This is a genomic window from Sphingobium sp. AP50 (assembly GCF_900109095.1).
Taxonomy (GTDB): domain Bacteria; phylum Pseudomonadota; class Alphaproteobacteria; order Sphingomonadales; family Sphingomonadaceae; genus Sphingobium.
In genome coordinates this window covers 954015-1009579 of sequence record NZ_FNYZ01000001.1, presented here as the reverse complement: position 1 = coordinate 1009579, position 55565 = coordinate 954015, and the positions used below count along the sequence as shown (strand labels likewise).

Below are 55565 nucleotides of genomic sequence, written 5' to 3'. Positions count from 1 at the left end.
GCGCTCCTGCTGGCGCGGAGAACGGAGTTTTCGCACCCAGAGCGCCATGGCGATAATGGCGCTGGCCGCGCTGATCCTGTTGCGACCGGCACCCATCTGGTGGGCCGCCACCGCGCTGGCGGTTGCGCTGGTCATGGCGATGGAGGCGATGAACGCCGCGCTGGAACGGCTGATCGATCATGTGCATCCGGACATTCATCCGAACATCGGCGCCGCAAAGGACATGGCGGCGGGCGCGGTGTTGTTATCGAGCATAGGCGCGCTGGCAGTGGCCGCCTGCATGGTCGTTTCGAAATTGCCATGACAGGCCCCTACCGCACCGCAACATGCCTCCTATCTAGCGGACAGCTTCCTTTCCTCCGGAGATACTATGAGCGCGCCCAAGCTGTTCCAGCCCTTCGAGATCGGCGACCTGACCCTCGGCAATCGCATCGTTATCGCGCCCATGTGCCAATATTCGGCCGTGGATGGCGAGATGACGGACTGGCACCTGATGCATTTGGGGCAGTTGGCGCAATCCGGCGCGGCGCTGCTGACGATCGAAGCAACGGCCGTGCTACCGGAAGGACGGATCAGCCGCGCCGATGTCGGCCTGTGGGACGACCGGACACAGGCGGCGATGAAGCGGGTGCTGGACGGTGTGCGCGCCCATAGTGACATGCCGATCGCGATCCAGCTCGGCCATGCCGGGCGCAAGGCATCGACCCAAGTGCCGTGGAAGGGCGGCGCGCAGATTGCGCCCGATGCGCCCTACGGCTGGCAGACGGTCGCACCCTCTCCCCTGCCCTTCACGCCGGGCACCAACGCGCCGATGGCGCTGGACAAGGCCGGGATCGACCGGCTGCGGGATGCCTTCGTCGCGGCGGCGAAGCGGGCTGACGACCTGGGGATCGATGCAATCCAGTTGCATGGCGCACATGGCTATCTGTTGCACCAGTTCCTTTCGCCCCTCTCCAACCGGCGTGACGACGATTATGGCGGCAACCTCGAAAACCGGATGCGCCTGCCGCTGGAGATTTTCGATGCGGTGCGCGCCGCCTTCCCGGCGCACAAGCCGGTGACGATGCGCGTATCGGGAACCGACTGGGTCGCGGGCGGCTGGGACATCGAACAGACGATCGCCTTCGCCCAGGCGCTGGAAGCGCGCGGATGCAGCGCGATCCATGTGTCAAGCGGCGGCCTGGACCCGCGGCAGGATATCCCGGTCGGCCCCAGCTATCAGGTACCGCTCGCCCGTGCGGTGAAGCAGGCGGTGACTATGCCGGTGATCGCCGTGGGCCTGATCACCGATTATGAGCAGGCCGAAGCGATCGTGGGCACCGGCGACGCCGACCTGATCGCGATCGCGCGCACCATCCTCTACGATCCGCGCTGGCCCTGGCACGCCGCCGCGCATCTGGGCGCGAGCGTGAAGGCCGCGCCGCAATATCTGCGCTGCCAGCCGCGCCAGTACCGGCATCTGTTCGACGCGCCGAAAGGCTGAAACGAAAAACGGGGCCTTGGCCCCGTTTCCTTTTATACCAGTCGGCTCTGCTTGACCGCCGCTTCGATGAAGCTGGCGAAGAGCGGATGCGGATCGAACGGCTTGGACTTCAATTCCGGGTGGAACTGCACGCCCACGAACCAGGGATGGTCGGGCCGCTCGACGATTTCAGGCAGCGTGCCGTCCGGCGACATGCCCGAGAAGATCAGGCCGCCCTTTTCCAGCGGCTCGCGATAGCTGGCATTGACTTCATAGCGATGGCGATGCCGTTCGCTGATGTCGTTGCTGCCATAGATGCCCGCGACCACGCTGTTGCCGGTCAGCTTGGCGGGATAAGCGCCCAGACGCATGGTGCCGCCCAGATCGGTTTCGGCAGTCCGCTGTTGCAGGCCTTCCTTGCTCATCCATTCGGTGATGAGGCCGACGACCGGTTCCGACGTTTCGCCGAACTCGGTGGTCGAGGCGTCGGCAATGCCCGCCGTGTTCCGCGCGCCTTCGATGCAGGCCATCTGCATGCCAAGGCAGATGCCGAAGAAGGGCACATTGCGTTCGCGCGCAAATTTGACCGATTCGATCTTGCCTTCCGATCCGCGCACGCCAAAGCCACCGGGGACCAAAATGCCGTGCATCGGTTCCAGGCTGGCGACGATATCGTCACCCTTCTCGAACAGCTCCGCATCGATCCACTTGACGTTGACCTTCACCCGGTTGGCCAGGCCACCATGGTTCAGCGCCTCATAGAGCGACTTGTAGGCGTCCAGCAGGCCGACATATTTGCCGACCACGCCGATCGTGACTTCGCCTTCCGGGTTCTGCCGACGATCCATGATGTCATCCCAGCGATCCATCTTGGGCGCGGGCGCATCGCTGATGCCGAAAGCGCGCAGCACTTCCTCGTCCAGCCCTTCGGCATGATATTGATGCGGCACGGCATAGATGCTGCTGGCGTCGAGCGCGGGGATGACCGCTTCGGGCCGCACATTGCAGAACAAAGCGATCTTCTTGCGCTCGCTGTCGGGCAGCGGGTGCTCGCAACGGCAGAGGAGAATGTCGGGCTGGATACCAAGCGAGGTCAGGTCGCGCACGCTGCGCTGGGTCGGCTTGGTCTTCAACTCACCGGCCGCCGCGATATAGGGCACCAGCGTCACATGCACGAAGATCGACTGGCCGCGATCCAGATCATTATGGAGCTGGCGAATCGCTTCCATGAAGGGCAGCGATTCGATGTCGCCCACCGTGCCGCCGATTTCGCACAGCACGAAATCCAGGTCTTCGGTATCGGCGGTGGCGAACGCCTTGATCTCGTCAGTGACGTGCGGAATGACCTGCACCGTCGCACCCAGATAATCGCCGCGCCGTTCGCGCTGGATGATCGTCTGATAGACGCGGCCCTGCGTCACATTGTCCGACTGCCGCGCCGAAACGCCCGTAAACCGCTCATAATGGCCAAGGTCAAGGTCGGTTTCCGCCCCGTCGTCGGTCACATAGACTTCGCCATGCTGATAGGGCGACATCGTGCCCGGATCGACGTTGAGATAGGGGTCGAACTTCCGGATTCGCACACGGAAACCTCGCGCTTGCAGCAGCGCTGCAAGCGAAGCGGCCATAAGGCCTTTGCCAAGCGAGGAGACCACGCCGCCGGTGATGAAAATATACCGCGTCATGGGAAGAGAGGCTTAGCCTTTCGGAACAACAAAGGGCAAGCGCGCGAATCCACGCGCGCTTGAAAAAAGATCGAAAGATCGACGGAAGGTTTAGTTGGCGAGCGGAACCGCGCCATTGGCAGCCGGGGCCGAGGCTGCGTTGCCAGCCGCACCCGCCAGCGGATCGGCATTGGCCGGCGCCGGAGCGGCCTGCGTAGCTGGGGCCTGCTTCACCAGTGAGGTGTCGATGTCGCTGGGCGCATGCCGCACCGAAGCGATCACCGCCATCACGATCGACAGCAGCACGAAAATGCTGGCGAGGATCGTGGTCGACCGGGTCAGGAAATCCGCCGCGCCGCGCGCCGACATGAACCCCGACGGGCTGCCGCCCACACCCAGACCGCCGCCTTCCGACTTCTGCATCAGGATGACGGTGACCAGCAGGGCGGCGATGATCGCCTGCACGACGAGGAGAAAGGTGAACATTGCGGTTATATCTGTCCGGTGAAGGAGTGCGTTGGCGCGCACATAGCGATGAAGGGGCGCCGGGGCAACCTGTGAGCATCGCACTGCGACCAACCCGACATTCCCATTCTGCTCCCCACATCTTTTTGCGGAGGCCTTAGCCCCGGCTCGCGTCTTGGAACCACGAACGCAGAGGGATGCGATCAGCACCCTTCCGGCTGCGTGCACAGACGAAGGAAATGACTATGCGTCGAAAGAGAAACCCGATCCGCCTCTATCCGATGGCGCTGATGCTGCTGGCCACGACGACGATGGTTCAGGCACAACTTCCCACCCAGCCCGTCGCCGAACGCGGCAGCGGCGGCGATATCGTCAACTACAGCCAGATTCACGGGCCCGTTATCGGTCGCGACGGCATGGTCGCCAGCCAGAGCGCGCCTGCAACGCAGGTGGGGGTCGAGATATTGCGCCAGGGCGGCAATGCCGTCGATTCCGCCGTCGCCGTGGCCTTTGCTGAAGCGGTCACCCTGCCCCGCGCAGGCAATATCGGTGGCGGCGGCTATATGGTCATCCATATGGCAGCGAAGGAGGGCCAGCCTGCAAAGACCATCACCATCAACTATTATGGCACGGCGCCGCGCGCGACCAGGCCGGACCTTCTGACCGGCCCGGACAAAAAATATGACTCCAGCAAGTCGATGACCTACCTGAGCGTTTCGGTGCCCGGCACCGTCGCGGGCATGTGGGAAGCGCATCGCATGCACGGCAGCATGCCGTGGAAAAAGCTGCTGGAACCCGCGATCCGTCTGGCAGAGAAAGGCTATCGACTGAGCGACGGCGAAGCGGAAGCGACCGCCGGCCGCAAGGAGGTGATGATGAAAGACCCTGGCGCGGCCAAGGCCTTCTTCAAGCCGGACGGTTCCGCCTATAAGCCCGGCGATATCTTCAAACAGCCCGATCTGGCCTGGAGCCTGAAGCAGATCGCGGCGCGCGGACGGGACGGCTTCTACACCGGACCGCTGGCCCAGAAGATGGTGCAGGGCATTCGCGCGGGCGGCGGCATCGTCGACGAACAGGATCTGCGCGATTTCAAGGTGGAGGTGCTGGAACCCATCTGGTCCACCTATCGCGGCAACAAGATCGCCTTCATGCCGCCGACCGCTTCAGGCGCGACGCTGGCCGAATTGCTGAACCTGGTCGAATATTTCCCGATGAAGGATTATGGCTGGGGCAGCAGCAACAGCCTGCACATATTGTCCGAAGCGATGAAAGTGTCCGGGTCCGATCGTCGGCTGATCGGTGGTCTGCCCGACTGGAAGACGCCGGCCAAGGGTATCGCGAGCAAGGCCTATGCCGCCGAACGAGTGAAGCTGATCTCCCCCGCCAAGTCGCTGACCGGCGAAACGCTGCCCGACGGCAATCCCTATCCGCACGAAAGCATCGACACGACCCATTATTCGGTCGCCGACAAATATGGCAATGCGGTCAGCAACACCTATACGCTCACGGCATCCTATGGCGCGCATGTCGTGCCGCCGGGGACCGGCGTATTGCTCAACAATTCGATGGGCAATTTCAACTGGGGGAGAGAGCCGGGGCGCGAAGCGAACTGGCCGTCACCCGGCAAGCGACTGGGCTCCACCATCACGCCGCTGATCGTGTTCCGCAATGACAAGCCCTGGCTGGTAACGGGTTCGCCGGGCGGCGGCTATATCATTTCGGCGATGGCGCAGATTCTGGTGAACACGATCGACCATGGCCTCAACATCGCCGAAGCGGCCGAACGGCCCCGCATCCATCAGTCGGATGCCGACAGTCCGCTAGAACTGGAAGAAGGCTTCCCGCCCGAAATGGCGCTGCTGCTTCAGGCCAAGGGGCACAAGACCCGCCTGTCCGACACGATGGGCAGCACCCAGTCGATCATGGTCGAAGGCGATAAATTCCTGGGCGCGGCCGACACGCGGCGGCCCGATGCGCTGGCACAGGGCGTGAACTGAGCCGGAAGACAGAGCCGCGCCGGTTATGACCGGCGCGGGCCGTCGCTTCAGGCGGCTGCCGCCATCCGCTGTTCCGCCGCCTCGATGATCGGGGCGAATTTTTTGGCGGACAGGCTGGCCCCGCCGACAAGGCCGCCGTCGACATCCGGGATCGCCATCAGATCCGCCGCATTGTCGCCATTCATCGACCCGCCATAAAGGATGCGCATCTTGTCCGCTTCCGCACCGATGCGACTGGCCAGCGCTGCACGCAGCGCGGCATGCATGGCCGCCACGGCTTCCAGCGTGGGAATGCGGCCAGTGCCGATCGCCCAGATCGGTTCATAGGCCACCGCCAGCCAGTCGGCAGCGGCATCGTCCGGCAGAGAGGCCAGCAACTGGTCGGCCACGACCTGTTCCGCCTTGCCCGCGTCCCGTACTGCCAGCGTTTCACCCACGCACAGGATCACATTGATGCCCGCCTTATGCGCGGCTTCGGACTTAGAGGCGATGTCGGCATTGGTTTCGCCGCGCGCCTCGCGCCGTTCGCTATGGCCGGTGATGACCCAGGTGGCGCCGGCTTCCGCCAGCATCTCCGCCGACAGCGAACCGGTATAGGCGCCGCTGATGTCCATATGGCAGTTCTGTCCGCCAATGAACGCCGCGCCGCGCCGTTCGGACCCCGCCATGATGAGCGTGGCGGGCAGGCACAGGCCCACCTCCACCGATGGATGCGCTGCCGCCACGCGGCCGATCGCCTCCACTTCGTCGAGATGCGCACGCATCCCGTTCATCTTCCAATTGCCGACAACCAGCTTGCGCCTGCCCATCAATCTGTTTCCTTATGATTATTGCTGCACGTCGCCCCCGCCACCTTCGCCGCCGGACGATTGCCCTGGCGTCTCCCCGAAAGAACCGGATGCTGCATAAGCCGATGAACGGCGCTCACGCATTTGTCCAGTGCAAGCCTTGCCGCCGCGCGCATCCGCGCTTAAAGCGTGCCGCGATAACGCCCGCAATTCGGACAATTCCATGCTCTCTGTCTTTCGCCGCATCATTCATTCCAAGTTCGGCGCGCTGATCGCGATCCTGTTCCTGGGGATCATCGCCTCCGCCTTCATCATGGGCGATATCACCAGCGGCAAATTTGGCAGCGGGTCGATGTGGGGCGGCGCGGGCAACGCGGCCAAGGCGAAGGGCTATACGCTGAGCCAGAGCGAATTGCAGGACCGGGTCCAGCGAGTGTTCGAAAATGCGCGACGCACCAATCCGACGCTCCAGATCAGCGATTTTCTGGCACAGGGCGGCGCGACGCAGGTCTATGATCAGTTGGTCGCATCGCTCTCGCTGCGCGCCTTTGCCGATGAGCAGGGCGTCCATATCTCCAAGCGGCTGGTCGATGCGCAGATCGCGCAAATCCCGGCCTTTCAGGACGCGGCCGGCAATTTCAGCCAGGAAAATTTCCGCCAGTTGCTGCTGCGTGAACGGATTACCGAACAGGCGCTGCGCGATGACCTGAGCCGCGAAATCCTCCAGCGCCAGTTGCTGGCGCCGGTCGCACTGGGCGTGAAGCTGAGCGACAGCCAGATTCTGCCCTATGCCTCGCTGCTGCTGGAAGCGCGTCAGGGCACCGTCGCCGCGATCCCGGCCGTCTCCTTCCTGGATGACAAGACGCCGACCGACGCGCAACTGGCCGACTATTACAAGAAGAACAGCGCCCGCTTCACCATCCCGGAACAGCGCCACATTCGCTATGCCGTGATCGATGCGGACCGTTTCGCGCAGGCGGCGCAGCCGACCGATGCTGAAATCAGCGCTTATTATAATCAGAGCAAGGCTGCCTATGCCGCCAAGGAAAGCCGCAGCATCGAACAGCTGGTGCTGCCGACGCAGGCCGGTGCCAAGGCGATCGCCGATCAGGTGAAGGGCGGCAAGAGCCTGGCCGACGCCGCCAAGGGTGCGGGTCTGGCCGTCTCCACGCTGGCCGACCAGAGCCGCGAAGCACTGACCACTTCGGCAACCAAGGCCGTGGCCGACGCCGTCTGGGCCGCCAGACAGGGCGAACTGGTCGGGCCGGTGCGCGGATCGCTCGGCTGGCTGCTGCTGCGCGTCACCGCGATCAAGGAAACGCCTGCCCGCCCGCTGGCGGCGGTGCGCGACGAAATCGTCACCACCCTGCGCGCGCAGAAGGAAAAACAACTGCTGACCGACTTCACCGGCAAGATCGAGGATGCGATCGCCGATGGCGGCACCTTCGAAGAAGTGGTGAAGGATAATGGCCTGAAGCTGGAAACCAGCCCCGCCCTGCTCGCCACCGGCAAGCAGGTGAAGGATCAGGCCTATGAAGCGCCTGCCGACGTCAAGCCGCTGCTCGCCCCCGTCTTCGCAATGAGCGCCGATGATGATGCACAGCTGGTCCCGATCACCGCCGACAAGCGCTATGCGCTGGCCGCACCGGGCCAGATCATCGCCGCTGCCCCGCCGCCGCTGGCCGAAGTGAAGCAATTGGTGTCGTTGCAATATAAGCTGAACGCCGCCAACCAGAAGGCGAAGGCCAAGGCCGACGAGATTCAGGCCAAGGTCGCCAAGGGTATGAAGCTGGCTGACGCGATCGCACAGGCTGGGGTCAAGCTGCCTGCACCGCAGACGCTGGGCGGCCGCCGCGCCGACATCATGCGCGCGCAGCAGCGCCCGCCGGCCGAAGTCGCCATCATGTTCCAGATGGCCGAAAACAGCGTCAAGACGCTGCCGATCGATCAGGAGCGCGGCTATTTCGTGGTCCAGCTCAACAAGATCGAGCGCGGCGATGCCAAGGGTCAGCCCGAGCTGCTCAATCAGGTCCGCAGCCAGCTCGCCGACGTGGTCGGGCAGGAATATGGCCAGCAGTTCGAACGCGCCGTCGAAAAGGAACTGAAGGTCACGCGCAACGCCAATGCCGTGGCGCAGGTGCGTCAGTCCCTGTCGACCTCGAACGCCGGCGAACAATAAGATGGTCGCATCGGGCAGCAAGGACGGCGTGGATAGCGCGCGTGCGGCTCTGGCACGGGGCGAATCGGCGCTGGTATGGCGGCGGCAGATTGCCGACACCGACACGCCGATCTCCGCCGCGCTCAAGCTGTTCGAGCCTGATCGCGGCGATTATCTGCTCGAATCGGTGGAGGGCGGCGCGGTGCGTGGCCGACACAGCCTGATCGGCCTTGCCCCCGACCTCGTCTTCCGGGCGCAGGGCGAACAAGCCGAAATCAATCGCCAGTGGGCGACCGATCGCGACGCCTTCGAGCCGACAAGCGCCGGTACGCTCGATGCCCTGCGCGCGCTGGTCGCCGAATGCCGGGCGGATATGGACCCGGCCCTGCCGGCCGCGCTGGCCTGTCTGGTCGGCTATTTCGGCTATGAAACCGTCGGGCTGGTCGAAAAGCTGCCGCGCCCCGCCGCCAATGATATCGGCGTGCCCGACATGCTGTTCGTGCGGCCCACCGTCATTCTGGTGTTCGACCGGCTGGCCGACGCGCTCTATATCGTCGCGCCCGTGTGGAAGGGCAGCTTCACCGACGCGGAAGGCGCAGCGGATCGGGCGATCGAAGCCGCACTGGAGCGGATCGACGCCACGGCCGCCCGCCTTGCAGCGCCGCTGCCCGCCGTCCCCGCCCCGGCCGATATCGCCGATATCGAAGTGACACCGGTGCTGGAGCCGGGCCGCTACGCGCAGATGGTGGAAAAGGCGAAGGACTATATCGTCGCCGGCGATATCTTTCAGGTCGTGCTGGCCCAGCGTTTCACCAGCCCCTTCTCGCTACCGCCGATCGCGCTCTACCGCGCGCTGCGCCGGATCAATCCGTCGCCCTTCCTCTATTATCTCGATCTGCCCGGCTTTGCGCTGATCGGCTCCAGTCCGGAGATATTGGTCCGCGCCCGCAATGGCGAAGTAACGATCCGGCCGATCGCGGGCACCCGCCCCCGCGGTGGCAATGCCGTGGAGGACGCCGCCAATCGCGAAAGCCTGCTCGCCGATCCCAAGGAACGGGCCGAGCATCTGATGCTGCTGGATCTGGGCCGCAACGATGTCGGCCGGGTCGCCAGCGCCGGATCGGTCACGGTGACGGAAAGCTATACCGTCGAATTTTACAGCCATGTCATGCACATCGTGTCCAATGTGGTCGGCCGCCTGTCGCCCGAAAAGGATGCGATCGACGCGCTGTTCGCGGGCTTCCCGGCCGGTACCGTGTCGGGCGCGCCCAAGGTCCGCGCCTGCGAGATCATCGCCGAACTGGAGCCGGAGACGCGCGGCGCCTACGCCGGTGGGGTCGGCTATTTCGGGCCGGACGGCAATATGGACAGTTGCATCGTGCTGCGCACGGCGGTCCTCAAGGACGGCGTGATGCATGTACAGGCCGGCGCAGGCATCGTCGCGGATTCGACCGCCGACTATGAACAGCGCGAAACCGAGGCAAAGAGCGGCGCACTGCTGGCCGCCGCCCGCGAAGCCGTGGCCGTCGCGCGGGAGGCCGGGTTCGGGCAGTAAGCCCGACCCGCTTCCCTCACCGGCACGCGCGCCAGCCGGTCGCGCCCCGTTCGGCCTGATCCAGATGGAAATGGTCGCGATGGGCCGCATTATAATCGGGTGACAGCACGGTCGAAAAAAGACGACATGCACCGTCGCGCACATCGCGCAGGAAGGCGGCATCCTTCCCCTCGCCCTTCCAGTCCTTCAGCACGCTCACCTGCCGCCCGTCCTTCAGCACGAAAGCGGCGATGTCGATCGCATCGGCGGTCGCATGTTCGCTATAATCGCCCTGACTGCGGCCATATATGCGCCGACAGCTATAGCTGCCGAAATGGCGGATGCTGCGCACGGGCTGACCATAGATTCGCTGGGCGGCAGGCTGCACTACCTGCCATTCCCACAGCTTGAGCGCAGCCACCACCGGACAGGAGGGCGCGACCGATGCAGGCGCCAGCGCGATGGCATCGCGATCGGGCTTCAGCCGCACCACGTCGATATAATGGCACTGGTCCGCCCCACCGGGCTTCATCGCGACATAGGCGACCCCGGCACGATCCAGCAGCGCCATACACCGCGCCCTGTCACCCGTCAGTGCGGCGAGTTTCCGCCCGGTGAACAACCCAACCGGCTGCGCGAGGTCGAGATCGGTCCAGGGCAGATCCTGCGGCCGCTGCCGCAGGACAGCATAGCCCAGGAACAGCAGAAACAGCAGGCCGCCCAGCCATAGCAGGCGACGCAGGGTCAGATGAAATGCACGCATCCCCTAAGCACGCCGGACCTGCCCTAATGGTTCCGACGTGACCGGATATCCCAGATGATCGGGGATGCACAAATGCAGTTCCCCGTCGCGCTCTTCCTTCCACGGCCGAACCTTTTCCACCGGATAGGCCGTGGCCTGCGCCACCAGATCGGCATGGGATGCGCCAAGCGCCAGCCGCTCCAGATTGCGCCGGGTCGGGAAGATCACCTGCCCCTCCCCGGCCGCACAACGGGCCAGCGTATCGGCCGCGCTGCTCCAGAACAGCCGGACATTCTCCGTACTGTCGACGCTGGCCATCTGTCCCTCTGGCGCGCGGGCGATGTAGAAGCGCGTGTCATAGATGCGCCGCGCCTGTTCGAACGGTGCGGGATGCCAGCGCGCAAAGGGCGTCAGCGCCTCCAGATCGAGTCGCACTTCATGCCGATCGATCAGATCGCCCAGCGTCTTCCCGTCATGCAACCCGTCGCGCAGGCGCAATATCGTCGCTGCGTCGGTAGCCCCACGCAGGGCGATACCCAGTCCCGCTTCCTCGATCGTCTCCCGGATCGCGGCAATGCGGGCCGCCGCTTCATCCGCCTCCAGCCCATGGCCGATCCGCGCCGCCAAATCATGGTCCGTATCGTCCACCCCGCCGCCGGGAAAGACCAGCGCACCGGCGGCAAAGGCCATGGTCGACGCCCGCTCCATCATCAGCAATTCGGGCGGCGCACCCGCGCGATCGCGCACGATAACGACCGTCGCAGCAGGACGGCCCGTGTCATCAGTTTCTGTCATGAAGTCCGCTCTAGGCGCCTTGGGCGCTGGCGGTAAAGTCCTTCCGATCAACCTCATGAAGGAGGTTGGTGGAGCCTAGGGGGATCGAACCCCTGACCTCGTCATTGCGAACGACGCGCTCTCCCAGCTGAGCTAAGGCCCCAAAGGTTGGCTGCCTATAGGCGAGCGATTTCCCGCTGGCAACGGTCTTTTGCGCAAAAAAGCGCAGGCAATCCTGATCTCGATCAACTGTCCGGAAAAGCGCGCGATTCCGGCGCGGCAGGCCGGTGTTTCGACCGGACATTACTCCTGCGTAACGCCCGGAACGATGCCCCTGCCCGACCATTGATCCCCCATCGGCGCCACCAAGCGCGTCGCTTTAAAATGAAGGAGAAGGACGATGGGATATCAAGATAATCGCCGCTATGGCGAAGATCGCTATTCGACCGGCTGGGACCGGGGCGATCGCTTCCGCAGCCAGCGGGATGCGCGCGACGACCGCGGCTATCGCTATGGGACGCGCGGCCAGTTTGGCGGACCGGACTATCGCCGTCCCCCCGCCGACTATGATTATGACGATCGCGGCTTTTTCGACCGCGCGGGCGATGAAATCCGCAGCTGGTTCGGCGATGAAGAGGCCGAGCGCCGCCGGGAATATGACGAATATTATAATCGCCCCTATGGCGACCCGCGCGACCAGTCGAGCCGGCTGGGCTTTGCCTCGGCATCAGGCAAGGATTATCTGCCGGGACGTGGCTATGTCCCCTATAGCGGCGAACGCAGCGGCTATGGCAATGAAGACCATGGCTATCGCGTCCGGGGCTACGGGCCACAGCAGGATTATGGCGCCCATCATGACAGCAACTATCATGCCTGGCGCCAGCAGCGGATCGACGAGCTGGACCGCGACTATGGCGAATATCAGCGCGAAAATCGCGATCGCTTCAACAGCGAATTCGGCACATGGCGCAACCGCCGGGGCGAGCAACGTCAGGCCATCCAACAGGTGCAGGAACATCAGGAAGTCGTCGGCAGCGATGGCGAACATGTCGGCACCGTGGACAAGCTGCGCGGCGACCGCATCATCCTGACTAAGAATGATCAGGATGCCGGTGGCGTGCATCATTCCATCCCGTCAAGCTGGATCAAGTCGGTCGACGCGACGAAGGTAACGCTGGAGAAGACGGCCGCACAGGCGCAGGACGCCTGGCGTACCGAGCGTGAGCAGAATGCGCTGTTCGGTGATCGTGATCGCGATCAGACCCGTGGCGGCTGGACCGGCGAAGGCTATGCCAGCAGCACCGCCTATAGCGGCAAGCGCTATCGTTAAGCATCGCATGCCTAATCTAGGCCGTTCGTGCTGAGTAGGGACTGAGCGAAGTCGAAGGCCCGTATCGAAGCATACAAGGGGTAGCGCCTAATCCTTCGATACGCCGCTTCGACTTCGCTCAGCGGCTACTCAGGACGAACGGGGTGATCCTAACAGGAAGGCCCGGCCATCGCGCCGGGCCTTTTTCATGCCTGCTTGCCTCGACGCACCCGCTAGTGCCAAACCGGCCCATCCTTCCCTGTCGAGGCCGTCATGCCGACCATAGCGCTGCTCGTCCTGTCCAACCTGTTCATGACCGTGGCCTGGTACTGGCATCTGAAGGGCGGCATGGAAAAGCCGCTACTGCTGGTCATACTGATAAGCTGGGGCATCGCCCTGTTCGAATATTGTCTGGCCGTGCCCGCCAACCGCATCGGTTACGCCCATGGCTGGAGCGCAGGACAGCTCAAGGTCGTGCAGGAAGCGATCGCGCTGATCATCTTCGGCGGGTTCATGGTCATGGTGCTGGGCGAACCGCTGCACTGGCGCCATCTGGCGGCCTTCGGCTGCATCATGGGAGCCGTGGGTTTCCTGTTCATCGGCCGCTGATGGCCTGCATCTGGCTTCCTCACCTGTCCGGCAGCAGCAGGCTCGAATCCCCATAGCTGTAGAAACGATAGCCGGTTTCGATCGCATGGCCATAGACAGCCTGCATCTTTTCCGTTCCCATCAAGGCACTAACCAGCATGAAGAGCGTAGATTTGGGCAGATGAAAATTGGTCATCAGCCCGTCCACCACCCGAAAACGATAGCCTGGCGTGATGAAGATGCGGGTTTCGTCGGCAAAGGGACGCAGCAGACCATCCTCCCCGGCCGCGCTTTCCAGCAGGCGCAGCGACGTGGTGCCCACCGCGATCAACCGGCCGCCCGCTGCCCGCGCCGCATTAAGCCGATCGGCGGTCGCGGCATCGATGCGCCCCCATTCGGCATGCATCCTGTGGTCGTCCGTATCGTCGGCCTTGACCGGCAGGAAGGTGCCCGCGCCGACATGCAGCGTCAGCGTCTCGGTCTGCACGCCAGCCGCCGCGATCACCGCCATCAGATCGGGCGTGAAGTGCAGCGCGGCGGTGGGCGCGGCGACGGCGCCATCCTCCCGCGCAAACATGGTCTGATAATCGCTGCGGTCGCGCTCGTCGGTCGGGCGCTTGCTGGCGATATAGGGGGGCAGCGGCATCCGCCCTGCCCGCTCCAGCAGCACTTCGACCGGCTCGTCGCCTTCGAAGTCCAGCGTCACGCCGCCATCCTCGTCGCGCGGCCCGGCAATGGCCGTCACCCCCGCGCCGAAATCGATCCGGTCGCCCGCCCGCACCCGCTTGGCATTGCGCAGGAAGGCCTGCCACTGGCGCAGTCCCTGCCGCTTGTGCAATGTCGCGCCGATCCGCGCTTCACCCCGCATGCCTTCCAGCTGGGCGGGAATGACCTTCGTATCGTTGAACACCAGCACATCGCCAGCCCGCAGCAGCGACGGCAGATCTCGCACGATCCGATCCTGCATCGGCGCATCGCCCGGCACCAGCAGCATGCGCGCGCTGTCCCGCGGGGATGCGGGCCGCAATGCGATATTCTCCGGCGGCAGGTCGAAATCGAACAGGTCTACGCGCATGGCAGGAAAGACTTCATCCAAATAGCTTGGCCCCGTCCGCTTCGGCAGAAGCGACCGGGGCCTTGAAAGTGCAGCAAAAGCCGAACCGGCTTATTTCTTCTTCGGCGCAACCTTCTTGGGCGCAGGCGTGTCGATGATCGACACCGGCGGTGCGGGCGGCGGTGGCGGCGCGGCCGTGAATGGCGGCTTGCCGTCGCTCTCGATCGACGCCTGAAGGATCACGCTCGGGTCGGCCGGCGGCTCACCCTGATGAATCGCGTCGACATATTGCATCCCTTCGATCACGCGACCGAAGACGGTATATTTCTTGTCGAGTTGCATGCGCGGCAGCAGCACGATGAAGAACTGGCTGTTGGCGCTGTCCTCGCTCTGGGCGCGCGCCATCGAAACGGTGCCGCGCAGATGGGGCATCACGTTGAATTCGGCCTTCAGATCAGGCAGCTGCGAACCGCCAGTGCCGTCGCCTTTGGGATCGCCGCCCTGCGCCATGAAGCCGGGAATGACGCGGTGGAATTTCAGACCGTTGTAAAAGCCCTGGCGCGTCAACTCCTTGATCCGCTCGACATGGTTCGGCGCGATGTCGGGGCGCAGCTGGATGCGCACCCGCCCGCCGCTCGACAGGTCCAGATCCCAGATATTCTGCGGATCGGCCGGCACGGTCGCGGGAGGCAGTTTGACCACCGTTTCGGTGCCCAGCGACTTGGCATTGTCCTGCGCGCGCACGGCCGCTTCGGCCTTCTTCATCTCTTCGGCATTGCCGCCGCCACCGCCACCCTGGGCGAAAGCCACACCGGACGCGGTGAGGGCGAAGCCGATCGCCACGGTCTTGAGCGCGCTAGTGAAACGCATGAATGACGCTTTCCTTAAACAAATTTGCCCGGTGGGTCGCACCGCCCTGATAGCGCGCTGATCGGGATTGGCAACTGAACGCAGGCTGAAACGGAAGGATTACCCCCCCTTTCGACCGATCTTGTCCACCCGCGCCACCACTTCATCGCGTACGGCAGGGCTGACGAACTTGTGGATCGGGCCGCCATAAAGCGCAATTTCCTTGACCAGACGCGATGCGATCGGCTGAAGCGACACGTCCGCCATCAGGAAGACCGTCTCAACCCGGCCGTTGATCTGCTGGTTCATGCCCGCCATCTGATATTCATATTCGAAGTCGGCGACGGCGCGCAGCCCGCGGATGATCACGCTGGCACCCTGCGATTCGGCAAAGTCCATCAGCAGCGAATTGAAGCCAGTGACGACGATCTCCGTATCGATCCCCGCGCATTCGCGGCGCACCATCTCCAGCCGCTCCTCGTCGGAAAACATGGGCGACTTGCTGATATTGGTGGTGACGCCGATCACCAGCTTGTCGACCAGCTTCGCGCCGCGCCGGATGATGTCCATATGCCCCAGGGTGACGGGGTCGAACGTGCCAGGATAGACGCCGATACGCTGCTTGCTCATGGGCTTAGCGATCCCTTTCCACGATATAATCGGCGATGGCGCGCAGCAGGTCCGCTTCCGCGCCATAGCCATGAAGATGCGCCTTCGCCTGTTCAACCAGCATATGCGCCCGCTCCCGCGCCGGTTCCACGCCCAGCAGCGAAACGAAGGTTTCCTTGCCCGCCGCCGCATCCTTGCCCAGCGCCTTGCCGGCCAGTGCAGCATCACCCTCGACATCCAGCAGGTCGTCGGCAATCTGGAAGGCCAGGCCGATGTCACGGGCATAGCCGTGCAGCCGCGTGCGCGCCTCATACGGCAGGCGCGCCATGATTGCGGCGGCCTCCACGCAGAAGGCGATCAGCGCCCCGGTCTTGAGATTTTGCAGCCGCGTCACGGTGGCGAGGTCGAAGCGGGCCTTTTCCGCTTCCAGATCCATCATCTGTCCGCCCGCCATGCCGACGGGACCACTGGCCAGCGCCAGTGCCTTCACCAATTCCACGCGCACGAACGGATCAGGATGGGTTTCCTCGTCGGTCAGCACCTCGAACGCCAGATCGTGCAGGCAGTCGCCCGCCAGAATCGCGGTCGCCTCATCGAACATCTTGTGCACCGTCGGTTTGCCGCGACGCATATCGTCATCGTCCATCGCCGGCAGATCGTCATGGATCAGCGAATAGACATGGATGCACTCGATCGCGAGGCCAACACGCAGCGCCGAGTCGCGGGAGATGTTGAACAGGTCGCTCGCCGCACGGACCAGCAGTGGGCGCAGCCGCTTGCCACCGCCGATGGCGGCATGGCGCATCGCTTCATAAAGCCGGGCACGGGCATCGTCCGGCACCGCCAGAAGCCGGTCGAACGCGGCATCGATATCCGCTGCCACGCCGGCCGCGCCAGCCTTGACCAGATCGCCTGCGGAGGCGCTCCCTCCCCCGGCCATGATGCTCAATCCGCGCCGAATGCTTGTGCGCCGGTGACCGCGCCATTGGCGTCCACCGTCAATTTCGCGATCCGCGCTTCGGCCGCCTGCAACCGCTCTGCGCAGCGCTTCCGCAACTCCTCGCCCTTCGCATAGAGCGAGATCGACTCGTCCAGCGGCACGTCGCCGCTTTCCAGCCGACGGACAATCTGTTCCAGGGCGCGCAGCGCATCCTCGAAAGAGAGGGTCGCAAGATCGGGGGTCGAAGGTTCCTCAGCCATATCTCCTGCATTGGCCGCCGCCACGCCCACGGTCAAGCCCGCGCCCGGCATTTATGCCCAGCCGTCATCGAACCGTCATGACGTCATATCAGGGATGATAGCGGAAAAAGCATCATTTTGCGTTGACCCCCATGTTGCACATGCACATAAAAGGATCACCATGAAACAATATCTCTCCCTGATCGCCGTTGCGAGCGTCGCCCTGCTGTCGGCTTGCAACAAGAATGACGAACCCGAAGTCGTGGGCGGCCCTGCCGACCCGATGGCGGCCCAACTGGCAAACGCCGCGCCGGTCGAGCTGCCGCCTTCGGTCAAGGCGAACAAGCAGTATCGCTGCAAGGACAACAGCCTGATCTTCGTCGACTTCATGAGCGACGACAAGACCGCCCTGCTGCGCACGGAGAAGACCGGCACCGCGACGACGCTGAAGGCCGCCGAAGCCGGCCAGCCCTTCACCGCCGAGGGCGGCTTCGAGGTCAAGGGTTCGGGCAACGACGTGACCATCACCGTGCCGGGCAAGAGCGGCCAGGCCTGCCACGTCTGATCCGACGCCTTTCGGGACACCAACAGGCCGGGCCTTCGGGTCCGGCCTTTTTTATTGTGCGGCGCGCGCAGCTTCCTTCTCCCCGCGGGGGAGAAGAATACGCAGCCTTGCGAGCGGAGCGAGCGAGGCGAAGTTGGAAGAGGGGGATGAGGCGGCGCACTGAACAAGCATCTACTCCTCACACACGCGCCATTGTGATTCCCCGCCGCCCTCGCTAAAGGCGCGCTCATGTCCAGCACCGCACCCCAGATCACCCCGGAAGTCGTCGCCGAACATGGCCTCAGCCCGGAAGAATATGACCGCGTATTGAAGGCGATCGGCCGTGAGCCGAACCTGACCGAACTCGGTATCTTCTCGGTGATGTGGTCGGAGCATTGCTCCTATAAATCCTCCAAGATTCATCTGATGAAGCTGCCCACCAAGGGGCCGCAGGTCATTTGCGGTCCGGGCGAAAATGCGGGCGTCGTGGATATCGGCGATGGTCAGGCCGCCATCTTCAAGATGGAGAGCCACAACCACCCGTCCTACATCGAACCCTATCAGGGCGCAGCGACTGGCGTTGGCGGCATCCTGCGCGACGTCTTCACCATGGGCGCGCGCCCGGTGGCCAACATGAACGCGCTGCGCTTCGGCCGCCCCGATCACCCCAAGATGAAGCATCTGATCGCCGGCGTGGTGCATGGCATCGGCGGCTACGGCAATTGCGTGGGCGTGCCGACCGTGGGCGGCGAAGTGAATTTCCACCCCGCCTATGACGGCAATATCCTGGTCAACGCGATGACCGTTGGCGTCGCCGACACCGACAAAATCTTCTATTCGGCCGCCAGCGGCGTGGGCAATCCGATCGTCTATGTCGGCTCCAAGACCGGCCGTGACGGCATCCATGGCGCGACCATGGCGAGCGCGGACTTTGGCGACGACGCCGACGCCAAGCGCCCCACCGTGCAGGTCGGCGATCCCTTCACCGAAAAGCTGCTGATCGAGGCTTGCCTTGAACTGATGGCGTCGGACGCGATCGTCGCCATTCAGGATATGGGCGCGGCTGGCCTCACCTCCTCCAGCGTGGAAATGGCGTCGAAGGGCGGCGTGGGCCTCCACCTCAAGATGGACGACGTGCCGCAGCGCGAAACCGGCATGACCACCTATGAAATGATGCTGTCGGAAAGCCAGGAGCGCATGCTCATGGTGCTCAAGCCCGGCCGCGAGGCTTTCGCCGAAGCGATCTTCAAGAAGTGGGAACTGGACTTCGCCGTCATCGGCCATGTCACCGACACCGGCCGCATGGTGCTGGAGCATAAGGGCGAGATCGTCTGCGACATCCCGCTCGCCCCGCTGGCCGACGACGCGCCGCTTTACGACCGTCCCTCCATGCCCAAGGACGAGTATAAGCTCTGGTCGAAGGTCGAACCGCTGGGCGACATCGCCGAAAGCGCCGACATCGGCGCGGACCTCGTCACCCTGATGGGCAGCCCCGACATCGCCAGCCGCCGCTGGATCTGGGAACAGTACGATCACATGGTCGGCGCCGACACGGTGCAGCGCCCCGGCGGCGACGCCGCGGTCGTGCGCGTCCATGGCGCGCAAAAGGGCATTGCGATCAGCACCGACTGCACGCCGCGCTACTGCTATGCCGACCCCTATGAAGGCGGCAAGCAGGCGATCGCCGAATGCTATCGCAACCTGAGCGCCGTGGGGTCCACCCCGCTCGCCGTCACCAACTGCCTCAACTTCGCCAACCCGCAGCGCCCCGAAATCATGGCGCAGCTCACCGGCTGCCTTGAGGGCATGGGCGACGCCTGCCGCGCGCTGGACTTCCCGATCGTGTCGGGCAACGTCTCGCTCTACAATGAATCGAAGGCGACCGGCGGTGGTTCGGCGATCCTGCCGACCCCGGCGATCGGCGGCATCGGCCTGCTGGCGGACGTGGACGTCATGGCGACGGTCGCGTTCAAGAATGAGGGCGACGCGATCTGGCTGATCGGCGGGGAAGGCTCCCACCTCGGCCAGACCATCTGGCTGCGCGAAATCGCCGGCCGCGAAGCCGGTGAAGCCCCCAAGGTCGATCTGGTCGCCGAACGCACCAATGCCGACCTCGTCCGCGCGCTGATCGCACAGGGCAAGGCAACCGCGGTGCATGATATCGCCGATGGCGGCCTGATCGTCACGATCGCGGAAATGGCGCTGGCCGGCAAGATCGGTGCGACGCTGGACGTCACGCTGACCACCGCTTCGGCCTTTGGCGAGGACCAGGGCCGCTATGTCGTCACCACCCCGGCCGATGTCGTCGTGCCCGGCGCGGTGAAGATCGGCACCGTCGGCGGCACCACCGTCGCAGGCGTCTCGATCGACACGCTGCGCACCGCCCATGAAGGCTTCTTCCCTGCCCTAATGGACAGCGAACTCTAAGATGAATGGCAGAGAGAGGCGTTAGCGCCTCCCTCTTGCCCGCTCTCGCAGAGCGACTACCCTCCCCGACCGGAGGGCAAGACATGACGACAGGCTATTCCGGCACCCCGCTGGCGAAGAAGCTCAGCCTCAAACCCGGCCTGCGTGCTTGGTGGGAGGATATGCCCGCCAGCGTCATGGCGGACATTGGCGACAGCGGCGTCATCCCGCTGCCCGCGCCGCAACCGCCGATCGACGCCGCCCATATCTTCGTTACCGACCGCGCCACGATGGAGGCCCGCATCGCCGCCCTGCGCCCGCTGCTCGCCCCCACCGGCTTCCTGTGGATAAGCTGGCCCAAAAAAGCCGCCAAAGTCCCGACCGACATCACGGAAGACGTGATCCGGGCCGTCATCCTGCCCGTCACCGATCTGGTGGATGTAAAGGTCTGCGCCGTCGATGCCATCTGGTCCGGCCTCAAGCTGATGATTCGCAAGTCAGCCCGCTGACACCAGCGCCAGCCGCTCCACGCCCACCCGGTTGCGCCCGCTGCGCTTGGCGTCATACAGCGCGCGATCGGCACTATCGACCAGCGCTGCCGGGTCTGCATCCCGCGCCAGCAGATGCGCCAGGCCGATGCTGACCGTCACTACCCCGCCCGGCGCAGGCAGGCGGCGCCCCTCGACCGCCGCGCGCATCTGTTCCGCCATGGCGGCAGCCTCGCGCGGATGGAGGCCGGGCATGATCACGGCAAATTCCTCCCCGCCATAGCGCGCCACCAGATCGGTGCCGCGCCGGGCATGGGCCGCCAGCGCCGCCGCCACCTCCCGCAGGCGCGCATCGCCGACCGGGTGGCCATATTGATCGTTGAGCTGCTTGAAATGGTCGATGTCGATCATCATCAGCGCCAGCGCCCCGCCCTGTCGCCGTGCCCGTGCAGCTTCCCGGCGCAGCACCTCATCGAACAGGCGGCGATTGGCGAGCCCGGTCAGCGCATCGACATGCGACAATTCCGCCAGCCGATCCTGCTCGTCATAGCTGCGCAACTGCACCAGCACGCTACGCAAGCCATAGCCCAAAGTCGCGACCACGCAGCCCGCTACCGCCAACCGCGCATCATGCGACAGCAGCAGCCCCGACACTGTCAGCACCGTCGTCGGCAGCATCAGCGGACTGCCTGCCCGTACCAGTCGGGCAAAGCGGCGCGACACGACCGGCATCGCACCACCGCGCCACACCATCGCCAATCCCGCCAGCAACAGGAAGGGCAGGTCGATCAACAAGTCCGGCCACAGACCATAATCGCTGTCGCTCTCGACATGATTGATATAGGCCGCAACCAGCAGATAGACGCCGGCATAGGCCGCCAGCACGCGCAGGAAATCGCGCTGCCGCTCCTCCTGACAGGCGATCAGCCGGACGATCGCGAAGAGCAGGATATAGCTATTCTCTATATCGAACAGCAGCCGGAGCGCCGCCGCCCCGCTGTCATCCGCCCCAACCGGCGTCGCCATCGCAAACACATAGCGAAAGAAAAAATAGCCCAGCGCGCCCGCCAGCACCGCATCGACCAGCCGCACCGGCCATGCCTCATCCAACGGGCTGGCCAGAGCGAAGATCAGGGGCACACCATAAAGGACATAAAGCAGCATGCTGAGGTTGCCGACACCTGATCCATCCTGCATCAGCATGCTGACCATGGTCGCCGCCATGCCGCCCGCCCAGAAGAGCATGGCCACCGCCAGCGGCATCCATCCTTCCCAGCCATCCCGCATCGCCCGATGCAGGCAGATGCCCGCCGCCAGCAACGGCGTGCCGATCAGGAAAAGGAAGGAGGCATGGGCAGACTGATCCCCCATCGTCGCCAGCAGGGCCGCGTGGATCAGCAACAGCAGGACAGGCCCGGCCACAACCGCAGCGCCCCGTAGCTGCGACGGTGCCTGCGTCTCCGCGCAATCAGGGGCGCGTGCTGTCTCCATGAGGCCATGGATAGCGGGAAAGAGGTTAATCTTTAGCTGCTGCCCCTAAGACTTAATAATGATAGCGCTATCAGATCGCGGATATTATGCTGATCACGTAAAAGAAGGAGAGGATATTTGCGCCCGATCGCCCGCGCCGCCCTGTTGTTCTGCGTCAGCTTCGCCGCACCGGCGTTGGCAAGCCCCGCCCGCTTCGACGATTTCCGCTATGACGGCCGGACGCAGGAACAGGTGGCGACCGCGCCCGGAGACTATCGCAATCCGATCCTGTCGGGCTATTATCCCGATCCGTCGATCACCCGCGTCGGCGACGCCTATTATCTCGTCAATTCCTCCTTCGCGCACTATCCGGGCCTGCCCGTCTTCCAATCGACCGACATGGTCCACTGGCGGCAGATCGGCAACGCGATCGACCGGCCCGGCCAGTTCGATTTTTCCGGTCTGCGCACCTCACGCGGCATGTTCGCGCCCGACATCTCCTGGCATGACGGGCTGTTCTACATCGTCGGCACCTGCGTCGATTGTCGCGGCAATTTCGTGATGACCGCGCGCGATCCGGCCGGGCCATGGTCCGACCCCACATGGCTGCCGTTCGAGGGGATCGATCCGTCCCTCTACTGGGAAGGCGACCGCGCCTTCATCGTCAACAACCGCGCGCCTGCCGAGCCTGCCCGCTATGAAGGGCATCGCGCCATCTGGGTGCAGGAATTCGACTGGCGCGCGCGCAAGATGACCGGCCCATCGACCCAGATCGTCAATGGCGGCGTCGATATCAGCAAGCAGCCCGTCTGGATCGAAGGCCCCCATCTGCTGAAGCGCGAAGGTTCTTATTATCTGATCGCGGCCGAAGGCGGCACCGGCGACAATCATAGCGAAGTGGTGTTCCGGTCACGCGACCTGCGCGGCCCTTTCCTCCCCTATGCGCATAATCCGATCCTCAGCCAGCGCAACCTGAACCCCGATCGCCCGAATCCGGTGACATCGGCCGGCCATGCCAAGCTGATCCAGACGCAAAAGGGCGACTGGTGGGCAACCTTCCTCGCCACCCGCCCTTATGGCACGGACCTTTATAATATCGGGCGGGAAACCTTCCTGCTGCCGGTCATATGGCGGGACGGCTGGCCGCATATCCTGCCGGACGGCGCGCCCATCCCCTATACAGCGCCGCGCCCCGACCTGCCGAAGGAAACAACCGATGTGCCGCCGACCAGCGGCGACTTCTCCTGGCATGACGATTTCAACGGTCCACGGCTAAGCCCGGCGTGGATCGGCATCCGCACGCCAAAGCAGCCCGTCTATCGGCTGGAAGGCGGCGCGCTGATCCTGAACGGCACCACGCCGATCGGCGACCTGTCCGGCGCCCCGGCCTTTATCGGGCGACGGCAGCAACAGCATGTCGCCACCGTCTCGACCCGGCTGACCTATCGCCCCGAAGCGGAGGGCGACCGGGCCGGGCTGGTGGCGATCCAGTCCGACCGCAGCTTCCTCTTCTTCGGCATCCTTCAGAGCGGCGGCGCCCCGCACATCGCCCTGCTGGCGCGCGAAGATACGGACAGTGACCGCCTGATCGCCTCCGCCCCGATCGATCCCGCTAAGCCCGTCACCCTGATCCTGCACATGGATGGCGGCCGGATGCGCGCCAGCTATGACAGCGGCGATGGCGCCCGGACATTGGCAGCCGATGTCGATATCGGCTTCCTCAGCACGAAACAGGCCGGCGGCTTCGTGGGCACGATCATCGGCCCCTATACCTGGGCGGCGCGCGTCACCCGGCCGATCAGCAACTGATAGACGTCGCGGCCACCCGCCGCATCATAGGCCGTCATGACCCGGCGCAATGCCGCCGGGCCGAGCGGCCTGCGCCCCGCGTCCGGCACGACCGCGCCAATGCCCTTGAGATGCGCCAGCAAGGCCCGCGCGCCATGGGCCTCCAGCAGGACCGTCTCTTCAAAGGCGAAGGCATCGTCATGCCCCGCCAGCATAGCGCGCAGAGCCTCGATCGACGGATAGTCCGGCACCCCGCTTGCCTCCCCACAGGCAGCATGGGCGGCGCGCCAGCGCGCAAAGCTGCCCTGCCCCATGGTCGAAAAGATCAGGCTGCCTCCCGGCCGCAACAGCCCGGCCAGCCGCCCGATCGCCGCCGGAAGGTCATCGAACCATTGGAAGGCCAGGCTGGACAGGATCAGGTCGAACCACGGCCCGTCGAACGGTGGCGCTTCGCCATCCATGGCCAGAAACTGCCCCGCAACCCGGCCATGCGACGCCGCCTGCTCCAGCATGCCCGGCGAAATATCGGTGGCGATCAGTTCCGCGCCCGGCCAGCGGGACTGGATGTCGCGGGTCAGCAGGCCCGTGCCGCACCCCACCTCCAGGATGCGCGCCACGCCCTGTCCCCTCTGCCGCTGCGCAATATCCGCCACCATCGTCGCGGCCAGCCGCTGCGGCCCGGCATGCGCCTCATAATGGCCGGCCGCCGCACCGAAGGCGTCGCTTATCCGTTGTTTGCGGCTGTCATTCATGGGTGCGGCATTGTCGATTTGCAGGGCCGTGGTCAACGCCTTGGAGCCGCAGGCTAGGTGCCGCGGGCAAATTCAGGTGCCGTTAGAGGGCGCGGGCGGATTTTTTTGGGGCGGACCTTCTTTACCCCTCTCCCTTGAGGGAGAGGGCTGCGGAGACTTGGCAGCTTGCTGCCTAGTCGTAGCTGGGTGAGGGGGCTACAACCTCACACTAATGCGCTGAAGCTGCGCCAATCCCCCTCATCCAACTTCGCCTAACCGCTACGCGGTAAGGCTTCGTATCCTTCTCCCTCCAAGGGAGAAGGAGTGACAAAAATGGCCGCCTTCCTCCATCCCGAACATATGCACGCCGCCCAACCGCGCGAAAATACGACCGCAAGGAACAAGAGTCTTTTCACCGCCTGTGCAAAGGCTCTAGGCGCATTGGCAACGCCTTACCGACCGCCCCCAAAGGAACCTGCACGCCATGTCATCCTCCCCCCGCATTCCCGCCATGGACGTGCTGCGTGGCTGCGCGGTCATGGGCATAGTGTGGATGAACATCACCGCCTTCGCCCTGCCGCAAAATGCCTATATCAATCCGGCGGTGTCGGGCTGGACGGGCGCCGGGGACGTGGTTTTCTGGGCCATCAGCCTGTTGTTCGTCGACGGCAAGATGCGCGGCCTGTTCGCCCTGCTGTTCGGCGCGTCGATGCTGCTGCTGATCGATCGGGAGGAAATGGCCGGGCGCGACGGGCGACGCACGCAGATGGTTCGCCTCGGCTGGCTGTTCGTGCTGGGCTGCGCGCATTTCTTCCTGCTGTGGTGGGGCGACATTTTGCGCGTCTATGCGCTGGTCGGCCTGTTCGCGATGCTCTTCGTCCGACTGGAGCCGCTCGATCTGGTCAAGCGCGCCTTCCTCTTCTTTCTGCTGCAATTCCTGCTGGTCGCAGCCTTTATCGCCAGCCTCTATCTCTGGCGGAACGGCGCCGCCGCGCCGGATGCCAGCATCGCCATGCGCACCGGCTTCACCGATTTCATGAGCGCCCTGTCCGATCCCGCCAACACCGCGACGCAGGGCGAAATCCTCACCTATCGCAGCGGCTTTGCCACGATCCTGCAATCGAAACTGGCCGAATTTCCCGGCGAATGGGTGTGGGGCTTCCTGTTCACCGCCTTTGAGACGCTGGGCTTCATGCTGCTCGGCATGGCGATGCTGAAGGGCGGTTTTCTGACCGGCGGCTGGGAAGCGGAGCAATATCGCCGCACCGCCCGTCATTGCTTCCTCATCGGCCTGCCGCCCATGGCGGCGCTGGCCCTGTGGGTATGGTGGAGCGGCTTCGCCCCCCTCCCCGCCTATGGCGTCGCGCTCGTCTGGTCGCTGCCCTTCCGCATCCCGCTGACCGTCGGCTGGGCGGCGCTGATCCTCTGGCTGATGGCCCGCCATCGCACCAGCCCGCTGGTCGGCCGTATCGCCGCTGCGGGCCGGATGACGCTCAGCAACTATCTGGGCACCAGCCTGATCATGACCGCGCTCTTCTATGGCTGGGGCCTTGGCCTGTTCGGCCATGTCCGCCCAGCCCTCCTCCCGCTGTTCGTGCTGGCGATCTGGGCGGTAATGCTGCTCTGGTCGAAACCCTATGCAGCGCGATTCGCGATGGGACCGGCCGAATGGGTCTGGCGCAGCCTGTGCCTCAGCCGGCCGCAAAAGATTCGCAAAATCACCTGATTACTATTGCGACCTATTATCATGCACGCTATCTCCCGATCCATCAGGAGAATCCCTTCGATGGTCGTGTGCGTTTGCAATGCTATTCGGGAAAAAGACGTGCGGGAAGCGGCACGTAACGGCGCTGACACGCCGTGCAGCGCTTACGCCCAATTTGGCCGCCGCCCCAAATGCGGCCAGTGCGTGTCCTTCGCCCGCACCATCATCGCCGCGGAACGCGCTTCGGTCTGACAGGCCCGCCTGACAGGATTGCGAAGCATCCGCACGGGAAAGGCGAGAACATCACGCAATAGCGTGGTGAAAAATCCCTAATTCTCAAGGGTTTTCGGCTTAACAGAGAGCAGCCGAAACGATATACTTACGGCGTTCCCCATATTCTGCCGGAGTATAACGCCATGAAGGGCGACCCGAAAGTCATCGACTATCTGAACGAGGTGCTCAAGAATGAGCTGACCGCGATCAACCAATATTTCCTCCACTATCGCGTGCTCAACCATTGGGGCATCGAGAAGCTGGCCAAGTTCGAATATGCCGAATCCATCGATGAGATGAAGCACGCCGACAAGGTGGCGGAGCGCATCCTGTTCCTGGACGGCCTGCCTAACTTCCAGTTGCTCGGCCGCCTGAAGATCGGCGAAACCGTCGAGGAAATCCTCAAGGCCGACCTCGAACTGGAATATGAAGCGCTGCCCGTGCTGCGCGACGCGATCGCCTATTGCGAATCCATCAAGGATTTCGTCAGCCGCGACCTGTTCCAGTACATCCTCGAAAGCGAGGAAGAGCATGTCGACACGCTGGAAACCCAGTTCGAAATGATCGAACGCATGGGCATCCAGAATTATGTACAGTTGCAGAGCAAGGCCAAGGAAGACTGATCCTCGCCAACTTGCGCGTAATTTTGAGGGGCGTCCCGCCGGGGCGCCCCTTTTTCTATTACAGCAACGCTTCCAGCAGCCCGATCAGCGGCAGATCCGCCGGCGGCATCTCAAGCCCGTACATCTGCGCCGGCCGCACCCATTTGAGCGCCGTCGCCTCATGCATCTGGGGCACGCCCTTCCACTTGCGACAGACATAGAGCAACAACAGCAGATGCCGGTCGCCCAGCGGTTCGCTGGCGAAGATCGCGGGCGCCAGACAGCTGGCATGCGTCTCTATCCCCAGTTCCTCTTCCAGCTCGCGGACCAGCGCCGCTTCGGGCGCCTCGCCCGGCTCCACCTTGCCGCCGGGAAACTCCCACAGGCCCGCCATCGCCTTGCCGGGCGGGCGCTGCTGCAACAGCACCCGGCCATCGGCATCCACCAACGCTACGGCGACAACGAACAGGGGGGAAAAAGACGACATAGGGTTCCGGGCAAAAGGGCTTTGTTAACCGTGGTTGCTTTACACGTCTTGCGGGGACTGTCTGTAGCCAAGTGGGGAAAATGATGCGCGGGCTTCTAGAGATCATTGCCCGATGGGGACTGGTGCGGTGCCAACGCGGCGCCACCGCCATCGAATATGCGCTGATCCTGGCGATGGTCGTTCTGGCCATGATCGCCGCGCTCACCAATGTCGCGAACAAGACCACCAAGATGTGGAACAACGTCGCGACAGAAGTAACCAACAATTAACCATCAATCTTTGACAGCCGCTTCTGCCCATTAAGGGTTTTTCAACAGAGCGGCTCTAATTCAAGTCTTGCTGACCACCAATTATCCAAGCGGGGCGGCCGGGTAGTTTAACGTAGAAATTCACTCAAGGAGACGTCACATGAAGTTCGTCCGTAAGATGCTGAAGAATGAAAAGGGTGCAACCGCGATCGAATACGGCCTGATCGCCGCGCTGATCGCCGTCGCCGCCATCGGCGCGATGACCAGCCTGGGCAGCAAGCTCGGCAGCACCTTCAACAACGTTTCGGGCAACCTGAAGTAAGCCTGAGACGATTGTCGGAACAGGAGGCGGCGGACCTTGGGTTCGCCGCCTCTTTTCGTTTACACCCTTTCAAACCGTTCGTGCTGAGTAGGGTCTGAGCGAAGTCGAAGACCCGTATCGAAGCATCCAGCGCTGCGCCTGATCCTTCGATACGCCATTTCGACAAGCTCAATGGCTACTCAGGACGAACGGGATGGCTCTATATCCGAAAGAATACGCTCCCTTCCAGCACTTACCAGCTCACGATCTTCACCCGCTGCCCCGGCCGCAGCGTGGCGCCCGATGTCAGGGCATTGATCGTCAGGAAGCGTTCCAGCGGATAATCGCTATAGGCCATGCGCCTGGCCATCGACTGGACGGTGTCGCCCGCCTTGACCGTCACCACCTGCACGCGGCGCGGCTTGATCGCCGCCGCTTCCTGCGTCGACAGGCGTTGTACCGACTGCACCATCGACGTGAAGGGACCAATCCCCTTCCCCGCCGGCGTCAGCAGCAGGAAGTGATAGGCTTTCCCATCACCAAATTCATAGGCGAAGACGGTGGCATCGACCTGACTGGACTGGCTGGTCGCTCGCACCGTGCGCCAGGCGGCAGGCAGACCGTTAACGGTGGTGCGACTAACCTCTCCCTCCGGCACGCCATCGCCGCCGCCCAGTTTGGCGAACACGCTGTTGATATAGGTCGCCAGATTGCCCGAATAGGCCGCCGCGCTGAACTGTGCCTGCCCGCCCGCCCCGGTGATCGACACCGCGTCCGACCCATTTTCCATGCCGAAGCCGCTGGGCGCGGCAAAGGCGACGCGCAGGTCGGGATGGCGGAAGCGATTGCCGTCAATCACCCCCTGTTTGGGATCATCGCCATAGAGGACCCCATCCAGCGCGTTGAGGAAGGCGTCGCGATTGCGCACCTTGCTGGTCGATCGAGTCGCGGATGCGACTTCTGCCGCGCGCGACACGCGGGAGGCTGGATCAGGATGGGTACTCGCCCATTCGGGCGTCGATCGCGCATTGCCGGCCACCTGCGCATCGAGATTGCTCTGCGCCGCCAGCGATGCCAGCATGTCCGACAGCGCGCGCGGATCATAGCCGCCCGACGCAAGGTAACGGATGCCCAGATCGTCCGCCTCATATTCCTGACTGCGGGAGAATTTGAGCGTCAGCAACTGGCTGCCCGTGCCGATCCCCTTCTGCACCAGTCCGGCCAGGCCCGAATCGCCCAGGAACGCCCCGGCCAGCGCGCCCAGCAGCGCTCCGCCAATAGCATTGCGCTGCGCCGCCTTCTGCCGCCGCTGGCCATGCTGGGCGGCGACATGGCCGACCTCATGCCCCAGCACGCCCGCCAGTTCGGCCTCGTCATTCATCAGCGCCATCAACTGGCGCGTGACATAGACATAGCCGCCGGGGATGGCGAAGGCGTTGTTTACCGGGCTGTTGAGCAGGGTGACGGTAAAATCCCCCTGCGCATTGGACAGGCCGGACTGGACCGCGATCCGCCGCCCGACCCCTTCCACATATTTCGCCTGCGGGCCGACATAGGCCCCGCCAAATTCCTTCAGCAATTCAGGATGCTGTTTGGCGCCGCTCGCCTTTTCCTGCGCGCTGATCGAGGAAACGGTGCGAATCGCCCGCTGCTGCCCGATCACCGCCGGCGCACTCAACGCCACCGCCAGCGCCGCACCCGTGCAGCCCAGCGATATCTTCCAGTTCATGACTCTCCACCCTCTGCCGTTACCCCTACGTAACGAGCAACCATGGCGGGCCGTTCCCGGAAAAGCGAGCGGAGAGCGCGCAATCAATCCTGTTTTCCGGCCGGTCGACAGCGCCCGGCCGGTGAGAAATCAGACGCCGATGGCGAGGAACTTGTCAGCGCGGTCGGTGCGCAACGCCTGCGCGCCCAAGCCATCGAGCGCATCCAGTTCAGCTTCGATCGCCGCACCCAGATTGGCGATCGCCTGCACCGGATCACGATGGGCGCCGCCCACCGGTTCCGCCACGATCCGGTCGATCACGCCCAGCGTCTTCAAATGCTGCGCCGTCACCTGCATCGCGGTCGCTGCATCGCTCGCCTTTTCGGCGGTGCGCCACAGGATCGATGCGCAGCCTTCCGGCGAAATCACCGAATAGATGGCATGTTCGAACATCAGCACGCGATTCGCCGCCGCCAGCGCGATCGCGCCGCCCGATCCGCCTTCGCCGACCACGGCCGCGACCATCGGCACGCCCAGCGCCAGACAGGCTTCGGTCGAACGGGCGATGGCTTCGGCCTGACCGCGTTCTTCCGCCTGCACGCCAGGGAAAGCGCCCGACGTATCGACCAGGCTGACCACCGGCAGGCCGAATCGGTCGGCCAGTTCCATCAGGCGGATCGCCTTGCGATAGCCTTCCGGTTTGGCCATGCCGAAATTGTGGCGCACGCGGCTGGCGGTATCGTCGCCCTTTTCATGGCCGATCACCATGACCTTGCGCTCGCCCAGCGTGGCGAAGCCGCCGATGATCGCCTGATCGTCGGCAAAGGCGCGGTCGCCGGCCAGCGGCATGAAATTGTCGAACATGCCCGCGACATAGTCCTTGAAATGCGGACGGTCGGGGTGCCGTGCGACCTGCGTCTTCTGCCAGGGCGTCAGCTTGGCATAGGTGTCTGCCAGCAGCTTGGCCGCGCGCTGCTCCAGCGTCGCGATCTCGCCATCGATGTTGATATCACCCACGCTGGCGGTCGCGCGCAGTTCGACGATGCGCGCTTCCAGCTCCGCGATCGGCTTTTCAAATTCCAGAAAGCTTACCATGGCGCAAGGCGTTAGGGCGATGGCGCGTCGCCGTCAACGCGCGGATGCGGGTTCCGGCCTGTCATCGCCGCCAGCGGATGGCGCTTATTGACCAGTTCGACCAGCCTTCGGCTGTCCACATGGGTATAAATTTGCGTCGTGCCGATGTCGGCATGACCCAGCATCATCTGGAGCGCGCGCAGATCCGCCCCGCCCTCCAGCAAATGGGTGGCAAAGGCATGGCGCAGCACATGGGGGCTGACCCGTTCGGGCGCGATGCCCACCGCGGCGGCAAGACTCTTCACCAACTGATAGAGGCGGATACGGCTAAGGTGGCTCTTCCCCGAAGGAAACAGCCACACACTGTCCGCCGGCACATGCGGCAGCCATGCGCCCACGGCAGCGCGCGCCCGATCGGATATCGGCACCAACCGCTCCCGCGCGCCCTTCCCCTTCAGGATCAGGAAGGGCCGGTCCACCGCCAGGGCCCGGCGCGGCAGCGACACCAGTTCCGTCGCGCGCAGGCCCGATCCATAAAGCAGTTCGATCAACGCCGCGAGCCGCAGGTCGAGCGGAATAGGATGCTCCACCGCCAGCCGTTCGGATATCCAGCCGAAGAACAGATCGACCTCACCCGTCGACAATATCTTGGGCAGCGATCGTCCCCGCACCGGGCGCGGCAAGGCAACGGAAGGATTGTCCGCGCGCAGCCCCTCTTCCTCCAGAAAGGCGTAGAAGGCCCGCAACGCCGATGTCTTGCGCGCCACCGAAGCGGCTGCCAACCCTGCCCATTGTTCCGCCAGCGTCCCGATCGCCGCCTTGCTCGCGTCGCCCAGCCCGCCCAGCAAGTCGCCTGCCCCGGTCAGGTCGGCGCGATAGGCCAGCAAAGTATTGCGCGACGCACCGCGTTCCGCCGCCATCATTTCCAGAAAGCGGTCGATCAGGGCGGCGTCATCCTGCCCCATGGTCAGCTACGGCTGATCGCCTCGGCCGCGATCATGCGCGCTTCGGGGTCCAGCCCCACGCGATGCAATGCAGCCACGACATGATAGAGATGCCCGGCCGGCAAATGACTCCAGTCATTGCCCTGCATGCCGACCGCCGCCAGCAGCGCCACCGTGGCCTTTTCGCCCCGCCCGGCCGCCGCGCCGATCGCGCGCGCCCAGCGGCTGTTGGCGACCAGCGTCACGCCATTATCCTGCGCCAGCGACGCGGCATCCTGCCCGGACAGGCGCGACAGCCCGGCCAGCGCGGCAATCAGCATCCGGCCCTTTTCCGGCCCGGCATCGCTGACATAGCCCGATACCCGGCTGCTATTGATGTCGACCACCGGGCTGGGCGCACCCACCGCCAGCAAGGCCCAGAATTGCGACGCACCCGTGCCGTCCAGCTGGCCGATCGCCCGCGCCCAGCGCGCGGCGTTGCGGTCGTAGCCAGCCGTCAACATCGCCGCGACCAGATTGGCCGCATCCTGCGCCTCCGCCTGCGCCACCGGCAGAGCGGCCGCCGCCCGTGCCGTCGCGATCAGGCCGACATAGTCCGGCTTGGCTTCATCGCCCCACCAACTGCGCATCCCGCCCAGCCGATCGCCCACGGTCGCCCCGGCATAGGCGGTACGCAGCGCGTCGACCTTGTCCGCCAGATCGCCCGGCACATCGCCATCGGTGCGAACCTGACCATAGAAGCCAACGAGCGCCGCATTGGACAGCACGCCCAGCCGCGCCGCGATATCGACGCCGGGCCGCCGCCGCAGCGCCGTCAGCGCCGGCGCGCGCGCTTCCCACGCGCGGACATGCTGCCCCGCCGTGCCATAAAGTTCCTGCGGTATCTCGACATTCAACGCCGTCGCCAGACCGAAACGCCAGGCTGTCAGGCGGTCGACGCCTTCCCATTCGATCTTCACCGAACGGCGCGCGTTGAAGCCGGTGCCGACGATCTTTTCCGCCAGCCGGTAATCCACGCCGCGCACCACGCCCTTGCGCTGCGCCTGATTGAGCGCCCCGCTGGCCGTGCCCTGATCGCCGGACAGCGCCGCGCACATGGCGCGCGTCATGTCCCAGCCGGGTTCCTTGCTGAAGCGCAGGGCGCCTGCCGACAGCGGGCACAGGCCCGCCGGGTCAGCCGTCGCCAGATAGGTCTGCATCGCCACGGCATAAAGGCGCGCGGAATAACGGTCGGGATCGACGCTCTGCACCATCAGGCGGGCATTGTCGGCCTCCCCCATGCGCAGCAGCAGCCAGGCGCGCTCCGCCGCCCAGTCCGCGCCATCGATATCGCGCGGCGTATCGCTCGCGGTCAGCAGCGCCCGGCGCAGCAGGATGGAAGCCCAGCGCGATACGATCGGCGCATGCGTCTCCTTCATCAGCGCGGCGAGATATTTGCCCGATTCGTTCCCGAAGGCATCGGGCTCGAAGCCGCGCGTCTGCGGCGTCAGCGGGCCGATCCGGTCGAGCGAACGACGCGCCGTATCTGGCAGGTCATATTTCGCCTTCTGCGCCGCGATTTCCTCCGGCGTCAGTTCGTCCTCAGCCGCATTGGCGATCAGCGACAGGTCAGGCGGCGTGGCCGGATTGAGCGGCTGCACCATCGGCGCGCTGGGTGATCCGGGCGCGGGCGCTGTGGGCGCGGCCTGGGTGGGGCGCGATGGTTGCGCGGCGGGCGGCGCTTCGGGCGCGTCGCCGAAACCGGGCGGCAGCAGCGATTCGGGCGCCTGCTGCGCCACCACGGGCAAGGCCAGAGCGAGCGCAAAGCTGCCCAGCGCCCATTTGGCGTTCCCCCGCGGCCAGCGCATCCGCCTTACTGGCCCAGCTTCTCGGCGGGGATGGGCTTTTCGACGCGCTGCTGCGGCTTTTCGCCACCGCGCGACCAGAAAAAGGCAAGCAGAAGCGCCAGCAGCACGACCAGAGCGATGGGAAGGATCGGCAGACGGCTGCCACGGCGGCGCGAACTGCTTTCGAAACTGCTGAAGTTACGATTATTCTTCATAGGTCCTTGGCTTAAGCTGATCGGCCTGCAAGGCCGAACGTCGGGGAAAAGATGCGATTTGCCTCAGCGACGGCTGGCTGTATAGCCCCCCTCGCCATGCAGCGAAACAGCAAAATCCCGGAGAGCCAGACCAGACGTGGTCCCATCGTGTTGGTGGGCATGATGGGTGTAGGCAAATCGACCGTCGGCCGCCGCCTTGCCGCGCGCCTCGGCCTCAGCTTCGTCGACGCCGATGAAGAGATCGAAAAGGCCGCCGGCATGAGCGTGACGGAGATTTTCGAACGCTATGGCGAATCCTATTTCCGCGACGGCGAACGCCGCGTGATCGCCCGGCTGATGGACGGCGTGCCCAAGGTGATCGCCACCGGTGGCGGCGCCTTCATGCAGGATGAAACGCGCAGGCTGATATTGGAGGCCGCCACCGCCGTCTGGCTGGACGCCGATATCGAGATTTTGATCGACCGCGTCGGCCGCCGCGAAAGCCGGCCGCTGCTCAAGAATCGCGACCCGCGCGTCGTGCTGACCGAACTGGCGGCGGTGCGTAATCCGATCTACGCGCTTGCCCCCATTCATGTGAAGAGCATCGCCGCCCCGCACGAAGTCGCGGTCGAGCGGATCATGGAGCAATTGACGGCATGGCATTAGTCCGGGTCGCGCTGGACGCGCGCAGTTATGATATCCTGATCGAACAGGGCGCACTCGACCGCGCTGGGGAAATATTGCGCGGCTATGCCCGCAAGGGACGCTTGGTGGTCGTGACCGACGCCAATGTCGCCAAGGCGCAACTGCCTCGCCTCGAAGCCAGCCTGCGCGCCGCCAATGTCGCGGTCGAACCGATCATCCTGCCGCCGGGCGAACAGACCAAGAGCTGGCGCCATCTGGAAGAGCTGCTCGACGCGCTGCTGGCGCTGGAGATCGAGCGCGGCGACCATATCATCGCATTGGGCGGCGGCGTGATCGGCGATCTGGTGGGCTTTGCCGCCTCGATCCTGAAGCGCGGCTGCCACTTCATTCAGGTGCCCACTACCCTGCTGGCACAGGTCGATTCGTCTGTCGGCGGCAAGACTGCAATCAATGCGAAGGCGGGCAAGAACCTCATCGGCGCCTTCTATCAGCCCGCCCTCGTCCTGATCGATCCCTCGACGCTCGACAGCCTGCCACCGCGCGAAACCCGCGCCGGCTATGCCGAAGTCGTCAAATATGGCCTGATCGACGATCCCGCCTTCTTCGACTGGTGCGAAGCCAATGCCAGCGCGCTGCTCGCCGGCGACCCGGGCGCCCGCACCAAAGCGATCGAAAAGAGCGTACAGGCCAAGGCCGCGATCGTCGCCGATGACGAGCGCGAAACCTCCGGCCGTCGCGCCCTCCTCAATCTCGGCCACACCTTCGGCCACGCGCTGGAGGCCGACACCGGCTTTTCCGACACGCTGCTGCATGGCGAAGGCGTCGCGGCGGGCATGGCGCTGGCCTTCCGCTATTCGGCACGCCTCGGCCTCTGCTCGGCGGAAGAGGCCGCCCGCGTCACCGCGCATCTCAAGGCCGTGGGCCTGCCCCACGACCTCGCCACCGCCCATGTCACCGCCGACGGCCCCGCGTTGGTCGGCCATATGCTGCACGACAAGAAGATGGCGGCCGGCACCCTGCCCTTCCTGCTGGCGCGCGGCATCGGCCAGACCTTCCTGTCGAAGGATGTCGCGCTGGACGATGTGGCGGCGTTTCTGGATGAAGAGCGGGCGCAGGAGAGCGCATAAAAGCCGCAGTTGGAAATACGCCAATTTCCTCTCCCATCGGGAGAGGAAGGGGCCCGCTCGGCGTAGCCGAGTGGGAAGGTGAGGGCGACGCACAGCGTAACCTCTCCCCTCACCCTTCCGCCGCGCTTCGCACGGCTCCCTCCCTCTCCCGGCGGGAGAGGGAATAATCAGCCCCTCACAAACACAAAAAGGGCGCCCTCGGGCGCCCTTTCCATTCGTACCTTGAAAAGGCCGATTACTTCTTCAGCGTCAGACCGCCGAAACGCTTGTTGAAGCGCGCCACCTGGCCGCCGGTGTCCAACTGGCGGTTGCCGCCCGTCCAGGCCGGGTGCGACTTGGGGTCGATGTCGAGCGCCAGCGTGTCGCCTTCCTTGCCCCAGGTCGAACGGGTCTGGAAAGTCGTGCCGTCGGTCATCTGGACAGTGATGAGGTGGTAGTCGGGGTGCGTATTGGCCTTCATGGCATATGGCTCCTTAAATGGCCGGTTTCCGACCGGCCGGATGCAGAAAATAGCGAAGGCGCGCCGTTAGCTGTTTCGGCGCGCCTAGGCAAGTCCAGTAATGCGCGAAAGCCTTAATCCTTGGGCGGATCGCTGATCATCGCGACGAAATTGGCTTCCGCCGCCAGCTTGCCCTCGATCATGGCTTTGCCGCTGAACTTGCAGATCGATCCGCGAGTCTGGGTCACTTCGACATGCAGGTCGAGCAGGCAGCCCGGTTCGACCGGCGAACGGAATTTCGCCCCGTCGATGCTCATGAAATAGACCAGCTTGCCCGAATCGGCCAGATTCATCGAATCCACCGCCAGCACGCCGGCGGCCTGCGCCATCGCTTCCACGATCAGCACGCCAGGCATGATCGGCCGGGTGGGGAAATGGCCCTGGAAAAAGGGCTCGTTCACCGACACCGCCTTGATCGCGTGGATCGACTGGTTGGGCACCAGCGTCACCACACGGTCGACCAGCAGCATCGGGTAGCGATGCGGCAGGGATGCCATGACCCGACGGATATCCATCGGGCCACGGGCGGTCGTTTCAACCTCTCCGGTCATCTTATCAGCGCGACTTGGGCGCCTGCGCCGGGGTCGCCGGGGCGGGCGCGGCAGCAGCGGCCTGACCCTGACGGCCACCCGGCTGCCAGCCGGCCGGCGGCGTGATCGACGCGGTCGGGATCAGCGTGTTCAGTTCGGTCACGACGGCAGCCGTGATGTCAGCCGAGGCAGCGAAGCTCTCAGCGGCAGCACGCTTCAGCACGATTTCCGCCTTGGTCTTGGCGGTGGCCGCCTTCAACGCGTCGTCCAGCTTGGAAACGACCTGCTCTTCCACATAGGCGCGGGCCAGCGCGACCGGCTGGCTCAGGCGCTGCAGTTCGGCCTGGCCGCTCTGTTGTGCGGTCTGAAGCTGCTGATACTGGGTTTCGATCGCGGGCGTGGGCTTGTTGCCGGCAGCCTTGTAGGCGGCCTGCAAGGCGTCATTCTTGGCCTTCAGATCGGTTTCGATCGCAGCGCGGCGCGTGTTGATCTGGTCCAGTTGCGGCTTGTAGGTGGTCTGCATCTGGGTCATCGCCGTGGTGAAGGCGGCGCTCTTGGCGACGGCTTCTTCCAGGTCGACGACAGCGATGCCCGACTTGGTCTGGGCAACGGCCGGGACGGCAGTCAGGGCGATGGCGGTCGCGGGCGCCAGAACGAGCGCCGCGGCTTTGAACAAGGTCTTCATTAGAACTGAGTCCCCACATTGAAGTTGATGAGTTTGGTGTCGTCCCCTGATTGCTTCAGCAGGGCCTTGGCAACGTCGATACGGAACGGCCCGAAGGGCGAGTTCCAGTTGACGCCGAAGCCCACCGACAGGCGCGGCTTGAGCGTGTCGCCGAGATAGCTTTCTGCAAATGCCGTGCCGCTGTTATGCGAATAGCCAACGCCGCAGGTCGGATTGGCGGCCGTGCCGCCCGCACGAACGGTGGAACCGGTCGTTCCGGCTGTGGGCGAGCAGGTCCCGGCATAATCGATCGTTTCGGGATCCTTCAGGCCCCCGACTGCGCCGACATCGGCGAAGATGGACGGGCGCAGACCCATTTCCCGCGCGCCCGAACCCAGCGGAATTTCCACTTCGGCGCGCGCCAGATAATACATCTTGCCGCCCAGCGCATCGTCCGTCCGGCTGCTGCTGCCCGTGGTGGGCGTACCCGTGATGACACCATCGGTCGACGTCGAGCTGGTATAATAACGACGCACGACGCGCGGACCGATACCGCGAATGTCGAAACCGCGAATCTGCGGATTGCCCAGGAAGAAGCGGTCGGTCAGGCGAACCGCGTCGACCAGATCGCCGGCCGCATCGCGCCGCTCGCCTTCGAGACTGTGGATATAGCCACCCTCGCCCGACAGCGAGAAGATGAAGCCCCCGCCCAGCGGCACGAACTTCGACGCCGACAGGCGCGTACGGACATATTTCACGTCGCCGCCCAGACCGGCGAAATCCTGGCTCAGCGTGACATTCTGGCCGCGCGTCGCCCGGATGCGGTTGTCGCGCGTGTCATAGATCAGCGAGTAGCCGACCGACGATGTTATCCGATTGCCGATCGCGTCGCACAGATAGCGGCCTGCCAGCAGCGGATCGCAAACACCATCAGTATAATAGGTGCTCTTGTCCAGCGTCACATCGTCATAGTTCAGGCTGTAACGCAGCGCGAGCGACATATATTCGGTAATCGGCACGCCCGCGCGCAGCTGGAAACCGGTCGTCGTCTGGCCATAGGTGGTCTGGCGTTCGTTGCTGCTCAAATAGCGGAAGCTGTTGAGGTCACGGCGATAGATATCGCCGCCCACCGCGATGCTCTTGTCCATGAAATAGGGTTCGGTGAACCCGATTTCCGCCGACTTGCTATAATAGGAGTAACTGACGCTGGTGCGCAGTTCCTGGCCCTTGCCGCGGAAGTTACGCTGCGTGATCGACGCCGACACGATGAAGCGTTCCAGGCTGGAATAACCGGCCGACAGCGACAGTTCGCCGGTCGACTTTTCCTGCACATTGGTTTCCAGCACGATGCGGTCGGGCGCGGAGCCGGGCTTCTGCTCGACATCCAGCTTCTCCTGGAAGAAGCCGAGCGAGTTGATGCGATCCTTCGAACGCTTCACCAGGAAGCTGTTGAAGGCGTCGCCTTCGGCCAGACGGAATTCGCGGCGCACGACCTTGTCCTGCGTCAGCGTGTTGCCGTTGATGTCGACCCGCTCGACATAGACGCGCGGCGCGTTGGCGATGCGGAAATTAATCCCCATCGTCAGGCTTTCCTTCTCGCGGTTGAAGTCCGGCGACACGTCCGCGAAGGCATAGCCGAACAGGCCCGCCGTCTCGCTCAGCGTATCGACCGTGTCTTCCACCAGCTTGGCGTTGTACCAGTCGCCCTTCTTCATCGGCAGGCGCTTGGTCAGGCCGTCGCCGGACAGGTCGCGAATGTCGGATTCGACCTTCACATCGCCGAATTTATAGCGGTCGCCTTCTTCCACCACATAGGTGATGATGAAGTCCTGCTTGTCCGGCGTCAGTTCCGCCACGGCGGAGATCACGCGGAAGTCGGCATAGCCTTCGGTCAGGTAGAATTGGCGCAGCTTCTGCTGGTCATAGGCCAGACGATCGGGATCGTAGCTGGTGCCCGACGAGAAGACGCGGAACCAGCGCGACTGCTTGGTCACCATCTGGCTGCGCAGTTCGCCGTCCTTGAACTTCTCGTTGCCGATGATGTTGATCTGGCGGACCTTGGACTTGGGCCCTTCCGAGATTTCGAACACGATGTCGACGCGGTTCTGGTCCAGTTGAACCATCTTCGGCTCGATCGTCGCGGCGAAGCGGCCCTGACGGCGATAGAGTTCGACAATGCGGGCGACGTCGGCGCGCACCTTCGACCGGGTATAAATCTGGCGCGGAGCCAGTTTTATTTCAGGACGAATCTTGTCTTCCTTGAGGCGCTTATTACCTTCAAGGACGATACGATTGATGACCGGGTTTTCCTTCAGCTCGACCGTCAGCGATCCGTTGTCGTTGCGGATCTGGACGTCGGCGAACAATTCGGTCTCATACAGGTCGCGCAGCGCCTGGTCGAGGCTCTCCTGGCTGTAGGACTGGCCGACGCGCAGCTTGGTGTAGGACAACACAGTGTCCGGCTCCAGCCGCTGGGTGCCGTTCACCGTGATCGCGCGGATCGTGCCCTGCGGCGCGACCGACGAGGTGGCGGCGGCCACCGGGGCGGACTGTGCGGGCGCTCCCTGCGCCAGCGCAGGGGCGATCGGCACGCCTGCAATCATGGTCGTCGCCAACAGGGCGACCATGACCGGCCGGTGCCTCATGCTGCTGTTCATCGCTGTCACCCGCTTCACCTCAAAAATGCAAATTCAATGTTACTGCCGCAACAGACGTCGCCGAACGGCGCATCCCTGCCCGATGCGCGTCAGCCGATCAAGCCGGACAGGCTTTTCCATAGCCCGAAAGACGACAAATCGTTGAAAGTCACCAGCAGCATCATCGCCATCAGCACCGCCAGACCGGACCGATAGGCCCATTCCTGCGCCTGCGCACTGACCGGCCGCCGCTGCACCGCCTCGATCCCGTAAAAAAGCAGATGTCCGCCATCCAGCATGGGAATTGGCAAGAGGTTGATGAACCCCAAGTTAATCGAGATGAGCGCGATGAAGATGATGAAGCTTTCCAGCCCCATCGTCGCCGCCTGACCGGAGACCTGCGCGATCTTGAGCGGCCCGCCCAGCTCCTTGACCGATCGGCCGCCGCTGAAAATCTGCCCCATCGTCTCGACCATGGTGCGGACGATCTGGCCGGTACGCTCCACCGCCACGACAGGCGCGCGCAGCAAGCTGACCGGTTCGACCACCGGTTCGCCCGGCGCCAGACCCAGCCGACCAACATTGAACTTGTTGCCCAGCCCGTCATCTTCGCTGACGCTGCCGATCCGGCCCTGCTTCACGATCCGCGCGCCCTTGCGCTCGATCACCATCTCCACCGGTTCACCGGGGCGGATCTGCGCATAGAGACGAATGTCGTCGAACGTTTCCATCGTCCGGCCGCCCAGCGACACGATCCGGTCGCCCGCCCGAATATCGGCTGCCGCCGCTGCGCTGCCCGGCTGTACCAGTCCGGCAACCGCTGGCGTGCGGCTTTCGCCATGGACGAAGGCAAAGGTCGCCAGAATCAAAATAGCAAACAGGAAATTGATCGCCGGCCCGGCCGCCACGATCGCCGCGCGCTGCCACAGCGGCTTGGCGGGGAAGCTCTCCGCCCGGTCCTTCGCCGACATTTCCAGCCAGGCGGGATCGGTCATGCTGGCCGCATTCATGTCGCCCTTGAAGCGGACATAACCGCCCAGCGGCAGCGCCGCGACGCGCCAGCGGGTGCCACGCCGGTCGACCCAGGCGAAGATTTCGGGACCAAAGCCGATGGAAAAGGCTTCCGCCTTCACCCCGCACCAGCGGCCGACCAGATAATGACCCAGCTCATGCACGAACACGAGCGGTCCAATGACCGCCACGAAAGCCAGCACGGTCATCAGGAAACCGGGATTGTGGATCAAGCCGTCAATCTTTCCATCACTTCGCCTGCGCGAACACGGGCCTCGGCGTCCGCCGCCAGCACATCATCGATCGCGCCGGGCGTTGGAGCGCCATATCGTTCCAACACATCCTCTACAATCATGGCAATATCAAGGAAGCCGATGCGCCCGGCCAGAAATGCCGCGACGGCAACCTCATTGGCCGCATTCAGGATGGTCGGTGTCGCGCCGCCCTGCGCTGCCGCCGCACGTGCCAGTCGCAGCGCAGGAAAACGATCCGGATCAGGCGCTTCGAAGTCGAGCCTGCCAATGCGTGCCAGGTCCAGCGGCTGGCATGGCGTGGCGATCCGCTGCGGCCAGGCCAGCGCATGGGCGATCGGGATGCGCATATCGGGCGAACCGAGTTGTGCCAGCGTCGAACGGTCGCGATATTCGACCATCGAATGGATAACCGACTGCGGGTGCACCAATATCTCGATCCGGTCGAGCCCGACCGGGAAAAGATGCGCCGCCTCGATCAGTTCCAGCCCCTTGTTCATCATCGTCGCACTGTCGACGCTGATCTTCGCGCCCATCGACCAGTTGGGATGGGCCACTGCCTGCGCGGGGGTGATATCCGCCATCTCCGCCCGGCTGCGCGTGCGGAACGGCCCGCCACTCGCGGTCAGGGTAATTCTTGCGACATCATCCAAAGAACCGCCGGCAAGGCACTGAAAGATCGCATTATGCTCGCTGTCGACCGGCAACAGGGTCGCGCCCGAAGCCTGCGCCGCCTGCATCATCAGGCCGCCGGCCGACACCAGCGACTCCTTGTTGGCCAGCGCCACCGTGCGCCCGGTCTTCAGCGCCGCGATGGTCGGCCGCAGGCCGGCGCAACCCACGATCGCCGCCATGGTCCAGTCGACGTCCATCGCCGCCGCCTCGACCAGCGCCTCCTCGCCCGCCATCGCCTCGATACCAGACCCGGTCAACGCCTCCTTCAGCGCACTGTACAGATGCGCCTGCCCGATCACGGCGACCTGCGCGCTCGTCTCGCGCGCCTGCGTCGCCAAACTGTCCACATCGCTGTTCGCGGTCAGCGCGACGACGCGATAGGCTTGCGGATCGCGCCGCACCAGATCCAGCGTCGACAGCCCGACCGATCCGGTCGCGCCAAAGATCGAAACCCGCTTCATCCGCCCTGCACCAGCAGCAGATAGAGCAAGGCCGCCAGCGGCGCGGCGGCCACGACGCCGTCCAGCCGGTCCATCACCCCGCCATGGCCGGGCAGCAATGTGCCGCTATCCTTCACCCCTGCCCTGCGCTTCATATGGCTTTCCAGCAGATCGCCCAGCTGCGCCGCCACGGCCAGCAGGCCGCTCGCCGCCGCCAACTGGATCGGCAGATGCGCGAAGCGATGCAACAGCCCGCCCAGCACCAGCGCGGCCAGCACGCCGCCCGCCAGCCCCGACCAGGTCTTGGACGGACTGATGCGCGGCGCCAGCTTCGGCCCGCCGATCGATCGCCCGGCAAAATAGGCGCCGATATCCGTCGCCCAGACCAGCGCCAGCGCCCAGAAGGCCAGCAGCAGCCCATAGGCATAGGGCTGCTCGCCCCGCAGAAATTGCAGCGCGGCAATCGGCACGCAGATATAGGGGATACCCAGCGCCAGCTTCATGTTGCGGCTGGTGAAGGCGATGAAGAAGAAGGCCGCAGCCCCCGCCATCAGCACCGGCCAGTCCAGCCCCGCAGCAAAGGGGCACAGCAGCGCCAGCGGAACCGACACCGCAAACATCACCGCCTTGCGCTGGTCCGCATTGGCGCCGGTCAGATCGGCCCACTCACCCTGCATCAGCACGCCGGCCACAGCCAGCAGCGCCCAGAACAGCAGCCCACCGGACAGCAGGGCGCCCAGCGCCACCGCGATCAGCGCGACGCCGACAACGGTACGGGTGCGCAATTCGCTCGTCATAGGATCACAATCCGCCGAACCGGCGGTCCCTCATTCGAAAGGCGTCGAGCGCCCCGGCCAATGCCCGACCGTCGAAATCGGGCCATAGCATGTCGGTGAAATAAAGCTCAGCATAGGCGGCCTGCCACAGCATGAAATTGCTCAGCCGCTGCTCGCCCGATGTGCGGATCAACAGGTCGAGCGGCGGCAGGTCGGCCGTATCCAGTTCCGCATCGATAGCATCGATGCCGATATCCTGCGTCGCCAGTTCGCCCTTGGCCACCCGCTCGGCAATACGCTGCGCCGCGCGGACCATCTCATCCTGCGCGCCGTAGTTGAGCGCGATCGCGATGACCGGCCCGCTATTGGCCGCCGTGCGGGCCATCGCGCCATCGATCAGCTCGACCAGCGACGGATCGAGCGCGCGATAATTGCCGATGATCCGCAGGCGCACGCCATTGGCATGGAATTCCTCGATGTCCGACTGGATGAAATGGCGCAGCAGCCCCATCAGGTCGGACACTTCGCTCGCCGGCCGTTTCCAGTTTTCGGAGGAAAAGGCGTAAAGCGTCAGGCATTCCAGCCCCAGTTCCTGCGCCGCGCGCGCAACCCTGCGCACCGCCTCCACGCCGGCACGATGACCGGCGACGCGGGGCAGCAGGCGCTTCTTCGCCCAGCGACCATTGCCGTCCATGATGATCGCGACGTGGCGCGCGCCATGGACGGGAGCTGCGGCGGTAAGGTCTGGCTTGGCTTGACTGGCCATCAGTAGGACATGCGTGACTTGGCCGCGAAAGGAAAGCCCCGGCTTACTGGCCGAGGATTTCCTTTTCCTTCGCGGTCGCCGCTGCATCCAGATCGGCGATGGCGCTGTCGGTCAGCTTCTGGACTTCGGTTTCCAGACGCTTGCGATCATCCTCGCTGATTTCGCCCTTCTTCTCGTCGGTCTTCAGGCTGTCCATGCCGTCGCGGCGGACGTTGCGCACTGCGATGCGCGCGCCTTCGGCATATTTGCTGGCCAGTTTGGCTAGTTCCTTGCGACGTTCCTCGGTCAGGTCGGGGATCGGCAGGCGCAGCGTCTGGCCGTCGACGATGGGGTTCAGGCCCAGACCCGCCGAGCGGATCGCCTTGTCGACCGGCCCGACATTGGTCTTGTCCCACACCTGCACAGACAGCATGCGCGGTTCGGGTGCGGACACGGTCGCCACCTGATTGAGCGGCATCGACGCGCCATAGACCGTTACCGTCACCGGATCGAGCAGCATCACATTGGCGCGGCCGGTGCGCAGACCCGACAGGTCGCCCTTCAGCGATTCGAGCGCGCCGGCCATGCGGCGTTCGAGGTCGGCTTTGTTATATTGCGGCATGGTCTTCTCAACGCTCCTGATTTTGCACGATCGTCGCCACGCCCTGCCCGGCCAGAACCGTCGCAAGGTTGCCGGTTTCACGGATATTGAACACGACGATCGGAATATTATTCTCACGGCACAAGGCGATGGCGCTGGCGTCCATGACCTTGAGGTTATCGTTCAGCACCTGATCGAAGCTGATCGTTTCATAACGGACCGCTTCGGGCACCTGCTTGGGATCGGCATTATAGACGCCATCGACACTGGTGCCCTTGAACAGCGCGTCGCAGTTCATCTCGGCCGCGCGCAGCGCTGCGGTGGTGTCGGTGGTGAAGAAGGGGCTGCCGGTGCCCGCCGCGAAGATGACGATCCGGCCCTTCTCCATATGGCGCTCGGCCTTGCGGCGGATATAGGGCTCGCACACCGACGCCATCGGAATGGCCGACTGGACGCGGGTATCATAGCCCAGCTTTTCCAGCGCATTCTGCACCGCCAGCGCGTTCATCACGGTGGCCAGCATGCCCATATAATCGGCGCTCGCCCGGTCGAAGCCCTTGGCCGCGCCCGCCAGACCACGGAAGATATTGCCGCCGCCCACGACGATGCAAAGTTCGAAACCGGCATCCTTGGCCGCAGCGATCTCGCCAGCGACACGAGCGACGGTTTCAGGCTCGATGCCGAACTGCCCCTGCCCCATCAGCACTTCGCCGGACAATTTCAACAGGATGCGCTTGTAGGCAGGCCGGGTCATGCGGGGCAAGAATCCTTATAGCGGAAAGGGAAAGCGGCCGGGACATTAGAGGCCCGCGAGCGCGATGGGAAGGGCGATTGTTGCCCACTGTGCAGCTGGCCTGATGAAGAATATGTGCAGGATCGCGATCGCCCCGGCAAGCACACGAAAAAGGGGAGCGACCTTGCGGCCACTCCCCTTCCCTTATTCCGTAACGCTAGACTAGCGATCAGACGCCGGCAGCAGCAGCCACTTCGGCGGCGAAGTCGCTGACTTCCTTTTCGATGCCTTCGCCCAGCTGGAAGCGGACATAGGACTTCAGCGTGATCGACGCGCCGGCATCCTTGGCGGCCTTGGCGACGACGTCGGCGACCGGGGTCTTGTTGTCCATCACGAACAGCTGCGACAGCAGAGCCTGCTCCTTGGCGAACTTGGCGACCGCGCCGTCGACCATCTTGGCGACGATTTCGGCGGGCTTGCCCGATTCGGCAGCCTTTTCAGCGGCGATGGCGCGTTCACGCTCCAGCAGAACCGGGTCGATGTCGGCAGCCGACAGCGCCAGCGGGAAAGCGGCGGCGATGTGCATGGCGAGCTGCTTGCCCAGCGGCTCGAGAACGTCAGCCGGCGCATTGCCTTCCAGCGCGACCAGCACGCCGATCTTGCCCAGACCCGGCGCAGCCGCGTTGTGGACGTAGGGAACGACGACGCCTTCGGTCACTTCGACATGGGCGACACGGCGCAGATTCTGGTTTTCGCCGATGGTGGCGATGTTGGCGACCAGCTTTTCAGCGACGGTGCCGCCAGCCGGGTGAGCCTGAGCCGACAGGGCTTCGGCGTCAGCCGCGCCCGATTCCAGCGCAACGGCCGAAACGGTGCGAACGAAGTCCTGGAACTGATCGTTCTTGGCAACGAAGTCGGTTTCGCTGTTCACTTCGACGGCAACGCCCTTGGTGCCGGCAACGGCAACGCCGACCAGACCTTCAGCGGCGGTGCGGCTCGACTTCTTCTGCGCGGCGGCCAGACCCTTGGCGCGCAGCCAGTCGGTTGCCGCTTCGATGTCGCCATTGGCTTCGGTGAGCGCCTTCTTGCAATCCATCATGCCCGCGCCCGAACGGTCGCGCAGTTCCTTGACGGCGGCAGCAGTGATCTCGGCCATGTTGAGGCTCCTAAATTCTGAGAGGGTTTAAATATGCGGCAGGGCGCGTCTCCGAAGAGCGCGCCCTAGCCTGTCATTCTTGCAGTTCGAAGACCGCGGATCAGGCCTGAACGGCGATCTCTTCGGCTTCCGGCTCGGCCAGCGCACCCAGGTCGACGCCCGAAGCCTGCTGCGCACCACGGTTGCCCTTGGTGGCGGCGGCGGCGATCGCGTCGCAATAGAGGCGGATGGCGCGGCTGGCGTCATCGTTCGCGGGGACCGGGAACGCGATGCCGTCGGGCGAGACGTTCGAGTCGAGGATGGCAACAACCGGGATACCCAGGGTGTTGGCTTCCTTGATCGCCAGTTCTTCCTTGTTCGCGTCGATCACGAACATGACATCGGGAATGCCGTTCATGTCGCGGATGCCGCCCAGCGACAGTTCCAGCTTCTCGCGCTCGCGGGTCATCTGAAGGACTTCCTTCTTCGTGAAGCCGTGGGTATCGCCCGACAGCTTCTCTTCGAGGGTCTTCAGGCGCTTGATCGAGCCCGAAATGGTCTTCCAGTTGGTGAGCATGCCGCCCAGCCAGCGATGGTTGACGAAATGCTGGCCCGACTTGCGAGCAGCTTCAGCGATGGGGTCCTGCGCCTGGCGCTTGGTGCCGACGAACAGAACCTTGCCACCGGCGGCGACAGTCGCCGACACGAAGTCCAGCGCGCGGCCGAACAGCGGCACGGTCTGCGACAAGTCAAGGATGTGGATGCCGTTGCGCTCGCCGAAGATGTACGGCTTCATGCGCGGATTCCAACGGTGGGTCTGGTGGCCGAAATGGGCGCCAGCCTCGATCAATTGGTGCATGGTGACGACAGGTGCCGCCATAATAGTTCTCCTTCCGGTTGGCCCTCTGGGAATCAGGAACCGTGGGATCACCTCAAAGGCGATGCACGGCACCGGATATGTCGATTCCCATGTGGAATGGTCGCGCCATTAGACGCGAAAAAATCCGAATGCAAGGCTTGACGTCGTCCCCGAATGAGAACATAAGGGGAACAGACGGAACAAATAGGGTTAACGCCCGTTGGTTACGTCATAATGCGCCATGGCGTTGCTATGGCAAGATAGAAAGTGGTCGACATGTTCACTCTTGTTGCAGCGACTCTCTTTTCCGGCGCCTTCCTGCTGGCGATCGCGACCATCACATGGATGTTCGCCACCTATCATGACAAGATGGTGGCCGCCCTGTTGTTCGAACCGATCCCGCAAACGCCGCAAGTCTATCATATCCGCGTCAGCCGCCCGCGCGTGACGCACAGCCTGCGGAAGACGAGCGCCCCCGCTCAGGGACGCGCCCTTCCCGCCTGATCTTATTCTGTGACCGTGACCGCTGCTTCGCGCTGCCGCTTAACCTTCGCATAAGACAGGATGCCAAACGGGATCAGCGACACATAGACCGCGCAGATCATCAGCAGGGTCAGCCAGGGGTCCGTCACCAGCAACGCCGCCATCAACCCCGCCACCGCGATCACCTCCAGCCGGATGCGCTTGCGCAGACGCAGCGCCGACCAGCTATAGGTGGCGATGCTGGAAATCATCAGGAACGCACAAAAAGCTGTCCAGGGCGCGACGACATACCAGGCGCGGAAGATTTCCTCGCCCGTTACCAGCCACAAATAGAGCGGTACGAAGGCCAGCCCCGCCCCGGCAGGCGCGGGTACACCGGTCAGGAAACCGGCCGACTTATGCGGCTGTTCCCCGGCATCGATATTGGCGTTGAAGCGCGCCAGACGCAGGGCGCAGGACAGCGCATGGGTCAGCGCGAAAATCCAGCCGAATTTCGGCATGGCGTGCAGCGACCAGAGATAGAGGATCAGCGCAGGCGCGACCCCGAACGCGATCGAATCGGACAGCGAATCCAGTTCCGCCCCGAAACGGCTTTCGCCCCGCAGCATCCGCGCGATGCGGCCATCCAGTCCGTCCAGCACACCGGCGAACAGGATGGACAGCACCGCCCGCTCCCAGTCGCCCGAAATGCCGTAGCGCACCCCGGTCAGGCCGAAGCACAGCGCCATCGCCGTCACCGCATTGGGCGCCAGCATCCGCAGCGTAATGCCCCGGCGCAACCCGCGCGGCACCGTGCGTCGCTGGCGGCTCATGCGCCACATCCCATCATAATGGACCGTGCTCCTGCGAAAGCAGGAGCCCAGTTCCGCCCTTGCGGCACGTCGAGCGGACCGCAATGGGTTCCGGCCTTCGCCGGGACACGTCCTGCATGCAGGCCTGGACAAATCACTGCTGAATACCCGCCACCACGCGACGGTCGCCGATCTGGCCCAGGATCGTCTCGCCCGCGATGGTGCGCTGGCCCAGGATCACGCGCGGCGCGGTTCCGGCCGGCAGATAGACGTCGACCCGGCTGCCAAAACGGATCAGGCCGATGCGCTGCCCCGCCGCGACCATGTCGCCGGGCTTGACGAACGGTACGATCCGCCGCGCGACCAGGCCCGCAATCTGGGTAAAGCCGACGCGCAGACCGTCATGCCGCTCGACCAGAATATGCTGGCGCTCATTATCCTCGCTCGCCTTGTCGAGGTCCGCGTTCAGGAACTTGCCGGAAATATAGACGACCTGCTTCACCGTCCCGCCGATCGGCGTGCGATTGATATGGACGTCGAACACACTCATGAAGATCGACACGCGGATCAGCGGCTGATCGCCCAGACCGTTGGCGCCCGCCATTTCGCGCGGCGGGGGGACGCGCTGGATCAGCGTCACCAGACCGTCGGCCGGCGCGATGATCGCGCCATCATCCTGCGGCACGGCGCGCACCGGATCGCGGAAGAAGGCAAAGACCCAGATCGTCACCATGACCATCAGCCAGCCGACAATCTCCCATCCCAGCAGGAACAGGATGCCGGTGATCGCCGCAGCGATCAGGCCGAATTTCATCCCCTCCGGATGTATCGAAGGGAATCGCCATTTTACATTGCTGCCAGCAGCAATCGTGATCTCGTCATTGTCCATGGGCACCGTCTTTAGGCAGAGACCTGCCCCCTGACAACGACCGATCCCGCCCATGGCTCCCCACAGGCCAGATTCCTGCCCCTGAATGGTTGAACATTGCCGCCGCTTTGCCTAGGGCGTCCCCATATTCCACCCAAGAGAAAGAAGGCGAATAGGCGCTATGGCGAAGATCAAGGTGAAAAACCCCGTCGTGGAAATCGACGGCGACGAAATGACCCGGATCATCTGGGAATGGATCCGCGAGCGCCTGATCCTCCCCTATCTCGACATCGATCTGAAATATTACGACCTCAGCGTCGAAAAGCGTGACGAAACGAACGATCAGATCACGATCGATTCCGCCAACGCGATCAAGGAATATGGCGTCGGCGTAAAGTGCGCCACCATCACGCCGGACGAAGCGCGCGTCGAGGAATTCAACCTCAAGTCGATGTGGCGCTCGCCCAACGGCACGATCCGCAACATCCTGGGCGGCGTCGTGTTCCGCGAACCGATCGTCATCAAGAACGTCCCCCGTCTGGTTCCCGGCTGGACCGACCCGATCGTCATCGGCCGCCATGCTTTTGGCGACCAGTATAAGGCGACCGACTTCGTGGTGCCCAGCGCGGGCAAACTGACCATGGTGTGGGACGGCGAAAATGGCGAAAAGATCGAAAAGGAAGTGTTCAACTTCCCGTCGGCCGGTGTCGCCATGGGCATGTACAATCTGGACGATTCGATCCGCGATTTCGCCCGCGCCAGCATGAACTATGCGCTCGACCGCAAATGGCCGCTGTACCTGTCGACCAAGAACACCATCCTCAAGGCCTATGACGGCCGCTTCAAGGATCTGTTCCAGGAAGTGTTCGACAAGGAATTCGCCGACCAGTTCAAGGCTGCGAACATCATCTACGAACACCGCCTGATCGACGACATGGTCGCTTCGGCGCTCAAGTGGAGCGGCAAGTTCGTCTGGGCCTGCAAGAACTACGACGGCGACGTGCAGTCGGACACCGTTGCGCAGGGCTTCGGCTCGCTCGGCCTGATGACCTCGGTCCTGCTGTCGCCCGACGGCAAGACGGTGGAAGCCGAAGCCGCGCACGGCACCGTCACCCGCCACTATCGCCAGCACCAGCAGGGCAAGGCGACCTCGACAAACCCGATCGCCTCGATCTTCGCCTGGACCCAGGGCCTGGCCTTCCGCGGCAAGTTCGACGGCACGCCGGACGTCGTGAAGTTCGCCGAAACGCTGGAAAAGGTCTGCATCCAGACCGTCGAAAGCGGCAAGATGACCAAGGATCTGGCGCTGCTGATCGGTCCGGAACAGGCATGGATGACCACGGAACAGTTCTTCGAAGCGATCCGCGTCAACCTGGAAACCGAAATGGGCAAGTGGAACTGATCCCTTCCCGCAAGGTTTCAATACGGTAACGGAACGAGGCGGCGCCGCATCCCGGCGCCGCCTTTTTCATGGGTGAAAGAAACGGGAGACTTGCGATGACGACCACAGCCAGAAAGCGACTGGAGGTCCGCGCGGCGACCGCGTCGGACGCGCGCGGCATTCAACGGCTGATCGCCCGCGCCTATCCCGGCATGCCCAATTATTCGCTGGCCACCATCCGCGGCCAGACCAACAATTTCCCCGGCGGCTGTTTCATCGCCCTCTATGACGACAAGGTGGTGGGCTATTGCGCGACCATGCGGGTCAGCAAGACGATGGCCTTTGCCGTCCATGACTGGGATGAGATTACCGCCAACGGTTTCGGCACGCGCCACAGCGCGGCGGGCGAATGGCTCTATGGCTATGAAATGGCGGTCGATCCCAAGCTGCGCGGCCTGCGCATCGGCCAGCGCCTCTACGACGAGCGCAAGGAACTGGCCGAGGAACTGGACCTGCACGGCATCGTCATAGCCGGCCGCATGCCCGGCTATGCCCGCGCAAAACGCCGCGTCCACGGCCCGGCCGACTATCTGGACAAGGTCGTCACCGGCAAGATGCGCGATCAGGTAATCAGCTTCCAGCTCAAGAATCAGTTCGAGCCGCTCGGCGTCCTCGAAAACTACCTCCCCGAAGACAAGCAGTCGGACGGTCACGCCGCCCATCTCGTCTGGCGCAATCCCTATGTCGACCCGGACGAAGCGCCCGAAATGCGCGTGCCGCGCGGCGTGGAAAGCGTGCGCATCGCCACCTGCCAGCTACAGGCGCGCGCGGTGCAGGACTTCGACGAATTCATCCGCAACGTCGAATATTTCGTCGATGTCGCGGCGGACTACCGCTCGGACTTCATCATCTTCCCCGAACTCTTCACCCTGCCCCTGCTCTCCTTCGAAACGAAGAAGCTGACCCCGGTCGAGGCGATCGACAAGCTGACCGGCTACACCCCGCGCCTGACCAAGGAACTGGGGCGGATGGCGCTGGAATATAATATCAACATCATCGGCGGCTCCCACCCGACCCGCGCCGACGATGGCGATATCCAGAATATCGCCTATGTCGCCCTGCGCGACGGCTCCATCCATACGCAGGAAAAGATTCACCCGACCCCCAACGAAGCCTTCTGGTGGAACATCAAGGGCGGCGACTCGCTCGACGTGATCCAGACCGATTGCGGCCCGATCGGCGTGCTCATCTGTTACGACAGCGAATTTCCCGAACTGGCCCGCCGCCTGGTCGATCAGGGCGCGCGCATCATCTTCGTCCCCTTCTGCACCGACTCGCGCCTCGGCTATCTGCGCGTGCGCTATTGCGCGCAGGCCCGCGCGATCGAGAATCAATGCTATGTCGTGATGTCCGGCAATGTCGGCAATCTGCCCAATGTCGACAATATGGACATTCAATATGCCCAGAGCGCGATCCTGACCCCCTGCGACCTTCCCTTCGCGCGAGATGGTATCGCGGCGGAATCGACCGAGAATGTCGAGACCCTGACCATGGCGGACGTCAACCTCGCGGACCTCAGTTGGGCCCGCGCCGAAGGCACCGTCCGCAACCTGCGCGATCGCCGTTTCGATCTCTATCATATCGAATGGGACAGCAATCCCGACCATGGGCATGCGCCCAGCGGCGGCCCCGTCCCGGCCGGCGGCCATAATTCGCCCGGCGGCGGCTAACCCGCCCCCCATTTCGTTACCTCGATAAGCGCCCCCGCAGCTTTGCGGGCGGCGCCATCTCACATTGCCATCTGTAACAATTTGGAAGCATTACATTTAGGTAATTCACAAATCAGAAATCAAACATTCCCGAAGCCGAAATATTAGAAGCCTAGCCGCTCCCCCGAACCCGCACTGAAGCGGGACCAATCCATATCCGGGGGACTATCATGATGCGCCAGCACCGCTGGGCGGCAACGACCGCCTACACTCTGATCCTTCTGGCATCCTGCCAGACCGCCGCCGTCGCGGCACAGGAAGCACCCGCTGCCGTTGCGGGCGAAGCCGCCGACGCGGGTGATGCCGGCAGCGGCCTAGGCGAAATCGTCGTCACCGCGCAGAAGCGGAAGGAAAATCTTCAGGTCACGCCGATCTCCATCTCGGTGATGCGCAATGACGACCTGATCAACCGCCATGTGACCTCGCTGGTCGATCTGGGCGATGGCGCCATCCCCTCGCTGAAGGTCGCCCCCTTCTATTCGCGCAACTCGGCGCTGATCGTGAATATTCGCGGCATCGGCGTCCTGTCGGACGGCAACCAGCCCGCCCGCGATCAGGGCGTCGGCGTCTATGTCGACGGCGTCTATCTGGGCCGCGCCCAGGGTCTGGGCACCGCCCTGTTCGACATCGAAAATGTCGAAGTGTTGAAAGGTCCGCAGGGTACGCTGTTCGGCCGCAATACCGAAGGCGGCGCCGTCAACATCACCACCAAGAAGCCGACCGGCGAATTCCACATGAACGCCACCGGCGGCATGGGCAATTATGGCCAGTATAAGGGCGAAATCCATCTCGACCTGCCCGCCTTCAACAATATTGCGGTGAAGGTCGACGGCGTTGTCGCCCATCGCGATCCGCTGGTGAAGAACCCGCTGGAAGGCGCAGCCGGCTTCAACCAATATGACAAGCAGGGCTTCCATGCCGAAGCGCTGTGGACCCCCTCCTCCACCTTCAGCGCCGATTACAGCTTCGATATTTCGAAGGATGAATCGACCTCGCTCTACCTCAATCTGGTGGCGCCGGGCACTAATACGCAGGCTGCGCTGGGCACCATCCAGCCCGATCGCGTCGGCACCGCCAATGTCGGCGTGCCTATGCAGCCCAGCGTGGGCAAGGTGCACGGCCATCGCCTGACCATGGAATGGGAAGCGGCCGACAATCTGACCTTCAAGTCGATCAGTTCCTATCGCAAGCTCAGCCAGAGCCAGTGGGACAATGGCTCTGCCGCCAGCACCATGTCGGCCACCGCTGCCACGCTGGCCGCCAACGCCGCCGGCGGCTTCACCGGCGTACAGTTCGCCCGTTACAGCCTGGCCATGTTCGATCAGAACCAGTGGAGCCAGGAATTTCAGGCGATCGGTGAAGTGGGCCGCATCAAATATGTCGGCGGCGCGCTCTATTATCAGGAGAAGGTGCATGACAATGCGCAGGCCTTCTACACCAACCAGTTCACCAATGCGGACGGCTCCGCCTATGTCCTGCGCCAGATCGATTTCGGCGCGCAGGCCATCGACCGCGAAAGCCATGTGAAGACCAAAAGCTATGGCCTGTTCGGTCAGGCGACCTGGACCCCAGATCTGCTGGACGACGCGATCCACCTGACCGGCGGCCTGCGCTGGTCGAAGGACAGCAAGCATGGCGCGCTGACGATCGTGAACAATGCCGCGCCGGTCGATCGCGACGGCAATGTCGGCCCGATCGGGCTGGACGCCAGCTGGTCGCGTGTCGACCCGATGGTCAACCTGGCCGTCGACCTGTCGAAGGACGTCCATGTCTATGGCAAGTGGAGCACCGGCTACAAGTCGGGCGGCGCCAATAGCCGATCGCAAAATTATGATGCGTTCAATCCGGAAACCGTGTCGATCTTCGAAATCGGCGCCAAGACCGAGTTTTTCGACAATCATGCCCGCTTCAACATTGCGGGCTATGCCGGCGAGTATAAGGATATTCAGGTCGATTTCAGCCGTCCCTATGAAACGGGCGGCGTCCGCACGACGCGGACAACCACGTCGACCATCAATGCCCCCGGCACCGGCGGCGTGCATGGCGTGGAAGCGGAGCTGACGGTCAACCCGCTGACGGGCCTGACGATGACCGGCAGCTGGTCCTATCAATATGTCCATATCCCCGCGACGGTGAACCCCTATCCGAACGCCGCCGGCGTGATCAGCACCATCGCGGTACCGATCTACCAGAGCTATACGCCCAAATATTCGGCCAGCGGCGCAGTGGATTATGAACTGCCGCTCAATGGTCTGACCCTGCGCGCCCATATCGACGGCAATTATGACTCGGGCTTCTATGCCGGCAATAACGACCCGGTCTACAGGGGACCGGACAATGCCGGGAACGTGTATCAGCCCAAGGGTGAGAAGTCGTTCATCGTCAACAGCCGCATTTCGGTCGGCGATATCGACCTGGGCTATGGCGACGCGAAGCTGAGCTTCGCCTTCTGGACGCGCAACCTCTTCAACGAACAGCATATGTTCTACAAATCGCTCAGCCCCACATCGGGCACCAGCGGCTTCTTCAACGAACCGCGCACTTTCGGCGGCGAAATGAACATCCGCTTCTGACGCAACGTGACGGGGGTCGATAAACGCGACCCCCGTCATTAATACGCCATATTACTATCGGACTATACCGCCATGAAACGTCTGTTCCTGCTCCCACTCCTTTCGCTTGCCGCCGCGACCGCCGCGTCGGCCGGCACGATCGAAGCGCCCACCGTCAGCCGCACGGCGCCCGGCGAAGCGACGCTAAGCTGGACCGATGCCGATCCGGTCGACATCTTCCGGTCCGACGATGTCGATGCCCCGGTCAAGGCCATGACGCTGGTGGCGAAGGCCAGTCGCGACGGCCGCGCCAGCGTCAGCATCAATCCGGGCGAGCGGCCCTATTTCCTGATCCGGGACAGCAAGTCCGGCAAGACGGTCCGCGTGGCCGAACGGCTACTGCCGCTGGAGCAGGGATCGAATTTCCGTGACA

The 55565-nt window shown here is 63.9% G+C and carries 55 protein-coding genes and 1 tRNA gene (2 of these 56 cut by a window edge); 23 read left to right on the top strand and 33 right to left on the bottom strand.

The window, feature by feature from the left end:
- Both BMY84_RS05050 and BMY84_RS05045 read left to right on the top strand, forming a co-directional pair.
- Positions 1-304: the 3' portion of a diacylglycerol kinase gene (locus BMY84_RS05050; RefSeq protein WP_093081200.1), read on the top strand. The gene continues 50 nt to the left of window position 1, outside the view; 304 of the gene's 354 nt are visible here — the last part of the coding sequence; the start codon falls outside the window, past its left edge; the stop codon is at positions 302-304.
- A 66-nt stretch (positions 305-370) separates the two neighbouring features.
- Positions 371-1483: an NADH:flavin oxidoreductase/NADH oxidase gene (locus BMY84_RS05045; RefSeq protein WP_093081198.1), complete on the top strand. Its 1113-nt coding sequence runs from the start codon at positions 371-373 to the stop codon at positions 1481-1483.
- A gap of 32 nt (positions 1484-1515) precedes the next feature.
- On the opposite strand, the gene BMY84_RS05040 is transcribed toward BMY84_RS05045, so the two are convergent.
- Together BMY84_RS05040 and secG are read right to left on the bottom strand one after the other, a co-directional pair.
- Positions 1516-3147, bottom strand: coding sequence for a CTP synthase (locus BMY84_RS05040; RefSeq protein ID WP_093081195.1), 1632 nt, complete (start codon positions 3145-3147; stop codon positions 1516-1518).
- 90 nt (positions 3148-3237) lie between these two features.
- A complete protein-coding gene (gene secG, locus BMY84_RS05035) occupies positions 3238-3612 on the bottom strand; it encodes a preprotein translocase subunit SecG (RefSeq protein ID WP_093081193.1) in 375 nt (124 codons plus the stop codon).
- A 224-nt stretch (positions 3613-3836) separates the two neighbouring features.
- Between secG and ggt the strand changes: the two genes are divergently transcribed.
- The gene (gene ggt, locus BMY84_RS05030) at positions 3837-5588 is read left to right on the top strand and encodes a gamma-glutamyltransferase (protein ID WP_256215057.1); all 1752 of its coding nucleotides are present in this window, start codon (positions 3837-3839) and stop codon (positions 5586-5588) included.
- Between the two features lie 47 nt (positions 5589-5635).
- Here ggt and tpiA read toward each other — a convergent pair whose 3' ends face one another.
- Positions 5636-6397: a triose-phosphate isomerase gene (gene tpiA / locus BMY84_RS05025; RefSeq protein ID WP_093081190.1), complete on the bottom strand. Its 762-nt coding sequence runs from the start codon at positions 6395-6397 to the stop codon at positions 5636-5638.
- Positions 6398-6599: 202 nt separating this feature from the next.
- Between tpiA and BMY84_RS05020 the strand changes: the two genes are divergently transcribed.
- Both BMY84_RS05020 and trpE read left to right on the top strand, forming a co-directional pair.
- Positions 6600-8555 carry a peptidylprolyl isomerase gene (locus tag BMY84_RS05020; protein ID WP_093081782.1) on the top strand — a complete coding sequence of 652 codons (1956 nt, stop codon included), beginning with the start codon at positions 6600-6602 and terminating at the stop codon, positions 8553-8555.
- Position 8556: 1 nt separating this feature from the next.
- Complete coding sequence (trpE, locus tag BMY84_RS05015; RefSeq protein WP_093081188.1) at positions 8557-10089, top strand: anthranilate synthase component I; 1533 nt, start codon at positions 8557-8559, stop codon at positions 10087-10089.
- 16 nt (positions 10090-10105) lie between these two features.
- On the opposite strand, the gene BMY84_RS05010 is transcribed toward trpE, so the two are convergent.
- The 3 genes from BMY84_RS05010 to BMY84_RS05000 all read right to left on the bottom strand — a co-directional run bounded on the left by BMY84_RS05010 (position 10106) and on the right by BMY84_RS05000 (position 11747).
- Positions 10106-10831 carry an extensin-like domain-containing protein gene (locus BMY84_RS05010; RefSeq protein ID WP_093081185.1) on the bottom strand — a complete coding sequence of 242 codons (726 nt, stop codon included), beginning with the start codon at positions 10829-10831 and terminating at the stop codon, positions 10106-10108.
- Positions 10832-10834: 3 nt separating this feature from the next.
- Positions 10835-11605, bottom strand: a complete 771-nt coding sequence (locus tag BMY84_RS05005) for an NUDIX domain-containing protein (RefSeq protein ID WP_093081183.1) — start codon at positions 11603-11605, stop codon at positions 10835-10837.
- Between the two features lie 66 nt (positions 11606-11671).
- Positions 11672-11747, bottom strand: a tRNA-Ala gene (locus BMY84_RS05000).
- Positions 11748-11984: 237 nt separating this feature from the next.
- Here BMY84_RS05000 and BMY84_RS04995 point away from each other — a divergent pair.
- Both BMY84_RS04995 and BMY84_RS04990 read left to right on the top strand, forming a co-directional pair.
- On the top strand, positions 11985-12914 hold the full coding sequence (locus BMY84_RS04995; protein ID WP_093081180.1) for a DUF2171 domain-containing protein: 930 nt from the start codon (positions 11985-11987) through the stop codon (positions 12912-12914).
- Between the two features lie 252 nt (positions 12915-13166).
- Positions 13167-13502 (top strand): DMT family protein, encoded by a 336-nt coding sequence (locus BMY84_RS04990; protein ID WP_093081178.1) that lies wholly within the window; start codon positions 13167-13169, stop codon positions 13500-13502.
- 19 nt (positions 13503-13521) lie between these two features.
- Here BMY84_RS04990 and queA read toward each other — a convergent pair whose 3' ends face one another.
- The 5 genes from queA to BMY84_RS04965 form a co-directional block, all read right to left on the bottom strand.
- Complete coding sequence (gene queA / locus BMY84_RS04985; RefSeq protein WP_093081175.1) at positions 13522-14556, bottom strand: tRNA preQ1(34) S-adenosylmethionine ribosyltransferase-isomerase QueA; 1035 nt, start codon at positions 14554-14556, stop codon at positions 13522-13524.
- 90 nt (positions 14557-14646) lie between these two features.
- Positions 14647-15405 (bottom strand): peptidylprolyl isomerase, encoded by a 759-nt coding sequence (locus BMY84_RS04980; RefSeq protein WP_093081173.1) that lies wholly within the window; start codon positions 15403-15405, stop codon positions 14647-14649.
- 99 nt (positions 15406-15504) lie between these two features.
- Positions 15505-16014 (bottom strand): pantetheine-phosphate adenylyltransferase, encoded by a 510-nt coding sequence (coaD, locus tag BMY84_RS04975; protein ID WP_093081170.1) that lies wholly within the window; start codon positions 16012-16014, stop codon positions 15505-15507.
- 4 nt (positions 16015-16018) lie between these two features.
- Entirely contained in the window at positions 16019-16933 is a 915-nt protein-coding gene (locus BMY84_RS04970) for a polyprenyl synthetase family protein (protein ID WP_093081779.1), read from the bottom strand.
- 5 nt (positions 16934-16938) lie between these two features.
- Positions 16939-17193, bottom strand: coding sequence for an exodeoxyribonuclease VII small subunit (locus BMY84_RS04965; protein ID WP_093081777.1), 255 nt, complete (start codon positions 17191-17193; stop codon positions 16939-16941).
- Positions 17194-17353: 160 nt separating this feature from the next.
- Here BMY84_RS04965 and BMY84_RS04960 point away from each other — a divergent pair, with 160 nt between their 5' ends.
- The 3 genes from BMY84_RS04960 (at position 17354) to BMY84_RS04950 (ending at position 20631) form a co-directional block, all read left to right on the top strand.
- A complete protein-coding gene (locus BMY84_RS04960) occupies positions 17354-17737 on the top strand; it encodes a hypothetical protein (protein ID WP_093081168.1) in 384 nt (127 codons plus the stop codon).
- A gap of 228 nt (positions 17738-17965) precedes the next feature.
- Positions 17966-20143, top strand: a complete 2178-nt coding sequence (gene purL, locus BMY84_RS04955; protein WP_093081165.1) for a phosphoribosylformylglycinamidine synthase subunit PurL — start codon at positions 17966-17968, stop codon at positions 20141-20143.
- 83 nt (positions 20144-20226) lie between these two features.
- Positions 20227-20631, top strand: a complete 405-nt coding sequence (locus tag BMY84_RS04950) for a hypothetical protein (protein WP_093081162.1) — start codon at positions 20227-20229, stop codon at positions 20629-20631.
- On the opposite strand, the gene BMY84_RS04945 is transcribed toward BMY84_RS04950, so the two are convergent.
- On the bottom strand, positions 20620-22032 hold the full coding sequence (locus BMY84_RS04945; protein WP_177203896.1) for a GGDEF domain-containing protein: 1413 nt from the start codon (positions 22030-22032) through the stop codon (positions 20620-20622). The genes BMY84_RS04950 and BMY84_RS04945 overlap by 12 nt on opposite strands.
- A 186-nt stretch (positions 22033-22218) precedes the next feature.
- Here BMY84_RS04945 and BMY84_RS04940 point away from each other — a divergent pair, with 186 nt between their 5' ends.
- Positions 22219-23889 (top strand): glycoside hydrolase family 43 protein, encoded by a 1671-nt coding sequence (locus BMY84_RS04940; protein WP_093081157.1) that lies wholly within the window; start codon positions 22219-22221, stop codon positions 23887-23889.
- On the opposite strand, the gene BMY84_RS04935 is transcribed toward BMY84_RS04940, so the two are convergent.
- Positions 23847-24620, bottom strand: a complete 774-nt coding sequence (locus tag BMY84_RS04935; protein WP_093081774.1) for a methyltransferase domain-containing protein — start codon at positions 24618-24620, stop codon at positions 23847-23849. The genes BMY84_RS04940 and BMY84_RS04935 overlap by 43 nt on opposite strands.
- A 463-nt stretch (positions 24621-25083) precedes the next feature.
- Here BMY84_RS04935 and BMY84_RS04930 point away from each other — a divergent pair, with 463 nt between their 5' ends.
- The 3 genes from BMY84_RS04930 (at position 25084) to bfr (ending at position 27200) form a co-directional block, all read left to right on the top strand.
- A complete protein-coding gene (locus BMY84_RS04930; RefSeq protein WP_256215056.1) occupies positions 25084-26325 on the top strand; it encodes a DUF418 domain-containing protein in 1242 nt (413 codons plus the stop codon).
- Between the two features lie 60 nt (positions 26326-26385).
- A complete protein-coding gene (locus BMY84_RS04925) occupies positions 26386-26556 on the top strand; it encodes a (2Fe-2S)-binding protein (RefSeq protein WP_093081155.1) in 171 nt (56 codons plus the stop codon).
- A gap of 164 nt (positions 26557-26720) precedes the next feature.
- A complete protein-coding gene (bfr, locus tag BMY84_RS04920) occupies positions 26721-27200 on the top strand; it encodes a bacterioferritin (protein ID WP_093013104.1) in 480 nt (159 codons plus the stop codon).
- A 58-nt stretch (positions 27201-27258) separates the two neighbouring features.
- On the opposite strand, the gene BMY84_RS04915 is transcribed toward bfr, so the two are convergent.
- Positions 27259-27666: a (deoxy)nucleoside triphosphate pyrophosphohydrolase gene (locus BMY84_RS04915; RefSeq protein WP_093081152.1), complete on the bottom strand. Its 408-nt coding sequence runs from the start codon at positions 27664-27666 to the stop codon at positions 27259-27261.
- A gap of 83 nt (positions 27667-27749) precedes the next feature.
- On the opposite strand from BMY84_RS04915, the gene BMY84_RS04910 reads away from it, so the two are divergent.
- Positions 27750-27935 carry a Flp family type IVb pilin gene (locus BMY84_RS04910; RefSeq protein WP_093013927.1) on the top strand — a complete coding sequence of 62 codons (186 nt, stop codon included), beginning with the start codon at positions 27750-27752 and terminating at the stop codon, positions 27933-27935.
- Between the two features lie 139 nt (positions 27936-28074).
- On the top strand, positions 28075-28236 hold the full coding sequence (locus BMY84_RS04905) for a Flp family type IVb pilin (RefSeq protein ID WP_093013110.1): 162 nt from the start codon (positions 28075-28077) through the stop codon (positions 28234-28236).
- A gap of 232 nt (positions 28237-28468) precedes the next feature.
- On the opposite strand, the gene BMY84_RS04900 is transcribed toward BMY84_RS04905, so the two are convergent.
- The 5 genes from BMY84_RS04900 to BMY84_RS04880 form a co-directional block, all read right to left on the bottom strand.
- The gene (locus BMY84_RS04900; protein ID WP_093081150.1) at positions 28469-29944 is read right to left on the bottom strand and encodes a M48 family metalloprotease; all 1476 of its coding nucleotides are present in this window, start codon (positions 29942-29944) and stop codon (positions 28469-28471) included.
- 129 nt (positions 29945-30073) lie between these two features.
- The gene (locus BMY84_RS04895; RefSeq protein WP_093081147.1) at positions 30074-31018 is read right to left on the bottom strand and encodes an acetyl-CoA carboxylase carboxyltransferase subunit alpha; all 945 of its coding nucleotides are present in this window, start codon (positions 31016-31018) and stop codon (positions 30074-30076) included.
- Between the two features lie 11 nt (positions 31019-31029).
- Complete coding sequence (locus tag BMY84_RS04890) at positions 31030-31962, bottom strand: tyrosine-type recombinase/integrase (protein WP_093081145.1); 933 nt, start codon at positions 31960-31962, stop codon at positions 31030-31032.
- A gap of 2 nt (positions 31963-31964) precedes the next feature.
- Positions 31965-33788: a hypothetical protein gene (locus BMY84_RS04885; RefSeq protein ID WP_093081142.1), complete on the bottom strand. Its 1824-nt coding sequence runs from the start codon at positions 33786-33788 to the stop codon at positions 31965-31967.
- A 5-nt stretch (positions 33789-33793) separates the two neighbouring features.
- Complete coding sequence (locus tag BMY84_RS04880) at positions 33794-33982, bottom strand: hypothetical protein (RefSeq protein ID WP_093013124.1); 189 nt, start codon at positions 33980-33982, stop codon at positions 33794-33796.
- Positions 33983-34078: 96 nt separating this feature from the next.
- Here BMY84_RS04880 and BMY84_RS04875 point away from each other — a divergent pair, with 96 nt between their 5' ends.
- Together BMY84_RS04875 and aroB are read left to right on the top strand one after the other, a co-directional pair.
- Complete coding sequence (locus tag BMY84_RS04875) at positions 34079-34627, top strand: shikimate kinase (protein ID WP_093013127.1); 549 nt, start codon at positions 34079-34081, stop codon at positions 34625-34627.
- A complete protein-coding gene (gene aroB, locus BMY84_RS04870; protein WP_093081140.1) occupies positions 34618-35733 on the top strand; it encodes a 3-dehydroquinate synthase in 1116 nt (371 codons plus the stop codon). The genes BMY84_RS04875 and aroB overlap by 10 nt, the downstream gene beginning before the upstream one ends.
- 235 nt (positions 35734-35968) lie before the next feature.
- On the opposite strand, the gene rpmE is transcribed toward aroB, so the two are convergent.
- The 12 genes from rpmE to rpsB form a co-directional block, all read right to left on the bottom strand.
- Positions 35969-36193 (bottom strand): 50S ribosomal protein L31, encoded by a 225-nt coding sequence (gene rpmE / locus BMY84_RS04865; RefSeq protein WP_066861944.1) that lies wholly within the window; start codon positions 36191-36193, stop codon positions 35969-35971.
- Positions 36194-36306: 113 nt separating this feature from the next.
- Positions 36307-36783: a 3-hydroxyacyl-ACP dehydratase FabZ gene (gene fabZ / locus BMY84_RS04860; RefSeq protein WP_093013133.1), complete on the bottom strand. Its 477-nt coding sequence runs from the start codon at positions 36781-36783 to the stop codon at positions 36307-36309.
- 4 nt (positions 36784-36787) lie between these two features.
- On the bottom strand, positions 36788-37447 hold the full coding sequence (locus BMY84_RS04855) for an OmpH family outer membrane protein (protein WP_093081138.1): 660 nt from the start codon (positions 37445-37447) through the stop codon (positions 36788-36790).
- Complete coding sequence (gene bamA, locus BMY84_RS04850; protein ID WP_093081136.1) at positions 37447-40083, bottom strand: outer membrane protein assembly factor BamA; 2637 nt, start codon at positions 40081-40083, stop codon at positions 37447-37449. Before bamA ends, BMY84_RS04855 begins: the two co-directional genes overlap by 1 nt.
- An 89-nt stretch (positions 40084-40172) precedes the next feature.
- Positions 40173-41306: an RIP metalloprotease RseP gene (gene rseP / locus BMY84_RS04845; protein WP_093081134.1), complete on the bottom strand. Its 1134-nt coding sequence runs from the start codon at positions 41304-41306 to the stop codon at positions 40173-40175.
- Positions 41303-42460: a 1-deoxy-D-xylulose-5-phosphate reductoisomerase gene (locus BMY84_RS04840; RefSeq protein WP_093081131.1), complete on the bottom strand. Its 1158-nt coding sequence runs from the start codon at positions 42458-42460 to the stop codon at positions 41303-41305. The genes rseP and BMY84_RS04840 overlap by 4 nt, the downstream gene beginning before the upstream one ends.
- Entirely contained in the window at positions 42457-43236 is a 780-nt protein-coding gene (locus tag BMY84_RS04835; protein WP_093081129.1) for a phosphatidate cytidylyltransferase, read from the bottom strand. Before BMY84_RS04835 ends, BMY84_RS04840 begins: the two co-directional genes overlap by 4 nt.
- Before the next feature lie 4 nt (positions 43237-43240).
- Positions 43241-43981: an isoprenyl transferase gene (locus BMY84_RS04830; protein ID WP_093081126.1), complete on the bottom strand. Its 741-nt coding sequence runs from the start codon at positions 43979-43981 to the stop codon at positions 43241-43243.
- Between the two features lie 43 nt (positions 43982-44024).
- Complete coding sequence (gene frr / locus BMY84_RS04825; protein WP_093013154.1) at positions 44025-44582, bottom strand: ribosome recycling factor; 558 nt, start codon at positions 44580-44582, stop codon at positions 44025-44027.
- A 7-nt stretch (positions 44583-44589) separates the two neighbouring features.
- A complete protein-coding gene (gene pyrH / locus BMY84_RS04820; protein WP_093013157.1) occupies positions 44590-45315 on the bottom strand; it encodes a UMP kinase in 726 nt (241 codons plus the stop codon).
- Positions 45316-45523: 208 nt separating this feature from the next.
- A complete protein-coding gene (gene tsf, locus BMY84_RS04815) occupies positions 45524-46450 on the bottom strand; it encodes a translation elongation factor Ts (RefSeq protein ID WP_093081123.1) in 927 nt (308 codons plus the stop codon).
- Positions 46451-46550: 100 nt separating this feature from the next.
- The gene (gene rpsB, locus BMY84_RS04810; RefSeq protein WP_093013169.1) at positions 46551-47309 is read right to left on the bottom strand and encodes a 30S ribosomal protein S2; all 759 of its coding nucleotides are present in this window, start codon (positions 47307-47309) and stop codon (positions 46551-46553) included.
- Positions 47310-47564: 255 nt separating this feature from the next.
- On the opposite strand from rpsB, the gene BMY84_RS04805 reads away from it, so the two are divergent.
- Positions 47565-47792 carry a hypothetical protein gene (locus BMY84_RS04805; protein WP_093081769.1) on the top strand — a complete coding sequence of 76 codons (228 nt, stop codon included), beginning with the start codon at positions 47565-47567 and terminating at the stop codon, positions 47790-47792.
- Positions 47793-47794: 2 nt separating this feature from the next.
- Here BMY84_RS04805 and BMY84_RS04800 read toward each other — a convergent pair whose 3' ends face one another.
- Both BMY84_RS04800 and BMY84_RS04795 read right to left on the bottom strand, forming a co-directional pair.
- A complete protein-coding gene (locus tag BMY84_RS04800; RefSeq protein ID WP_093081767.1) occupies positions 47795-48526 on the bottom strand; it encodes a CDP-alcohol phosphatidyltransferase family protein in 732 nt (243 codons plus the stop codon).
- A gap of 190 nt (positions 48527-48716) precedes the next feature.
- Complete coding sequence (locus BMY84_RS04795; RefSeq protein ID WP_093081121.1) at positions 48717-49451, bottom strand: phosphatidylserine decarboxylase; 735 nt, start codon at positions 49449-49451, stop codon at positions 48717-48719.
- Between the two features lie 160 nt (positions 49452-49611).
- Between BMY84_RS04795 and BMY84_RS04790 the strand changes: the two genes are divergently transcribed.
- The 4 genes from BMY84_RS04790 to BMY84_RS04775 all read left to right on the top strand — a co-directional run.
- Positions 49612-50832, top strand: a complete 1221-nt coding sequence (locus BMY84_RS04790; protein WP_093081118.1) for an NADP-dependent isocitrate dehydrogenase — start codon at positions 49612-49614, stop codon at positions 50830-50832.
- A gap of 95 nt (positions 50833-50927) precedes the next feature.
- Positions 50928-52541, top strand: a complete 1614-nt coding sequence (locus BMY84_RS04785) for a bifunctional GNAT family N-acetyltransferase/carbon-nitrogen hydrolase family protein (protein ID WP_093081115.1) — start codon at positions 50928-50930, stop codon at positions 52539-52541.
- Positions 52542-52750: 209 nt separating this feature from the next.
- Positions 52751-55153: a TonB-dependent receptor gene (locus tag BMY84_RS04780; protein WP_093081113.1), complete on the top strand. Its 2403-nt coding sequence runs from the start codon at positions 52751-52753 to the stop codon at positions 55151-55153.
- A gap of 72 nt (positions 55154-55225) precedes the next feature.
- On the top strand, positions 55226-55565 hold the start of the coding sequence (locus BMY84_RS04775) for a tyrosine-protein phosphatase (RefSeq protein ID WP_093081110.1). It continues 710 nt past the right edge of the window; the window shows 340 of its 1050 coding nt (coding positions 1-340); its start codon is at positions 55226-55228; the stop codon falls past the right edge of the window.

Bases quoted from the DNA above. Each gene is read 5' to 3' on its own strand.
- BMY84_RS05045 (WP_093081198.1), top strand. From the start codon at position 371: ATGAGCGCGCCCAAGCTGTTCCAGCCCTTCGAGATCGGCGACCTGACC.
- BMY84_RS05040 (WP_093081195.1), bottom strand. From the start codon at position 3,147: ATGACGCGGTATATTTTCATCACCGGCGGCGTGGTCTCCTCGCTTGGC.
- secG (WP_093081193.1), bottom strand. From the start codon at position 3,612: ATGTTCACCTTTCTCCTCGTCGTGCAGGCGATCATCGCCGCCCTGCTG.
- ggt (WP_256215057.1), top strand. From the start codon at position 3,837: ATGCGTCGAAAGAGAAACCCGATCCGCCTCTATCCGATGGCGCTGATG.
- tpiA (WP_093081190.1), bottom strand. From the start codon at position 6,397: ATGGGCAGGCGCAAGCTGGTTGTCGGCAATTGGAAGATGAACGGGATG.
- BMY84_RS05020 (WP_093081782.1), top strand. From the start codon at position 6,600: ATGCTCTCTGTCTTTCGCCGCATCATTCATTCCAAGTTCGGCGCGCTG.
- trpE (WP_093081188.1), top strand. From the start codon at position 8,557: ATGGTCGCATCGGGCAGCAAGGACGGCGTGGATAGCGCGCGTGCGGCT.
- BMY84_RS05010 (WP_093081185.1), bottom strand. From the start codon at position 10,831: ATGCGTGCATTTCATCTGACCCTGCGTCGCCTGCTATGGCTGGGCGGC.
- BMY84_RS05005 (WP_093081183.1), bottom strand. From the start codon at position 11,605: ATGACAGAAACTGATGACACGGGCCGTCCTGCTGCGACGGTCGTTATC.
- BMY84_RS04995 (WP_093081180.1), top strand. From the start codon at position 11,985: ATGGGATATCAAGATAATCGCCGCTATGGCGAAGATCGCTATTCGACC.
- BMY84_RS04990 (WP_093081178.1), top strand. From the start codon at position 13,167: ATGCCGACCATAGCGCTGCTCGTCCTGTCCAACCTGTTCATGACCGTG.
- queA (WP_093081175.1), bottom strand. From the start codon at position 14,556: ATGCGCGTAGACCTGTTCGATTTCGACCTGCCGCCGGAGAATATCGCA.
- BMY84_RS04980 (WP_093081173.1), bottom strand. From the start codon at position 15,405: ATGCGTTTCACTAGCGCGCTCAAGACCGTGGCGATCGGCTTCGCCCTC.
- coaD (WP_093081170.1), bottom strand. From the start codon at position 16,014: ATGAGCAAGCAGCGTATCGGCGTCTATCCTGGCACGTTCGACCCCGTC.
- BMY84_RS04970 (WP_093081779.1), bottom strand. From the start codon at position 16,933: ATGGCCGGGGGAGGGAGCGCCTCCGCAGGCGATCTGGTCAAGGCTGGC.
- BMY84_RS04965 (WP_093081777.1), bottom strand. From the start codon at position 17,193: ATGGCTGAGGAACCTTCGACCCCCGATCTTGCGACCCTCTCTTTCGAG.
- BMY84_RS04960 (WP_093081168.1), top strand. From the start codon at position 17,354: ATGAAACAATATCTCTCCCTGATCGCCGTTGCGAGCGTCGCCCTGCTG.
- purL (WP_093081165.1), top strand. From the start codon at position 17,966: ATGTCCAGCACCGCACCCCAGATCACCCCGGAAGTCGTCGCCGAACAT.
- BMY84_RS04950 (WP_093081162.1), top strand. From the start codon at position 20,227: ATGACGACAGGCTATTCCGGCACCCCGCTGGCGAAGAAGCTCAGCCTC.
- BMY84_RS04935 (WP_093081774.1), bottom strand. From the start codon at position 24,620: ATGAATGACAGCCGCAAACAACGGATAAGCGACGCCTTCGGTGCGGCG.
- BMY84_RS04930 (WP_256215056.1), top strand. From the start codon at position 25,084: ATGTCATCCTCCCCCCGCATTCCCGCCATGGACGTGCTGCGTGGCTGC.
- BMY84_RS04925 (WP_093081155.1), top strand. From the start codon at position 26,386: ATGGTCGTGTGCGTTTGCAATGCTATTCGGGAAAAAGACGTGCGGGAA.
- bfr (WP_093013104.1), top strand. From the start codon at position 26,721: ATGAAGGGCGACCCGAAAGTCATCGACTATCTGAACGAGGTGCTCAAG.
- BMY84_RS04915 (WP_093081152.1), bottom strand. From the start codon at position 27,666: ATGTCGTCTTTTTCCCCCCTGTTCGTTGTCGCCGTAGCGTTGGTGGAT.
- BMY84_RS04910 (WP_093013927.1), top strand. From the start codon at position 27,750: ATGCGCGGGCTTCTAGAGATCATTGCCCGATGGGGACTGGTGCGGTGC.
- BMY84_RS04905 (WP_093013110.1), top strand. From the start codon at position 28,075: ATGAAGTTCGTCCGTAAGATGCTGAAGAATGAAAAGGGTGCAACCGCG.
- BMY84_RS04900 (WP_093081150.1), bottom strand. From the start codon at position 29,944: ATGAACTGGAAGATATCGCTGGGCTGCACGGGTGCGGCGCTGGCGGTG.
- BMY84_RS04895 (WP_093081147.1), bottom strand. From the start codon at position 31,018: ATGGTAAGCTTTCTGGAATTTGAAAAGCCGATCGCGGAGCTGGAAGCG.
- BMY84_RS04890 (WP_093081145.1), bottom strand. From the start codon at position 31,962: ATGGGGCAGGATGACGCCGCCCTGATCGACCGCTTTCTGGAAATGATG.
- BMY84_RS04885 (WP_093081142.1), bottom strand. From the start codon at position 33,788: ATGCGCTGGCCGCGGGGGAACGCCAAATGGGCGCTGGGCAGCTTTGCG.
- BMY84_RS04880 (WP_093013124.1), bottom strand. From the start codon at position 33,982: ATGAAGAATAATCGTAACTTCAGCAGTTTCGAAAGCAGTTCGCGCCGC.
- BMY84_RS04875 (WP_093013127.1), top strand. From the start codon at position 34,079: ATGCAGCGAAACAGCAAAATCCCGGAGAGCCAGACCAGACGTGGTCCC.
- aroB (WP_093081140.1), top strand. From the start codon at position 34,618: ATGGCATTAGTCCGGGTCGCGCTGGACGCGCGCAGTTATGATATCCTG.
- rpmE (WP_066861944.1), bottom strand. From the start codon at position 36,193: ATGAAGGCCAATACGCACCCCGACTACCACCTCATCACTGTCCAGATG.
- fabZ (WP_093013133.1), bottom strand. From the start codon at position 36,783: ATGACCGGAGAGGTTGAAACGACCGCCCGTGGCCCGATGGATATCCGT.
- BMY84_RS04855 (WP_093081138.1), bottom strand. From the start codon at position 37,447: ATGAAGACCTTGTTCAAAGCCGCGGCGCTCGTTCTGGCGCCCGCGACC.
- bamA (WP_093081136.1), bottom strand. From the start codon at position 40,083: ATGAACAGCAGCATGAGGCACCGGCCGGTCATGGTCGCCCTGTTGGCG.
- BMY84_RS04840 (WP_093081131.1), bottom strand. From the start codon at position 42,460: ATGAAGCGGGTTTCGATCTTTGGCGCGACCGGATCGGTCGGGCTGTCG.
- BMY84_RS04835 (WP_093081129.1), bottom strand. From the start codon at position 43,236: ATGACGAGCGAATTGCGCACCCGTACCGTTGTCGGCGTCGCGCTGATC.
- BMY84_RS04830 (WP_093081126.1), bottom strand. From the start codon at position 43,981: ATGGCCAGTCAAGCCAAGCCAGACCTTACCGCCGCAGCTCCCGTCCAT.
- frr (WP_093013154.1), bottom strand. From the start codon at position 44,582: ATGCCGCAATATAACAAAGCCGACCTCGAACGCCGCATGGCCGGCGCG.
- pyrH (WP_093013157.1), bottom strand. From the start codon at position 45,315: ATGACCCGGCCTGCCTACAAGCGCATCCTGTTGAAATTGTCCGGCGAA.
- tsf (WP_093081123.1), bottom strand. From the start codon at position 46,450: ATGGCCGAGATCACTGCTGCCGCCGTCAAGGAACTGCGCGACCGTTCG.
- rpsB (WP_093013169.1), bottom strand. From the start codon at position 47,309: ATGGCGGCACCTGTCGTCACCATGCACCAATTGATCGAGGCTGGCGCC.
- BMY84_RS04805 (WP_093081769.1), top strand. From the start codon at position 47,565: ATGTTCACTCTTGTTGCAGCGACTCTCTTTTCCGGCGCCTTCCTGCTG.
- BMY84_RS04800 (WP_093081767.1), bottom strand. From the start codon at position 48,526: ATGCTGGCGCCCAATGCGGTGACGGCGATGGCGCTGTGCTTCGGCCTG.
- BMY84_RS04795 (WP_093081121.1), bottom strand. From the start codon at position 49,451: ATGGACAATGACGAGATCACGATTGCTGCTGGCAGCAATGTAAAATGG.
- BMY84_RS04790 (WP_093081118.1), top strand. From the start codon at position 49,612: ATGGCGAAGATCAAGGTGAAAAACCCCGTCGTGGAAATCGACGGCGAC.
- BMY84_RS04785 (WP_093081115.1), top strand. From the start codon at position 50,928: ATGACGACCACAGCCAGAAAGCGACTGGAGGTCCGCGCGGCGACCGCG.
- BMY84_RS04780 (WP_093081113.1), top strand. From the start codon at position 52,751: ATGATGCGCCAGCACCGCTGGGCGGCAACGACCGCCTACACTCTGATC.